We start from the raw sequence: 42,318 nt of genomic DNA, 5'->3' as shown, positions 1-42,318 counted from the left end.
CACCGAGCCGTATGATGACTTGAAGAAGGGGGAGGCCTCGCGGCCTCCCCCTTTTTTCCGTTTTATAGAGAGCTGTAATACAAGAACTCGCCTTCTTTTAGCTTGTCTTACTGTTTGGCTGTATTTTGAGTCCTTCTTTTGTATTTGCGCGATAATAACTCCCATTGGCGTTAGGGAGGACTTGATGTTTACCGTTTTTGTCTTGGGCAATATTGCTTCGGGTAAGTCGACTGCCTGCCGCTATCTCGAATCTCATGGCGCCATGCTCATCGATCTGGACGAACTTGCCAAATCGCTGTATGTGCCAGGCTCCGATATCGTCAATGCCCTCGCGGAAGAATTTGGCTGGGATATTTTGGACGAGGAGGGCGGCGTTCGCCGTAACATACTCGCTTCTCGAGCTTTTGTTTCTCCTGATGCGGTCGCGAGGCTCAATAGCATTGTGCACCCCGTTCTCATTGAGCAGCTGTCACTGAGGATTCTTGATCCGGTTTGTTGCACGGTTTCGTCCCCCCGTTATCCCTTTGCGGTGGTCGAGGTTTCTGCTCCGACTGGTTTTGAGGATGCATTTGGCTTGGCTGATGAAATTCTGGTCATCAGCGCCCCTTTGTCAGTTCGTCGCGAGCGTGCTATTCAGCGTGGCATGGAGCCATCTGATTTCGATGCCCGTTCTGCTTGCCAGCCCGATGAGTCTGCGCTGTGCAATCTCGCTACAACGGTGATTGATAATGCCGCAGGCGATAATTCGCTCTTTGAGCAGCTTGACTCATGGCTTGCATGCCATGGGTTTATAGACACTGCGAATAAGGAGGATGCCGATGCCTAAGACACGTTTCTTTGCGTGGTATCGCCTTATTCCGCTGGCTGCCGTTTTTGCCTTCGGCCTTATCTCATTCGTTTACTCGTGTGCTCCTGCCGCCTTCTTTAAGCCGCTGTATCCGATTGACTACGAGGCATATGTAAAGCAATCCAGTATTTCGCATAATCTGGATCCGTATCTGGTGTGCGCTGTCATTAAGTCGGAATCGAATTGGGATCCCGAGGCCGAATCGAATCAGGGTGCTCAGGGATTGATGCAGCTGATGCCTGTGACTGCTCAGGATATGATCGCCAAGGGCCTTGTCGACGGTGACGAGTATTCGGTCGACAACCTTAACGATCCGGCTACCAATATCGAGTTTGGCTGTGCATACCTCTCGTATCTTCTGACCTATTTCAACGGGTCGACGGATAGTGCCATTGCCGCCTATAACGCCGGTATGGGCAATGTTGACGGATGGGCGCAGCAGAACACGTCACTCCATAATGCGATTACCTTCCCTGAAACTCAGGCTTATCTGATTCGTGTCAATAATGCCTGGGTTCGGTATAAGACCCTCTATCCCGATCGGTTCGTATAGGACTATGCCTGCCGCCTGCGTATACTGCAGATATATGAGTTAGGAGTATCCATGGCGGAATTTGAAGTTGAACGTGTTGGAGGAGAACTCAAACGTTTTGGCGTTGAGGGCTCTGAGGTGCCGTTTAAGGTTGTATCTCCTTATGAGCCTGCAGGTTCTCAGCCTAAGGCCATTGAGTCGCTTGTGCAGGGCGTGAGGGATGGAGATCGCTATCAGGTTTTGCTGGGCGTGACTGGTTCGGGCAAGACCTTTACGATGGCTAAAACCATCGAGGCCCTGGGGAAGCCGACGCTTGTCATGGCTCCCAATAAAACGCTCGCCGCTCAGCTTGCGAGCGAGCTCAAAGAGTTCTTTCCCAATAACGCTGTGGTCTACTTTGTCTCGTACTACGACTACTATCAGCCCGAGGCGTATGTGCCGCAAAGCGATACATATATCGAGAAAGACTCCTCGATTAACGAAGAGGTCGAGATGCTGCGACATCAGGCGACCGCATCGCTGCTCTCTCGACGCGATGTGATCGTCGTCGCATCGGTCTCGTGTATCTATGGCATTGGCTCTCCTGAGGACTATGCGGGTCTGGCTCCAAACGTCGACAAGAAGGTGCCGCTCGAGCGCGATGACTTTATCCATGCACTTATCGACATTCAATATGATCGCAATGACTATGACCTGGCGCGCGGCACGTTCCGCGTGCGCGGCGATGTTGTCGACGTGTATCCGCCTTATGCCGAGCATCCGTTGCGGTTTGAGTTCTTTGGCGACGAGGTCGAGCTGATTGCCGAGATCGATGAGGTCACCGGAGAGATGGTTCGTGAGTACGAGGCCATCCCCGTATGGCCGGCATCGCACTACGTGACCGAGAAGCCGAAGGTCAAGGCAGCTCTGAAATCGATCAGCGAAGAGTGCGAGAAGCGCGTGGCGGAGCTCAAGGCGACCGACAAGTTGCTCGAGGCGCAGCGTCTGCAGCAGCGCACCGATTATGATCTTGAGATGCTCGAGACGATGGGCTTTTGCAACGGCATCGAGAACTACTCGCGTCATCTGGACGGTCGCAAGCCGGGTGAGCCGCCGTTTACCCTGATCGATTACTTTCCCAAGGACATGCTCTGCATCATCGATGAGAGCCATGTGACGGTGCCGCAGATTCGCGGCATGCACGAAGGCGACCGCTCGCGTAAGGTGACGCTGGTGGAACACGGTTTTCGCCTGCCCTCGGCGCTCGATAACCGCCCACTTCGTTTCGATGAGTTTGAGGCGAGGATTCCCCAGTTCATCTATGTTTCGGCCACGCCGGGCGACTATGAGCTGCGGGTGAGCCAAAACGACGTTGAGCAGATTATTCGTCCGACCGGTCTGCTCGACCCCAAGATTGATGTGCGTCCGGTTCGTGGACAGATTGACGATCTTGAGGACGAGATTCGCGAGCGCGTGGTGCGCAAGGAGCGCGTACTGGTGACCACGCTCACCAAGCGCATGGCCGAGGACCTGACCGACCATCTGCTTGATGCCGGCATTAAGGTCAATTACATGCATTCTGATACGGCGACAATGGACCGTGTCGAGATCCTGCGAACGCTGCGCGAGGGCAAGATCGATGTTCTCGTTGGCATCAACCTGCTTCGCGAGGGCTTGGATCTTCCCGAGGTCTCACTGGTGGCAATTCTCGATGCCGATAAGGAAGGCTTCTTGCGCAACCGCCGTTCGCTGATTCAGACGATTGGCCGCGCGGCCCGTAACGCCGATGGCGAAGTCATCATGTATGCGGACGTTGTGACCGATTCGATGAAAGAGGCCATCGAGGAGACACAGCGCCGTCGCGAGATTCAGATGGCATATAACGAAGAGCATGGCATCGTGCCCAAGACGGTGCGCAAGGCCATCAACGACATCTCAAGTTTTATTGCCGAGGCCGAAAAAACCGTGGGTTCCAAGGGACGCTCGAAGGGCGACTCTCTTGGCCATGGCGCATTCTATACGCCCGATGAGTCGGGCGAGGGCGGCATACCGGAAACGGTGGCGCCCGAGCAGACACTTGCGGAGCAGTTGGAAGAACTGCCGCATGACGAGCTTGTGCGGATTGTCGAAACCATGGAAGAGGATATGCGCAACGCTTCTGCCGCCATGGACTTTGAGGAGGCGGCGCGCCTGCGCGATGCCGTCGTTCAGATTCGGGCGATGCTTGAGGGTGCGTCTGAGGACGAGACGATCGAGCGCTTACGTTCGCAGGCCCGCAAGGGTTCCACGTTCGCATCGGGCAGAAAGCGCCAGGGTGCACGGTTTAAGAAATAGCGAACAGGCCCCGAGTTCCCTGTGGAGCTCGGAGCCTATGTCTTTTGCGCGCTGGAATTCGTGCGTTAGAGGTCTGCGATCAGGGCTTCGGCACAACGGATGCCGTCGGTGGCCGCGCTCATGATGCCGCCGGCATATCCAGCTCCCTCACCACAAGGGTAGAGGCCCGGGGTCGACACGGCATGGCATGTTCGGTCTCGGGCGACGGTGACCGGTGAGCTCGAGCGAGTCTCCACGCCGGTAAGAACGGCGTCGGGGCGGTCGTAGCCGCGTAGCTTTTTCCCGAGTAGGGGAAGTCCCAGGCGGAGCGACTCGACGATATGCTGCGGCAGGGCTTCGTCAATTGCCGTCCAGGTCACACCGAGCGGATAGGTGGGCTTTACCTTTCCGGGCGCCTTGCTGGCACGTCCTGCGAGGAAATCTCCGACGAGCTGTGCCGGTGCGTTCCAGTTGGAACCGCCCAGGCGATAGGCGGCCGCCTCGCAGGCACGCTGGAGCTCGATGCCGGCGAGCGGGTCATCGTTGGGAAGGTCCTCGGGTGTGACGTTAACGAGCAGGGCGGCATTTGCGTTGCGTCCGTCGCGGGCATTGAGACTGGCGCCGTTGACGCACAGGTGGCCCTGCTCGGAAGAGGCGGCGACAACCTGCCCGCCGGGGCACATGCAAAACGAGAACACGCTGCGGCCGTTGGGAAGATGGGCAACAAGTTTGTAGGGGGCCGCCCCGAGCGCTGGATGTCCCGCCGAGGCTCCATATTGGGCTCGGTCGATGTCGCGCTGCGGATGCTCGATGCGAACGCCCATGGCAAAGGTCTTTTGTGCGAGGGCCACGTTGTGGTCCTTAAGGAGCTTAAAAATATCGCGAGCAGAATGCCCGCAGGCGAGGATGAGGTGCTTTGTCTCGATTGGCTCGTAAGCGGCGTCTTGGGACGATTGGACATCAATACCGGTGATGGCGCCAGACGCGTCGATGCGAATGTCGACGAGCTTCGTTCGATAACGGACGACACCTCCGAGCTGCTCGATGCGCTGGGATATAGCGGTGACAACCGTGGGAAGGATGTCGGAGCCAATGTGCGGCTTGGCATCCCACAGAATATCGCGGGGCGCACCCGCCTCGACGAAGGTTTCGAGGATAAGGCGATGGGCGGGATTTTTGGTTCCCGTATTGAGCTTGCCGTCCGAGAAAGTCCCCGCGCCGCCCAGGCCAAACTGGATATTGCTCTCGGGGTCGAGGATGCGCTCCTTTAGAAAGAGGTCGATCGCCTGCGAGCGGCGAAATGCCGGGTCGCCGCGCTCGATGAGCAAGGGCTTAAGACCTGCTTCGGCGAGCGTAAGCGCAGCGAAAAGGCCGGCGCATCCGGCGCCGACAACGACAGGGCGTTCTTGAGGTGCGTCGGAGGCGGGGGAGGGGAATGAAGGCTCATCGTCTTCTATCGCGCGTACGCGCGAGCGGTCACGCTCGGCAACGCTGTCGACCGCTTCTCGCTCGAGGTGGGGACTAGTCAGCTCAACACGAAAGCTCAGGATAAAATGGACGTCTCGTTTTTTGCGAGCGTCGATTGACTTGCGGTGGAGCTCGATGGACTTGATCTCGGAGTCCTTGCAACGTAGGACGCGCTTGGCGACTCGCTTGCCAACAATGAGACAAGCATTTTCATCGCCGGCTTCATCGAGCGACGCGTTGACTTGGGTGATTTCAATCATCGAGGTCTCCTTAGAGGCAAGAAAGAGGCCGTCCGGTATCCCAGACGGCCCGAATGCGTTTTTGATTATAGACTGCGCGGCTACAGGCTGCTTGCAGCGCGAATGCCCGAGATCCAGGCCCACGCAAGGTTAAAGCCTCCGCAATCGGCGTCGATGTCGAGCGCTTCACCGCAGACGTAAAGCGGGGCGTCGACAACGCTGCGCGCGCGCAGGCTGGGTGTTGAGATGCTCTCGACAGATATGCCACCACGCGTGACCTGTGCTGAGCGCTCCTCGGCTGTTCCCTCGACGAGCAACTTAAAGTGTTTGAGGATCGAGACCAGGTGGATGACATCGTTGGAGCCTGGATGGCACTGCTCGAACGCTGTGCAGACGACGCGGGAGAGTTGCGGGGCGAGCATGCCGTCGAGCCAACGGGGATCACGGGGCGAAAAGCCGCCGAGCAGCTCAACACGCCGGTTGAGCATATCGAGCAACTCGTCTTTGGAGAGGTCGGGGAAAACGTCGAGCAGGATCGTATCGCCGTGCTGGATACGACGAGAGAGGTTGAAGACAGCGACGCCCGAGATACCGAAGGTTCGAAACAGCACTTCACCGTCTTCGTGCCAGAGCTCATTATGATTGCGGGCGAGCGTCAAGCGGGCGCGGACGCGCAGGCCATCCAACGTCTTGAGCGCTGCCCGATCGCCAACGACCGTTGCCGATACGGGGCAGAGGACGGGGCGTAGCGAAGTGAGGGGGAAGCGAAACATATCGGCGATACCGGTGGGGTTGCCGCCCGTGGCGATAATTACGGCATGTGCCTGCAGGGCCTCGTTCTTGCGAGGGACATCGGCGAGCGCCTTCCGAAGCGAGCGGAGCTCCGATTTTCGGTCGTCGTGCTTTTTTGCCTTGAGCGCCCGCGCTGGACGGTCTATTTGGAGTGCCCAGCCTTCGGAAGCTTTGCGCGCCGAGGCAACGTTGGCTCCGCAGATTAAGGTGATACCTAGGCGGTCGCAAGCGTTGAGAAGTGCGTCGCGCACCGATTCGGCGCGAAGGGAGCGCGGGTACAGCCGGCCTTCCTCGGAGGTTGTCATGATGCCCAGCGAGGAGAAGAAACCCATAAGCTCTTGTTCGGGCTGGGGGACCATGACGGATTCGACGAATGCGGGGTGGTTATACCGCTGAGGATCAATCGATTCGTTGGAGAGGTTGCAACGGCCGTTACCGGTCGCAAGGAGCTTGAGGCCGCAGGCGACATCGCGCTCAACGATGCAGACGCTTTTGCCGGCGCGTGCGGCCGTAATGGCGGCGGCGAGGCCTGAAGCCCCGCCGCCGATTACCAAGACGTCATAGAGGGCGCTCGCGTTCACTTAGGCCTCGTCGGTCTCGTGCGGGGTAATAGCCTCGACGGCAGAGACTGCCTTGGGCAACATGCCATCGGGCAGCGCGGTCTCGACCTCGCCCTTATCGCAGGCCTCGGCGAGTGCCGGAATAATGGGAAGCTGGCCCAAGATGTCGAGGTTATAGCGCTCTGCGACCTCGGGGAGCTTGCTCTTGCCAAAGACCTCGATCTTCTTGCCGCAGTCGGGGCACTCAATATAGCTCATGTTCTCGACAATGCCCAGAATGGGGACGTTCATCTTCTCGGCCATGTTGACCGCCTTGGCGACGATCATTGAGACCAGATCCTGCGGGCTCGTGACGATGACGATGCCGTCGACCGGCAGCGACTGGAAGACGGTGAGCGCGACGTCGCCTGTTCCCGGAGGCATGTCGACCAGCAGGTAGTCGATGGGGCCCCACGAGGTCTCGCTCCAGAACTGCCTAATGGCGCCTGCGATGACCGGACCGCGCCAAAGGACGGGGTCGGTCTCGTTTTGGAGCAGCAGGTTGGAGCTCATGACCTTGACGCCGTGCTCGGAGATTTCGGGCAGCATAAGGTTGCCAAGGGCATGGACGTGGCGTCCACTCATACCGAACATCTTGGGGATAGAGGGACCGGTGATGTCGGCATCGAGGACGCCGACCTTGTGGCCGTGACGGGCAAGCTCGGTGGCGATGGCACCGGTGACAAATGACTTGCCGACACCGCCCTTGCCGGAAAGCACGGCGATGACGCGCTTGACCTCGGACAGCGTGTTCTCCTCAAATTGCGACGGCGACGTTTGTCCGCCGGCGGCCTGTGCGTGTTCGCAACCCATGTATGACTCCTTTGTATATGCTGGGGCCGGGGCCCCGCGATGTGACACGAGCGTCATTGTACCCTCGTTTGCGAGCGGGAGTCATTTGCGATGCGTTTGGGCCGAGCGTGCTTGCAATACGATGGGCCCAAGCGAATGGGCGGGCTTACTGAACTTTGCTGGCGAACTCGAGGTATTGCATGCGCTGCAGCTTGTCGATCGTCGAGGCGTAGGGGCTGTCTTCCGATTCCAAGTCGTAGCGCAGCCCGTCGGCACCGAGATAGCCGGCGACATTGATGGTGGGCACATCTGACCTTGTCGCAAGCAGGGCCTTTTGGTAATTGGTGAGCGGGGCGCCGATCTTATTAAGGGTAATGGCTGCAATCTCGTTTGCCCCGACGGTGTCGTAGACGTTGAGCTCGGTATTGCCGGCGATCTCATAGTTAGCCCAGACGAGATATGTCGACTGATAGATACGGAAAGCGTGGCTTGCCGTATCTTCCTGAGGGTACAGCTCGTCGTTGAGAGTCGTTGCGGCGCTCGGCTGATGGTCGCCAAAAAAGACAAGAACAACCGGTCTGCCGATATTGCGGAGCTCGTTGATAAAGTACTCGAGGTCCCGGTCGGATGCGTTGATGCAGGTGAGATAGGTGTTGAGCGCGCTGTTGGCGCCCTCGCTGGCTCCCTCGACCCAATAGTTTGTCAGCTCTTCGGCGGGAACGGTGCCATAGTCGTAGCCGCCGTGATTTTGCATCGTGACGTCAAAGATGAACTGCGGCGCTTCGTCGGTTCTAAGCAGGTCGAGTATCTTGTCGTAGGTGGCGTAGTCGCATACGCCGGCATGGTAATAGGGCGCACCTTCGAAATCGCCGATTGAAAGAAAGTCTCCAAAGCCCAGCTGCTGATAGATTTTATCTCGATGGTAGTTGACGGGGTTTTGCGGGTGCATAGCGGTAGCGGTATACCCAAGCTCTTTAAGGTCCTTTGCCAGGCTGTTGACGCCATTCATCTGATACAGTTGATAGGCAATTTTGCCTAATCCGACAAAGGCCGTTGTCGCTCCGGTCAAAAATTCGAATTCGGAGTTCGCCGTTCCGCCACCGGCGACCGAAGCGAGCATGGTGCCGCGAACAAGTGTGTCGGGAAGCGAGTTGTAGAATGCGGGACCGGTGTACCCGGCCGCCTGGAGCTGCTCAAAGCACGAAAGGTCGCTAAAACTCTCGTTCATGACGGCAACAATCGTCGGCTTGATTTCATTGAACTGGGCAACGGCCGCCGCGCGCTGTTCGCTCGAGCCATATGTGCTGTCGTAGACGGTGGCGAGCTCCTGCTCGATGCTCTGCGCCTCATCGGGCGTATAGTCTTCGGGCTTCTCAATGGGCAACTCGTTGACCATTTCGGTGAACGAAGTGATAAAACCCTGAGACGCATACGTGGTGATGGGCTGCCAACGGTCAAATCCAAAATCCAGCGCCTGCTCCAAGTCGATGTTGGAAAAGCCTGAGAGCCCCACAACGGTCACTAGCAGAAAGGCACAGAGGTTAGCGGCGATAGCGGGGAAGACATGGGTGGGCGTACGGAGCTTTCGCGGTCGGATGAGCGAAAGAAGCCCCAGGGAAATCTCCAGCAGGGCGAGAGAGGTTACGATTCCGGCGGTAAAGGTAAACTCGTATCCCTCGCTCACTTCCATTGCGGTGCCAAGGGCCAAGATATCGCTTGGCAGGATGGCTTCGCCTTTAAACGTTATGACGAAGTGCTCGGCAATGCCAAGGATGCAACAGACGACGGGCACGAGGGCCATGACGCCTCCATGACGCTGCCCCACCAAATAAAGGGAGAGCAGAACCGTCGCGAGCAGCCCGACGGAAAACCCGAATGAGTTGGCGGGAATGCGATAGAACGTTTCGTTGCAGGCAATTTCGAGTGAAACGAACGAGAGCGCTGAAACAGCGGCGATGACAAGGATGTCACGGCAAATACAGGCAACCGTTCCCGTCGCAAGGTCGGTTTGGTCGATAAGTCCCGAAACCAAGGGCTCGACAAGAAGCATGACGGCGGCAGCACCGAGCGCCGAATAAGAAAGGACCCATAGGGAGCTGCCCTCATATACGAGCAATTGATTCGTAACCCATGCAGCTACCACGCCGAGCGGGATGAGGAGCGTCGCGCACCAAAAGACGCGGGCAATGGGTGGCTTTTCGTTGCGTTTGATTGAAAAATACACGCGCACGACGACGGCGGCCACGATAAGGACGGCGATGAATATGGGCAGATTGGCCATGTCGCTCGAAGTGATTTCAAGGGGGATATCTTCGGTCATGGACGTTCCTCTGGTACAGCAAATTAAGTTCAGCATTAGATTACTGTAACCTTTCCATGGCATTTCGAGAAACAAAGCGCCCGATACGCAAAGCTAAAGGTTTGCGAATCTTGTATTACGAACATCTGTGCGCGTCGAGTGCGCTAAACTCATCGGCAGTATGATTCGATGCAATAGGAGGCAAGGAGCTTCCATGTCTGATTCTTCTATCGTTATTCGCGGCGCTCGTGAGCACAACCTCCGTAATATCGATGTTTCCATTCCGCGTGACCAACTCGTGGTCATTACCGGTCTTTCTGGCTCGGGCAAGAGTTCGCTGGCATTCGACACTATCTATGCCGAGGGCCAGCGTCGATACGTCGAGAGCCTTTCGAGTTATGCGCGCCAGTTCTTGGGCCAGATGGACAAACCCGACTTGGATTCAATCGACGGCCTTTCGCCGGCTGTCTCAATTGATCAAAAGACGACATCCAAGAACCCGCGCTCGACGGTGGGCACCGTAACCGAGATTTATGACTACCTGCGACTGCTGTTCGCTCGCGTCGGTACGCCGCACTGCCCCGAGTGCGGTCGGGTTATCGAGCGCCAAACCACCGACCAGGTCGCCGATAAGGTCCTGGCGGCGGGAGAGGGTCGTCGTGCGTTTGTGCTGGCACCGGTGGTGCGCGGGCGAAAAGGCGAGTACACCAAACTGTTTGAGGACCTTCGCGCCGAGGGCTTTAGCCGCGTGCGTGTCGACGGCGAGGTTCGCTCGCTTGATGACTCTATCGATTTGGATAAGAAATTCAAACACGATATCGAGGTCGTGGTCGACCGCATCGTGATTCGCGAGAACTCGCTGGGCCGTATTGCCGAGTCCGTTGAACAGGCGACTGCGCTGGCGCACGGCAATGTGAACGTATACTTGCTGCCCGACCGCGACGCTCCCGAGGGGACCGAAGGCGAGTTGCTGGAGTATTCGCTGGCGTTAGCGTGCCCGGAGCATGGGCACTCCATCGATGACCTGCAGCCGCGTGATTTCTCGTTCAACGCGCCCTATGGCGCGTGCCCCGAGTGCGATGGCCTGGGCTTTAAGAAGACGGTCGATGCCGAGGCCCTAATCGAAGACCCCTCGAAGTCGATCGCCGACGGGGTTTTTGGCAGCCTGTTTGGCAACTCTAACTACTATCCGCAGATTTTCGCTGCGGTCTGCAAACACTTTAAGGTGAGCGTCGATACGCCGTGGGAGGATCTGCCTCCGCGGGTGCGTCGCGCGTTTTTAGACGGCATGGGCGACCAGAAGATTTCGGTCGACTATCAAAAGCTCGATGGGCGCCGTAGCCAGTGGGACACCAAGTTCTCGGGCGTGCGCAATATCCTGTACGAGCGCTATACCGAGACGACGAATGAGAACACCAAGGCGCGCTTGGAGAAGTACATCCGCGAGGAGCCGTGCTCGAGTTGCCATGGTGCTCGTCTGCGCCCCGAGATGCTCGCCGTTACCGTAGGCGGTAAGTCCATTTACGAGGTCTGCTGCCTATCGTGCCGCGAGTCGCTCGAGTTTTTTGAGGGCTTGGAGCTTACCGAGCGCCAACAATTTATCGGCGGGCGCATCGTTAAGGAAATTCTGGAGCGCCTGCGCTTTCTGGTCGATGTTGGACTCGACTATCTGACCCTCGACCGTGCCTCGGCGACGCTTTCCGGAGGCGAGGCCCAGCGCATTCGCCTGGCAACGCAGATCGGCGCCGGCCTCATGGGTGTCCTGTACATTTTGGACGAGCCATCGATCGGCCTCCATCAGCGCGATAACGAGCGCCTGATCAAGACGCTTGAGCGCCTACGCGATATCGGCAATACCGTCATCGTCGTCGAGCATGATGAGGATACGATTCGTGCTGCCGACTATGTGATCGACATGGGCCCCGGTGCGGGCGTGAACGGCGGACACGTGGTCGCCGCGGGAACGCCTGCCGATATCATGGCGTGCCCCGATTCGATGACGGGTGCCTACCTGACCGGCAAGCGAATGATTCGGGTTCCCGATGAACGCCGCAAGCCCGGTCGCGGCTGCCTTAAGATCACGGGCGCCCGCGCCAACAACCTCAAAAACGTTACCGCCAAGATCGAGTTTGGTACGCTTACGGTTGTTACCGGCGTGTCGGGATCGGGCAAGAGCTCCCTGGTTACCGACACCATTGCGCCTGCCCTTACGAATGCCATTCACCGTTCGACGCGCCCTGTGGGCCCGTACAAAAAGCTCGAGGGTATCGAGTGCATCGATAAGGTGATCGACATTGACCAGTCGCCGATCGGCCGTACACCGCGTTCCAATCCCGCTACGTACATTGGCCTGTGGGATGATCTGCGCGCGCTGTTTGCGAGCACACCGGAGTCGAAGGCACGCGGCTACTCGCCGGGACGTTTCTCCTTCAACGTGAGTGGCGGGCGCTGTGAGGCGTGCAAGGGCGACGGACAGATCAAGATCGAGATGCACTTCCTTCCCGATATCTACGTTCCCTGCGAAGTTTGCGGCGGTAAACGCTACAACCGCGAGACACTCGAGGTCACCTACCGTGGCAAGACCATCTCGGACGTGCTCGACATGAGCGTCACCGAGGCGCTGGCCTTCTTTGGGAATATCCCGCAGATTAAGCGCAAGCTCCAGACGCTGTACGATGTAGGCTTGGGCTACGTGAGCCTGGGCCAGCCCGCCACGACGCTCTCGGGCGGCGAGGCGCAGCGTGTGAAGCTCGCCAAGGAGCTTCATCGACGCCAGACGGGCAAGACGTTCTATATTTTGGATGAGCCGACGACCGGCCTTCATTTTGAGGACGTCCGCCAGCTGCTCGATGTGCTGCAGCGCTTGGTCGATGCGGGCAACACGGTGCTGGTGATTGAACACAACCTTGATGTCATCAAGGTTGCCGACCGCCTGATCGATATGGGCCCCGAGGGCGGTAACGGCGGCGGAACCGTCGTGGTTTCGGGCACACCGGAGCAGGTTGCGGACTGTCCGCAGAGTTATACGGGCAAGTTTTTGGCGCCGTTGCTCAGGCGTGACCGGGAGCGTCAGGCTCAACTTGATGCTCAATAAATAGGCGATTCAGTTTATGGGCGCCATCGACTCCTTGTGATTCGATGGCGCTTGCTGTGTCGAAGTGACGTATGCAGCCGAATTGGACATATACTTAATCCTTGCGTCCGAATGCGAGGGAAAGGATATGCCATGGCAAAGGCTGTAAAGACGCCAAAAACCAATGCGATGCGCGAGCTGGAAAGCGCCGGCATTTCCTATGTTCTACATACGTACGAAGACGATGGTGATGAGTCGGCGGGCCTGGGGGTCGCGATTTCGGAGCAGCTTGGCGAGGAGCCCGGACAAGGATTTAAGACCTTGGTCTGCGTGACGCCGTCCAACGACCATGTCGTGTGCTGCATCCCCGTTGCCGACGAGCTCGATCTAAAGTCCGCCGCGCGTGCCGCGGGGGAGAAGTCCTTGGCCATGATGCATGTGAAGGATTTGCTTGCGGCGACTGGCTACGTTCGCGGCGGCTGCAGTCCGGTCGGTATGAAAAAACGCTACCGGACGCTCATTGATGAGACATGTGTCCTTTGGGATACCATTTTTATTTCGGGAGGCAAGCGTGGTTATCAGCTTGAGCTTGCACCCGATGATTTAATTGCATTTTGCGGGGCGACGGTCGCCCCGATTACGAGAGAGGACTGAGCGATGCCGCAGGAAGAATTGAAGTGCGGAGCTCATTTTGCAAAAGAATCTGCGCCTCAGACACCCTCATCCGAAGCTTCTTCGTCGCGAGATGGCACTGATGATATGGGCTCGTCGGACTACTCCACGGTTGGTCGTTCCGCCGGGCTTATGACCATCCTGACCATCGTGTCTCGCGTCACCGGCTTTATCCGCACATGGGCAATGGCCGCCGCTATCGGCATGTCGCTGCTCTCGTCTTCCTATCAGGTCGCCAACAACCTGCCCAATATGCTCTACGAACTCGTGATGGGCGGCATGCTCGTGACGGCGTTTTTGCCCGTGTACATGGGCGTGAGGCGTGAGCAGGGTCGCGAGGCCTCGAACGAGTACGTGGGCAACCTGCTCGGTATTCTGCTATTGGTGCTGGGTGGCATTTCGTTGCTGGGGACCGTGTTCGCTCCGGGCTTTATTTGGACGCAATCGTTCCTTTCGGGTGACGGCGGCAGCATGGATACCGCTGCGTTCATGTTCCGTTTCTTCGCCATCCAGATTCTGTTTTATGGTTTGGGCTCGGTGTTCTCGGGCGTTCTCAACGCACACCGCGACTACTTCTGGTCGACGTTTGCCCCGGTCCTCAACAATGTGATCGTCATTGCGAGCTTTATGGGCTTTGCGCCCGTGTCCGCACAGTTTGGCGAACGTGCCGGCATCATCTTGATTGCGGCCGGTACGACCCTCGGTGTCTTTGTTCAGATGGCTTGTCAGATCCCCGCGCTTGGCAAGCACGGCGTGCATCCCCATATCCATATCGACTTTAAGGACCCCGCACTGCGCCAGACGATTGCGCTCGGTATCCCGACGCTGCTCGCTACGGTGTGCATGTTTGTCTCGACTTCTATCACGAACGCTGCCGCGCTGGTGGTCCAGCCCGAGACCGGTCCTTCCGTCATCGCCTATGCGCGCCTGTGGTACACGCTGCCCTACGCGCTGATTGCCGCCTCGCTTTCGACGGCGCTCTATACCGAGCTCTCTCACGACGCACAGGAGAAGGATTACGACAGCGTTCGCACGGGCATTTCGCGTGGCGTCGCCCAGATGCTGTTCTTCCTGGTTCCGTTCGCGCTGTACCTGATTGTCTTCGCGCGTCCGCTCAACATGATCTACTGCGCTGGCAAGTTCGATGAGTCCGGTGTGGCGCTGGTGTCCGAGTTCCTTGTCTACCTGGCGTTCTCGCTGCCGCTCTACGGCGTGGTCGTGCTGATGCAGAAGAGCTTCTCTGCCTTGCTCGACATGAAGCCCTATAGCCGCTATTGCCTGTATTCCGCCATCGGCCAGGCCGGCTCGGTTCTGCTGTTTGGCGTTGTGCTGGGCTTCGGTATGCCGGCAATCGCGCTTTCGTATGTCGTCGACTACGTGATCTTGGTCGGCTGTTCGCTGTGGTGGCTGCGTCGCCGCCTGCGTGGTCTTCAGGTTAAATCCATCCTGCATGGCGGTTTCTTTGGCCTTTTGCTCGGTGGCCTGGGTGCTGCCGCAGGCGCCGGCGTCATGTGGGCGCTTGAACGCTTTGTCGGGGCACTTGGCGGCTCGATTCTGATTACTCTTGGCTACGTTTGCGTTGCGGGTGTCGTCTCGCTTGCTGTTACCTTTGGCCTTGCCGTCATCCTTAAGATGCCCGAGGTCTCGGCGCTGCTTCGTCGCAAGTAGGTGCGCGTGGCCGGTCACGACAACATTCCAACGCTTGCCGAGCAGGTTTCGCGCGTTCCCACGCAGCCCGGCTGCTACCTTTGGAAAGACGCCAAGGGCGATGTCATCTACGTGGGCAAGGCGAAAAACCTGCGCGCTCGTATGCGTCAGTACGTGACGCTGCAGGACGAGCGCCAGAAGATCCCGCTTATGATGCAGCTGGTGGCGAGCTTTGACTATATCGTGGTGGAGACCGAGCACGAGGCGTTGGTGCTCGAGCGCAATTTGATTGGTCAGTACCATCCGTACTTTAACGTCGACCTCAAGGATGACAAGAGCTACCCCTTTATCGCCATTACAAAGGGCGACCTGTATCCCGCTATCAAATACACGCGTGAGCGTCATAAGCCGGGAACGCGCTATTTTGGACCTTATACCGATAGCCGCGCGGCACGTGAGACGATAGATACGCTGCGCAAGGTTATCCCCATCTGCTCCGCATCCTGTGCGGAGTGGCGTCGTTGTCGCCGTATCGTCGAGTCCCACAAGGGCGAGGAAGACATCGTCAATATGATTTGCGCGCAAAACGGGCGCCCCTGCTTTGACTACCATGTCGGGCGCGGCCCGGGTGCGTGTGTCGGCGCGATTTCCCCGGCAGACTATGCCAAGAACGTCAAGCGTGTCGAGCGCTTTTTGTCGGGCCATCGCAAGGATGTCGTCGATGAGCTGACCTCCGAGATGACGGATGCCGCTGAGGCGCTCGACTTTGAGCGCGCGGCACGCGTCAAACGTCGTTTGGAGGTCATCAGGGGTCTGGACGATCGTCAGCAAGTCGTTTTTCCCTCCAGTGTCGATATAGATGTCATCGGTTTCTATCGCGAGGAGACCATCTCCGCCGCTTGCGTCTTCGTCGTTCGCGAGGGCCGAACAGTTCGCACCTGCGAGTTCATTCTCGACAAGGGTCTTGATGCTGACGAGGAAGAGCTCCAGTCGGGCTTTCTTAAGCGCTATTACGACGAGACGGCTGATATTCCAGCTGAGGTCAACCTTTCCGTCGAGCTTGAGGATGCGGAGGCGCTGGGGGAGTGGCTTGCGGGCAAGCGTGAGCGTTCCTGCCATCTCCATAGGCCGCAGCGTGGCGAAAAGCACCGTCTGCTCGATATGGCATCCAAAAATGCGCGCCATGCTCTCATGCGCTACATGATGCGAACGGGGTACGCTGACGACCGCACCAATCAAGCGCTCCTGGAGCTCGAAAGTGCGTTGGCGCTGCCATCGCCGCCGTTGCGTATCGAGTGCTTCGATATCTCTACACTGCATGGCACCTTTACGGTCGCCTCGATGGTGGTGTTTACCAACGGGCGCGCCGACAAGGGCCAGTATCGTCGTTTTAAAATTCAGGCCGAATTGGACGAGGCAAACGACTTCGTGTCGATGTCCGAGGTTTTGGGACGACGTTATGCTCCCGAGCGTATGGCCGACGAGCGCTTTGGCTCGCGCCCCGATTTGCTCGTTGTCGATGGCGGTAAGCCGCAATTGACCGCTGCGATCAAGCAACTTGAGGCTCTTGGGCTCGATATACCAGTTTGTGGCTTGGCAAAGGCCGATGAGGAGGTTTTCGTGCCTTGGGACGAGACTCCAGTCGTGCTGCCGACCGGGTCCGCGTCGCTCTATCTAATTAAACAGGTGCGCGATGAATCGCACCGTTTTGCCATCACGTTCCATCGCGAATTGCGCGATAAAGCCATGACGGTTTCTGTACTCGATGACGTTCCAGGCGTGGGACCCACCAGAAAACGTGCCCTTATGCGCCATTTTGGCTCGATGAAGCGTTTGCGCGCGGCGAGCGAGCAAGAGATCGCGGAAGTTCGAGGCGTTCCTGCCGATGTCGCCAAAGCGGTTCACGAGGCGCTCGTTGCATGGAATGCCGAGCGCGCCGAGGCGGCGGCAAAGCAATCCGAAAACTAAACACGCCTCTAAACAACTGATATACATGATTGCGTGATTTTCAATCATTTATTTCACGGCGATTACCAGCCGATTTCGGGTTTAATTAACGCTAAAACGTTTGACTAGCCATGGTGAACAACCCTGCTATCCAGCGGGTTGACGAAGACTGATATCTCACCTCGTCGATACATACTGTCTGGCGAATCGTTTGTCAATGAATTCGGTGAACGGTAGTAAATACCGTTCAAGCGTATGTATGTATCGGTCGCCGAGCGCGGCACCTCAGTTGGGTTCGTCGGTAGGTAAGGTATATATCGTCCGCAAGTTGCGCGGGGGCACGTCTAGGCGCTCCCGGGTAAGATTCTCTATTGATAGGAGAAGACATGGCCATCATCAACAAGGGTATGTCCAGGCGTTCGTTCCTCGGCCTCACCGGCAGCGTCGCTGCTGTCGCAGGGCTTGGTCTCACCGGCTGCGGTGGCAGCTCTAGCGACGAGGGTTCCGCTTCCGGTTCCACCGATTCCGCCAACCGTGGCGGCGGCGTGATCACCGCTGGTTCCGCTTACGCTCCGTCCAGCTTCGATCCCGCCAGCACCGGCTCCGCTGTGGGCCTGGGTGCTAACTGGCACGTCGTCGAGGGCCTCTACGGCATCGATTACCACGACTACAGCACCTTCAACGAGCTCGCCACCGACGATCCCAAGTCTGTGGACGACACCACTTTCGAGGTCACCATCCGCAAGGGCGCCAAGTTTTCCGATGGCACCGAGGTCACCGCTGACGATGTCGTTGCCTCCTACACCGCTTGCGCCGCTTCCGCTACCTATGCTCCGTTCTTCCAGCCCTTCGAGTCCATCGAGGCCAAGGACGCCAGCACCGTGACGGTCAAGACCAAGGTCCCCAACTTCTCCCTGCTCAAGGATCGTCTGGCCATCGTCCGCGTTACCCCGGCCACCCAGACCGAGGAGGATCGCGCCAAGCAGCCGATCGGATCCGGCCCCTGGATGTACGACTCTATCTCCGATACCGAGATCACCCTGGTTCCCAACCCCGAGTACAACGGTGAGTATGCTGCCGAGGATAAGAAGATCCAGTACAGCATCCTGACCGACCCCACCGCTCGCGTTACCGCTCAGCAGGAGGGCTCCACGCTCGTTATGGAGCTTGTTACCGCTGACGCCGTCGACCAGCTCGAGAGCGCCGGCTGCAAGATCGATAACGTTCAGGGTTTCGGCACCCGCTTCATCATGTTCAACGTCGCCAAGGAGCCTTGGAACAACGTCAAGGTCCGTCAGGCTGTCATGTATGCGCTCGACACCGAGAAGATGGTCAGCAACACCTTCGCCGGCCTTGCCACCGCTGCCAGCTGCTACCTGCCCAAGAGCTTCACCAACTATCATGAGGCTTCCACGGTGTACAAGACCGACGCCAAGAAGGCTAAGAAGCTCATCGAGGAGTCTGGCATCACCCCGGGTGCCATTACCCTGCGCACCACCGACAACGAGCAGATTAAGGGCATGGCCGCCCAGGTCAAGAATGACCTCGACGCTCTCGGCTTCGATGTGACCATCCAGACCGATACCTCGCCGGCCACCTACGCTGCCATCGACGGCGGCGAGGCCTACGATATCCTCCTTGCCCCTGGCGATCCTTCCTGCTTCGGCGCCGACCCCGACCTGCTGCTCAACTGGTGGTACGGCGACAACGTCTGGATGCAGACCCGTTGCCCGTGGAAGGAGTCCGCTGAGTGGCAGAAGCTCCACGGTCTCATGGACGAGGCTCTTGCCGCTGAGGGCGATGAGCAGCAGAAGAAGTGGAACGAGTGCTTCGACATCATTGCCGACAACGCCGTTCTGTACCCCGTTGTCCACGTCAAGACCGTCTCCGCTTCCTGGGACGATCCGTCCACTGCGCCCAACGGCGAGGCCCTCGATGGCTTCAAGGGCATCGGCACGACGAGCATGTCCTTCAGGGGCGTTGCGACCGTCAAGGCGTAAGACTCGCTTGAGTCTGTATGCAGGATGTCGGTCGTTGGGACCGTATCCTCATAGTTGAAACAAAGACCCGGGCGACCTCGATGTCGCTCGGGTCTTGTAATGAGTATCCGTACTCATATACCAGTTGGTCCTACCGACAAAAGAAAGGGGAGAGAACGTGAACAACTTGCTACGTTTGATTGGAAGGCGTCTTGTGGCGCTGCCGATCATGGCATTGGGCGTCACCGTCCTGGTGTTCTTCCTTATGTCGTTCTCCAAGACCGACCCCGCCTACACGGCGTTGGGTGACGGTGCCTCGCCCGAGGCGGTTGCCGAGTACCATGAGAAGTATGGTCTGGACGACCCCTGGCCTGTGCGCTACGTGCGCTATATGGGCGATTTGATCCATGGCGACATGGGCACCTATGGTGCTGCTCGCAACTCCGTTGCCAAGCGCATCTCCACGGCCCTGCCCGTCACGATGCAGCTGACCTTCATCGGCCTTGCCATCGGTGCGGTCGTTTCGTTTTTACTCGGCGTCATCGCGGCACTGTATCGCGACAAATGGCCGGACCAAGTGATCCGCGTCTTTTCCATCGCCGGCTTGGCAACCCCGTCGTTCTGGCTTGCCGTTCTGTTGATCCTGCTGTTCTCTTCCTACCTTAAGGTGCTTCCGGCATCGGGTGCTCTGCCTCACTTCACCACGAATCCGGCTGGCTATCTGGGACGTATGATCATGCCCGCTATCGCCTTGGCATTTCCGCTGACGGGCCAGATGACTCGTATCGTGCGTACCGCCATGGTCGAGGAGCTCGATAAGGATTATGTCCGTATGGCTCGCGGCGCCGGCGTTCCCGAGAAGGTCGTCGTCGGCATCAACGTTCTTCGCAATGCGCTGATCACCCCGGTCACCACCCTCGGTCTTAAGATCGGTTACCTCATGGGCGGCGCCGTCGTCATCGAGGTTATCTTCAACCTCCCCGGCATGGGCACCGCGATTCTGCAGGGCGTTCAGGGCAACGAGGCGAACCTGGTTCAGGGCGTCGTTATCGTCGTTGCTCTTGCCTTCATCATCATCAACATCGTGGTTGACATGCTCTACCTGCTCATCAACCCGCGCATCAGGACGGTGTAGATTATGGTAAAGATTCGAGAGAAGCAAACCGAGCAGCTCGAGAAGGCTGCCTCCAAGGGGCTCAAGCTCGGTGGCTGGAAGAAGATGACGCTGTCTTCTAAGATTGCCGCCGTCGTGTTGGTGCTGGTCGCCCTGACTGCGATTCTGGCGCCCCTTCTTGCCCCCTATAGCCCGGTCGAGATTTTTACGGCTCGCCAGGCTCCCGGCAACGGATTTATCTTCGGTACCGACGATAAGGGTCGCGACATTCTGTCGCGCATGCTCTACGGTGGTCGTTACTCGCTGATTATCGGCTTTGGCGCCACTGCCATGGCTCTGGTCTGCGGCTCGGTCGTGGGCGCCCTTGCGGCGGTTTCGCGCAAGGCCGTTTCCGAGACGATCATGCGTATCCTGGACATCATCATGTCCATCCCGGGCATCGCCCTCGCGGCCGTCTTCGTCTCCATCCTGGGCAACTCCGTGCCGTCGATCATCTTCGCCATCGGCTTTATGTACACTCCGCAGATTGCCCGTATCGTGCGCGCCAACATCGTGTCCGAGTACGGCGAGGACTATGTCCGCGCGGTCATCGTTTCCGGCGCCAAGGCTCCGTGGATTTTGATCAAGCATGTTCTGCGTAACTGCATCGCCCCGATCATGGTCTTCACCGTTACCCTGGTCGCCGACGCCATCATCTTCGAGGCCTCGCTGACCTTCATCGGCGCTGGTATCCAGGAGCCCACCGCTACCTGGGGCAACATCCTCGCCGACGCCCGCGGCGGCGTGCTCGCCGGCCGTTGGTGGCAGGCGCTGTTCCCGGGCCTGGCCATCATGATCACCTGCCTGGCGCTCAACATCCTCTCCGAGGGCATTACCGACGCCATGGCCGCTGCTCCCTCCGCCGCCCTGGATCCGACCGATTCCTCCAAGCGTCGCGAGGCCGACCTGCTGGTCTCCGACCCCGTTCGCGCCTACAAGGAGCAGGCCCAGTCCCTCTCCGCTCGCCTTGGCGCCCTGCGCGATGTCGAGCTCAAGCGTGACGATCGCCATGTGCCCGACGAGTCTGTTGAGCCGATCCTTTCGGTCCGCGATTTCTGCATTCAGTTTGAGCATCACGGTGATATCAACGTCGTCGACCATGTCAACTTTGACGTCCGTCCTGGTCAGACCATGGGCCTGGTGGGCGAGTCCGGTTGCGGTAAGTCCATCACCACGCTGGCCATCATGGGCCTGACCGACGATGACGAGCACCTTTCCGGCGAGGTCCTCTGGGAGGGCCGCGACCTGCTCAAGATGAGCAAGAAGGAGTGGTTCGGCCTGCGCGGTACCGATATCGCTATGGTCTATCAGGACGCCCTGTCCTCGCTCAACCCCTCCATGCTCATCTCTGCCCAGATGAAGCAGCTCACCAAGCGCGGCGGCACCCGCAGCGCCGAGGAACTCCTGGAGCTCGTGGGCCTCGACCCCAAGCGTACGCTCGAGAGCTACCCGCATGAGCTTTCCGGTGGCCAGCGTCAGCGTGTTCTGATCGCTATGGCCCTTACCCGCGACCCCAAGCTGGTCATCTGCGACGAGCCCACGACCGCTCTGGACGTTACCGTCCAGAAGCAGGTCATCAAGCTGCTCAACGACCTTCAGGCCAAGCTCGGCTTTGCCATGATCTTCGTCTCGCATGACCTGGCGCTGGTCGCCGAGGTCGCCCATAACATCACGGTTATGTACGCCGGTCAGGTTATCGAGCAGGCGCCCACCAAGGAGCTGCTCACTAACCCGATCCACGAGTACACCCGCGGTCTTCTGGGCTCCGTTCTGTCCATCGAGAGCGGTTCGGGTCGTCTGCACCAGGTGCCCGGCGCCGTTCCGAGCCCGCGCGATTTCCCCAAGGGCGATCGCTTCGCGCCCCGCTCGAGCCATCCGCGCATTGGCCTGGACACCCGTCCGGTCTTCAAGCGCGTGCCCGGCACCGAGCACTTCTATTCCGAGCTCCCCGACGAGGTGCTCAAGGCAAATGGTTTGACCCCTCACGCGGAGGTGATGTAGATGAGCGAGACCGCAGTCAACGGCGTCGAGCCGATCATCTTCCTTGATGACGTCCACGTCACCTTTAGGACCCGTACCGGCTCGATTCTGCACCCTAACCTGGTTCACGCCGTCCAGGGTGTAACGATTAAGCTCATGCCCGGTCAGACGATCGGCATCGTCGGCGAGTCCGGTTGCGGTAAGTCCACCACCGCCAACGTCATGTGCGGCCTGCAGGCCCCCACGAGCGGCAAGGTCTACTTTAAGGGCAAGGACGTAACCAAGCGTACCGCCGAGGACCGTCGCCACATGGGCCGTGTCATCTCGGTCGTGTTCCAGAACCCGGCCACGGCGCTCAACCCCCGCATGGTCGTTCGCGAGCAGCTGCTCGACCCCATGCGCGTCCACAACCTGGGTACCGAGGCCGAGCAGGAGAAGCGCGTCAAGGAGCTCTTGGAGCTCACCGGTCTGCCCAGCTCCGCCGCCGAGGTTCTTCCCGGCCAGCTTTCGGGCGGCCAGCGCCAGCGCGTCGCAATTGCCCGTGCTCTGTCGCTGAACCCCGATGCCATCATCGCCGACGAGCCCACCTCGGCTCTGGACGTTTCGGTCCGCGCGCAGATTCTGAACCTGCTGACCGACCTTAAGAAGGAGCTCGGCCTGGCCATGGTGTTCATCAGCCATGACATCCAGACGGTCCGCTATATCTCTGACGACATCATCGTTATGAATGGCGGCAAGATCGTCGAGCAGGGCGAGGCCAAGCAGGTCTTCCAGCACCCTCAGGACCCCTACACCAAGATGCTGCTCGGCGCTGCGCCGTCGCTGCTTCATCCCAAGCTCGGCGAGTAGGTTCGCTTTCCCTCCCGTGCGCCCGGTTCCCTTGCCGGGCGCACCTCCGTTGCGATTTCGAAAGGTTGGGTTCACGGGCCATGCCAAGCGCTCAGGAGCTACAACAGCAATTTGGTGGTTATCGGGGCGCCATGCCCCGTCCATCCGATTTCGATCTCTTTTGGAACGACCGCATGGCCGAGGCTGACGCCGTCAAGATCGACTATGCGGTCGAGGCGGCATCGATTGCCGATACTGCGACCTGCCAGTTTTTTGACCTCTGGTATACCGGCATGTGCGGCGCCCGCCTGCATGCCAAGTATCTCAAGCCGGTTTCGGACGAGCCCGTGCCGCTGGTGTTACAGTTCCACGGCTATCCGGGTGCAAGCCGCAGCTGGTTCGAGCAGGCGTCGTTTGCGGGCATGGGCATGGCGCTCATTGCCCTCGACTGCCCCGGCCAGGGTGGCCCCTCCGAGGATATTGGTGGATTTGAAGGCACAACGGTCGCGGGCCATATCGTCGCCGGTATCGATGGCGACCCGGCCAACCTCTACTATGTCCGCTTGCACCAGGATATCCGCATTCTGTGCCGTATTGTTCGCGAGCTCGAGGGCATCGATTTTTCCCGCGTATTTGTGAACGGCGCATCACAGGGCGGCGGTTTGGGCATTGCGACCTGCGCGCTTAATAGCGAGCTTATCAATCGTGCCGCCATCCTCTATCCCTTCCTGTCGGATTTCCGCCTTGTTTGGGATCTGGATGCCGACGATATCGCTTATGAGGGCCTGCGTTATTGGTCGCGTTGGTTTGACGAGGACTCGACTCGTATTGAAGAGGCCTATGCCAAACTGGCGTACTTCGATTCAAAGAACTTTGCCCCCATGGTCAAATGCCCCGTGCTGTTTGGCGCGGGCACAGCCGATATCGTCTGCCCGCCGGCGACGCAGTTTGCGGTCTACAACAACCTGGCCTGTGAGAAGCGACACGAGTTCTTTGAGGGCTTTGGCCACGAGGAGATTCAGGACTTTGACGACATGATCATTCCGTTTTTCTGCGAGGGAGGGGAGGCTCATGTCTAAGTGCGAGAGCAATGTCGACGAGCTGATTGTCCCCAGGCTCGCGGGGATGCCTGGAACGGTTTCGTCAAGGCTCTCTGATTTCCGGGGTTGGCGCGGCGATGCTTCTGCGGATGTTTCCAAATTAGAGACAGCCGCCTCGGACTTTGAGGTTTGCGGCCTGACTGTTACGGCGATTGATTTCGTCAATCCGTGCGCGCGTTACTCCGAGGTTTCCTTTGAACTCGGCGGGTATGTCGTACACGGCCGTTTGATTGAGCCCTTAGGTCACGCCCGGGCATCCGAGCTTGTGCCGCTCTGTCTGATGTTTCACGACATCGACCGACCCGTGCGTGGATGGCATCACATGACGAGGTTTGCCGCCATGGGATATGCCGTGCTTGCGCTGGACGATGAGGCGATTGGATCCAGCGAGCTGCAGCAGGGGATTGCCTCTCCTGCTTTTGTCAAGCGCGTCCGTTGGGGTTGCGCGATGGCGAAGGTGGCGCGCAATCTTGATGGCGTGGACCCCGACCGCATCTTTGCATGGGGCGAGGGCCTTGGCGGCGGAGTCGCGCTGGCGGTTTCTGCTCTGGACGAGCGGGGCCTCGCCTGCACGGCGGTTGCCAATCCAATTCCCGGTGGCCTCGAGGCGTTGTCGTCTCGGGTGCGTGGATCGGTGCTCATGGGCACATCGCTCATGGATGCCGTGAGCGATCCCAAGGGCCAGTTTGCCGTATTCAACGGTCTTGAGTGTGACCGGAGGCATATCATCTATGCCAAATACGCTCATGAGCGCATCAATGCGTTCGAAAACGAAGTCATCGACTTTTTTAACCAAACGTTCTACCCGTGTTCTTTGGCCTAGACGGCCTGGACACTGCCAAGAAGAGTGGGTGGCATAGGGCCGCCCGCCAGACAACTAAGGAGATTCTTGTGGCAACTCAGAAATTCACCGGCGTTATCCCTCCCGTCGTTGTTCCCGATACCGAAGATCACCAGCTCGATGTTGTCTCCTTTGAGCGCAGCATCAACCGCATGATCGATGCCGGCGTCGATGGCCTGTTCTTCCTGGGATCCTCGGGCGAGGTCGTCTTCTCCACCGACGAGCGCCGTCGCCAGATTATCGCCGAGGCCGTGCGCATCGTCGATCACCGCGTGCCTGTTCTGGTCGGCATCATCGATACCGAGACCGAGCGCATGATTGAGCACGGTAAGGTCGCTCAGGAGCTGGGTGCCGATGCCCTCGTCGCCACCTGCCCGTTCTATGCCCTGCAGGGCATGACCGAGGTCGAGGAGCACTTCCGCATTCTGCACGAGGAGCTCGATCTGCCCATCTTTGCCTATGACATTCCCGTGTGCGTTCACACCAAGCTCCCCTGGAAGCTCCTTGCCAAGCTCGGCGCCGAGGGCGTCCTTGCTGGCGTCAAGGATTCCTCGGGTGATGACATCTCGTTCCGCTACCTCGTTCAGGAGAACGAGAAGAATGGCCATCCGATGAGCATCCTCACCGGTCACGAGGTCGTTGTCGACGGCGCTTACCTCGGTGGCGCCGACGGCTCTGTCCCGGGCCTTGCCAACGTTGAGCCCGAGGGCTACGTGCGCCAGTGGAAGGCCGCTCAGGCCGGCGACTGGGCTACCGTCAAGGCCGAGCAGGATCGCCTCAATGAGATTTCGCACATCTGGGACGTCACCTCGGGCGTCCAGGGCTATGCCGGTGGCGTCGGCGCCTTCAAGACCGCTATGAACCTCATGGGTATCTTCGACAGCCCGACCATGCCGCGCCCGGTGAAGGCCATGACCGGCGAGAACGTCGAGGCGATTAGGAAGGTCCTCCAGGACAACGGTCTCCTGTAAAGCTTCCCCAGGCACCCGACCTCGCCGTTCAACCGTGTGGCCATGACCCATTAGGTCAATGGCCACACGGTTTCTCGGCGATCTCAGACACCTGGAAAACCTTTACTGCGCTGTGACGGCTAGCCTGACGGCGCATTTCCTGTAGTTGTTTTTATCTCCGAAGGAGAGCGACATGGAGAACAAGTACGTCTGCTCTGTCGATATCGGCGGAACTAAAATTGCGACTGCCATCATGGAGTACCCGGCTGATGGCAGCGTGCCCCATCCGGTCTTTGAAGCCGAGGTTCCCACCGAGGCCCAAGAAGGCGGCGAGGCAGTTTTCCAGCGCATCGAGGCGTCTATTAAGGCCGCCATCGAAGCGAACCCCGATGTCGAGGTTCTTGGTGTCGGCATTGGCGCCGCAGGCGTCGTCGATCCCAAGACGGGCGCCATTGCGTATGCCAATGAGATCATGCCCGGCTGGTCCGGCGTTCAGTTGGGGCCGCGTCTGCGCGAGGACCTTGGTCTTCCCGTTGCCGTTGTGGGCGACGTGCAGGCTCATGCTCTGGGCGAGGCCCACTGGGGTGTCGGCAAGGGCAAGTTCTCCGTCTTGTGTCTTGGCATCGGTACGGGTATCGGCGGCGCATATGTCGAGAACGGCCGCGTGATGCAGGGCTTCCATGGTGCTGCTGGCCATATGGGCCACATCGAGTGCTCGGCTGCCGCCGGCATTCCCTGCGCCTGCGGGCGTTCCGGCCATCTGGAGTCGGTTGCTTCGGGCACTTCCATTGGTCGTATGTACGATGAGCGCTTTGGCCGCGTCGACCCCAGCCGTCCTTCGGTCGGTCGCGATGTGAACGACCTGTGCCGTGCAGGCGACGCAAAGGCGACCGAGGTCATCCATGATGCCGGCTTTGCGCTGGGTGCCAGCTTGGGCTCGCTCGCTAACATCCTGGACCCTGAGGTCATCGTGCTTTCGGGCGGCGTGATTCACCAAGGTCCCGATTGGCGTTCGCAGACGTGGAAGGATTCGGTGCACGAGGGCTATGCCAGCCAGGCGCTCGATCCGCTTCAGGACACGCCGATCCTCATCGGTTCTCTGGAGGGCGATGCTCCGCTCATCGGTGCCGCTGAGCATCTTCTTGCCTCGTTGAAGTAAACGTATCTGCTGTAGGAGCCTCCCGAGACAACACGCCTCGGGAGGCTGTTCTGAGAAAGGTTGCAGCCTTATGACCGTCGATCCTTTGATTCAATCCCTGAAGGGCAAGCTCGTCGTGAGCGTTCAGGCGTATATGGGCGAGCCGCTTCGTACGCCCGAGACCATGGCTCAAATGTCTCGCGCTTGCGAGCTTGGCGGCGCCGCCGCCATTCGCTGTCAGGGCCTTGCCGACATTGCCGCCATTAAGGGTCGCTGTGAGGTTCCCGTCATCGGCCTGTGGAAGGATGGACACGAGGGCGTTTACATCACGCCGACGCTGCGTCACGCTCGCGCCTGCGTTGCTGCCGGTGCCGATATCGTGGCGATCGACGCCACTGATCGTCCGCGTCCCGATGGCAAGACCGTCGAGGATACCTTCCGCCCGCTGCACGAGGAGGGTGTGCTCCTGATGGCGGATTGTGCCACCATCGAGGACATTCGCCGTGCGGTTGATATGGGCTTTGACCTGGTATCCACCACGCTTTCTCACGGCGTCGCCGCCATCGACTGCACCATGGCCGATGGCCCCGACCTGCCACTCCTGCGTCAGGCGACCGAGGAATTCCCCGGTCTTCCCATCATCTGCGAGGGCCGCGTGCACACGCCCGAGGAGGCTCGCGCTGCGATCGATGCTGGCGCCTGGGCCGTTGTCGTCGGCACCGCCATCACGCACCCCACGAGTATTACGAGTTGGTTCAAGGCTGCGCTTGAGGCGTAAGACAGGCCTCGTATCCGCTCGGGGCGGTATACTCAATATAGGCAATTGACCGCGCGGGATCCGGGTTGCTGGGTCCCGCGCTTGTTTTTGGGAGGCAGCACATGCAAAAGGGAGATGCCATGGATGCGGCGGAGCGCTCGGAGCGCATCCCCGATATCGTCATCATCACCGGAATGTCCGGATCGGGCCGCACACAGGCCATGCACGTGTTCGAGGACATGGGCTATTTTTGCATTGATAACCTGCCTCCGCGTCTCATCGCCCAGCTTGCCGAGCTCGTCGGCATCAATACGGGCGTGGGCAGGCATCTCGCCGTCACCTGCGATTTGCGTAGCCAGGGACTGTTTGACGAGTTGCTCGATGCGGTCGCCGCGCTCGAAGAGCGCGAGATGAGCTGCGACATCGTGTTCCTGGAGGCTTCTGACGAGGTGCTGATTCGTCGCTACAGCGAAAATCGCCGCCGTCATCCCATTGCCAAGCCGGGGGAGACTACGGCCGATGCCATTCAGCGCGAGCGCCTTCAGCTGCAGGGCGTGCGCGATCGAGCCGATATGATTATCGACACGAGCCGTCTGCGCACCTCTGCGCTGCGCAACAAGCTACGTATGGCATTTTCCGAACTGTCCGACCAACAGCTCATGGACGTCCATGTGTTCTCGTTTGGCTTTAAGCACGGCATGCCCGTCGAGGCGGACATTATGATCGACGTCCGCTTCCTGCCCAATCCGTTCTACGATCCCGAGATGCGCACGATGACCGGTCTCGATAAAAAGGTCTCCGATTTTGTTCTGGACCATCCCAAGACGCAGGAGTTTTGGAAGGCTTGGACACAGCTGCTCGATACGGTGATGCCGGGCTATATCGCGGAGGGTAAACCGCAGCTTTCTATCGCCATCGGCTGCACGGGCGGACAGCACCGTAGCGTCGCCATTGCCGAGGCCACGGCCCGTTACCTGGAAGGCACCCAGTATCACGTGAGCATCTCCCACCGCGACCTGTCGCGCGCCAACACGAAGGCATAGGCCTGCATGTCGTTTACCGCTGAGGTGCGCGACGAGCTTGCGCGCTGCGAACCCGAATGTGAATACTGCGATTTGTCGACGCTTGCCGCCCTGACGCGTGTGAGCGGTACGCTTTCGTTGGCCGGCTCCGGGCGGTATCGTTTGACGGTCGCGACCGAGACGGGAGCCGTCGCGCGCACGATGATCACGCTGACGCATCGCATCCTTAAGCTCAAAACGGAATTCACCGTTCGTAAATCGGTCTTGCATAAGGTCCGTAACTATCTCATTACCCTGCCCGATCAACCCGACCTGGACAAGGCTCTGGTGCTGCTGGGCATTCTAGACCGCAGGGGAGGGCTCGTCGCTGGTGTTCCCCGACACATCGTTGCCCGTCCCTGCTGCAGGCTTGCCTACATCCGCGGCGCGCTCATCGCGGGCGGCTTCGTGGCCGATCCACGCGGCGATTTTCATTTGGAGATCGCGGTGCAGGGCGAGCAATATGCTAAGGGGCTTTGCGACCTGTTGGGGCAGATTGGGGTCCATGCTCGTGTTAATGCACGGCGGGGGTCATATGCCGTATACATTAAGAGCGCCGAGGAAATCGAGCATTTATTAAAGCTGATTGGTGCCAAGCGCAGCGTTGCCGAGATTGAGGAGGCGCGCGCGGTCAAGTTGGTTAAGAACGATGTGAACCGTCGCGTGAACGCCGAGCTCGCCAACCAGACCAGAAGCGCCGGTGCTGCCCAACATCAGCTTGCGCTTATCGATGAGCTCGAGCAGCGTGGCCTTCGCGATGCGCTTCCGGATGCCTTGGCGGTCTTTTGCGACCTGCGCGAGCGCTATCCCGATCTGTCGCTGCGTGATTTGGGGGAGATGGCTGACCCTCCCTTGTCGAAGTCAGCCCTCTACCATCGAGTTTTGAGGCTTGAAAAGCTCATTGAAGCAAACAGGTAGTTTAAAGCATCGGCGTATATACGGATTTAGCTGCTATTTTATTCTTTAAAACGTTTTAACGTAAATTTGATTTTCAATTTCGAGCATTCTCGTGAAATTCAAGTCAAAAAAAAGGTATATTAGGCGAGTGGTTAGTTTGTGGGCCTCAACGGCGGGCGCTGTAGCTTGCGGGGGCCTTACGAAAGGAGACACAATGGCAGTAAAGGTTGCTATTAACGGCTTCGGTCGCATCGGTCGTCTGGCTTTCCGTCAGATGTTCGGTCATGAGGGCTCCGAGATCGTCGCTATCAACGACCTCACCTCTCCCGATATGCTCGCTTACCTGCTGAAGTACGACTCCACGCAGGGCAACTACGCTCGCGATCACGAGGTCGTTGCTGGCGAGGATTCCATCACCGTTGACGGCAAGGAGATCAAGATCTACAAGGAGGCCGACGCCAACAACCTGCCTTGGGGCGACCTCGACGTCGACGTCGTTCTCGAGTGCACCGGCTTCTACACCAGCAAGGCTAAGGCTCAGGCCCACATCAACGCTGGCGCCAAGAAGGTCGTCATCTCCGCTCCGGCCGGCAGCGATCTGCCCACCATCGTGTACAACGTCAACCATGAGACGCTGACCGCTGAGGACAACATCATCTCCGCTGCTTCCTGCACCACCAACTGCCTCGCCCCGATGGCCAAGGGTCTGAACGACTTCGCTCCCATCGTGTCCGGCATCATGACCACCATTCACGCCTGGACTGGCGACCAGATGCCGCTCGACGGCCCGCAGCGCAAGGGCAACAAGCGTCGTAGCCGCGCCTGCGCCGTTAACATTGTCCCCAACACCACCGGTGCTGCCAAGGCTATCGGCCTGGTTCTCCCCGAGCTCAACGGCAAGCTCATCGGTGCCGCCCAGCGCGTCCCGACGCCGACCGGCTCCATCACCAACCTCTACGCTGTCGTTGACAAGAAGGTCACCGTCGACGAGGTCAACGCTGCTATGAAGGCCTACGCTGCCACCATCTCCGAGACCTTCGGTTACAACGAGGACGACATCGTCTCCACCGACATCATCGGCGAGACCCACGGCTCCATCTTCGACGCCACTCAGACCATGTGCTCTGACCTCGGCAACGGCCAGACCCTCGTTCAGGTCACCTCTTGGTACGACAACGAGAACTCTTACACCTCTCAGATGGTCCGCACCATCAAGTACTTCGAGAAGTTCGTTGCTTAATTTAGCTTTTAGCGAATAGCTCGTTGAGCGTCTAAAGAAGGGCGCGGCCTCATAGGGCTTACACCCTAGGGTCGCGCCCTTTTTATAGGAAATCGTCTGCCGTAATGGGAGGCAGACACGTACGAAAGGTAGAAGCAAACATGGCCTTTACCAAGAAGACCGTCCGCGACATCGATGTCGACGGCAAGCGTGTTCTCGTCCGCGTTGACTTCAACGTGCCTATCAAGGATGGCGTCGTTGGCGATACCACCCGCATCAAGGCTGCCCTGCCCACCATCAACTACCTCGTTGAGCACAACGCTCGCGTCATCCTCATGAGCCACCTCGGCCGTCCCGATGGCACCGGCTTCCAGCCCGAGCTGTCCCTCGAGCCCGTCGCCAAGAAGCTCGCTGAGCTCTCTGGTCTCGATGTTGCCTTTGTCGCCGACACCTACGGCGAGAAGGCTGCTGAGGCTGTTGCCGCCGTCGAGCCGGGCAAGGTCCTCGTTCTCGAGAACGTCCGTTTTGACAAGCGTGAGAAGAAGAACGATCCCGAGATCGCCAAGAAGCTCGCTTCCTATGGTGACGTCTTCGTTCTCGATGCCTTCGGCACCGCTCACCGCGCCCAGGGTTCCGTCGTGGGCCCCGCCGCTTACCTGCCTGCCGTCGCCGGCTTCCTGCTCGAGAAGGAGGTCGACACGCTGACCGGCATCTTCGCCGAGCCCGAGCGCCCCTTCGTCGCTATCGTCGGCGGTTCCAAGGTTTCCTCCAAGATCGGCGTTCTCGATCACCTCATCGACTCCGCTGATACCCTGATCATCGGTGGCGGCATGGCCTACACCTTCTTCCTGGCTCAGGGTCTGACCGTCGGTCAGTCCCTCAAGGAAGAGGACTGGGTCGAGCGCGCCGGCGAGATGCTCAAGAAGGCCGAGGAGAAGGGCGTCAAGATCCTGCTCCCCATCGACAACCGCGTTGCCGATCACTTTGGCGAGGACGCTGTCCCCGAGGTTGTCGCTTCCGACGCTATCCCCGACGATCGTGAGGGCATGGACATCGGCCCCAAGACCGAGGAGCTCTACGCCGAGGCCGTCAAGGGCGCCAAGACCGTGTTCTGGAACGGCCCCATGGGCGTCTTCGAGTTCGACAACTTCGCTCACGGCACCCAGGCTATCGCCGAGGCCGTCGCCGAGGCCGACTGCACCTCGATCATCGGCGGTGGTGACTCTGTCGCGGCTGTCAACAAGTTCAACCTGGCCGACAAGATGAGCTGGATCTCCACCGGTGGTGGCGCTTCCATGGAGCTCGTCGAGGGTAAGGCCCTGCCCGGAGTGGAGGCGCTTCTCGATGCCTAATCGCACCCTTCTTATCGCTGGTAACTGGAAGATGAACAACGACGTCGCCGAGGCCGCCAAGCTCGCCGACGAGCTGGCTCAGGCTCTGCCCGAGGTTCCGGCTGGCGTCGAGGTGCTCGTCTGCCCTCCGACCATTGACATCACCACGGTTCATGACCGTATTCAGGCTGCCCCCATCGCCCTCGGTGCTCAGAACGTGTACTGGGAGGCCAAGGGTGCCTTCACCGGTGAGTCCTCTTGCGACATGCTCAAGTCCGCTGGCTGCACCTACTGCATCATCGGTCACTCCGAGCGTCGCGACTACTTCCACGAGACCGACGAGGATCAGAACAAGAAGGCCAAGGCCCTCGTTGCCGCCGGTCTTGTTCCCGTCTTCTGCTGCGGCGAGTCCCTCGAGGTCCGCGAGGCTGGCACCTATGTCGAGCACGTCGTGAACCAGGTCAAGGCTGGCCTTGCTGGTCTTGAGATCACCTGCCCCAAGCAGGTCGTCGTCGCCTACGAGCCCATCTGGGCCATCGGCACCGGAAAGACCGCTACCGCTGAGGACGCCCAGGAGGTCTGCGGCGCTATCCGTGAGACCCTCAAGGAGATGTTTGGCGAGGAGCTCGCCGACGGTATCCGCGTCCTGTACGGTGGTTCCGCTAAGCCCGGCAACATTGCCGAGCTCGTCGCCAAGCCCGACGTTGACGGCGCCCTCGTGGGCGGCGCTTCGCTCAAGGCTGCCGACTTCGCCTCTATGGTCGTCAAGGCAGGCGAGTAGGACATATGGCACAGCGTCATCTTCCTGCACTCCTGATCATCATGGATGGCTGCGGCCTTGCTCCGGCTGATGGCGAGAACGCCGTCGCCGCTGCCAAGACGCCCTTCCTTGATAGCCTGTACGAGAAGTATCCTCACACCACGCTCGGTGCTTCGGGCGAGGACGTGGGCCTTCCCGACGGTCAGATGGGCAACTCCGAGGTGGGTCACCTCAACATCGGTGCCGGTCGCATCGTGTTCCAGGAGCTTTCGCGCATCAACAATGCCATCAAGGACGGCTCCATCGCCAAGAACGAGGTCTTCGTCAAGGCTATGGACGACGTCAAGGCCGAAGGCAAGACCCTGCACCTCATGGGCCTTATGAGCCCTGGCGGTGTTCATTCTCACATGAACCACGTCGAGGCTCTGGTCAAGATGGCTGCCCAGCATGGCGTCAAGACCGTTCGCGTCCACGCCTTCATGGATGGCCGCGACGTCGACCCGCAGTCCGGTGCCGGCTACATGAGCGAGTTCTGCGCCTTCCTGGCTAAGATCTCCGAGGAGACCGGTTGCGACGCTCGCGTTGCCACCGTTTCGGGCCGCTATTGGGCTATGGACCGCGACAACCGCTGGGAGCGCATCCAGCGTGCCTACGACGTCATGGTCAACGCGTCCGATGCCGATACCGACCCCGTTGCCGGTATCAAGGCCTACTACGAGAAGGATCCGCGCGGCGACGAGTTCGTCGAGCCCTTCGCTGCCCACAACGAGGGCATTCACGAGGACGACGCGGCCATCTTCTTCAACTTCCGTCCCGACCGCGCTCGTCAGATGACTCGCGTGTTCACGGACAAGGAGTTCGACGGCTTTGAGCGCGAGCAGATTAAGCTCTCGCACTTTGTGACGATGACCGAGTATGATCCGACGTTTGACGTCGAGGTCGCCTTCCCCAAGACGTTCCCCGAGAACGTCCTGGCCGACGTTATCGCCGCCAATGGCCTGAAGCAGCTGCACACCGCCGAGACCGAGAAGTACGCCCACGTGACGTTCTTCCTCAACGGCGGCATCGAGGAGCCCAAGGAGGGCGAGGAGCGCGTGCTCGTCGCTTCCCCCAAGGTCGCTACCTACGATCTGCAGCCCGAGATGAGCGCTCCCGAGGTTACCGAGAAGCTTGTCGCCGCTATCAACGAGGATCGCGCTGATTTCTACATCGTGAACTTCGCGAACTGCGACATGGTTGGTCACACCGGTGTATTCGACGCCGCCGTTAAGGCCGTCGAGGCTGTTGACGATGCTCTGTCCAAGGTTGTCCCGGCGATTCTCGCCAAGGGCGGCTTTGCGCTGATCACCGCCGACCACGGTAACGCCGACCACATGTTTGACGTCGCTTCCGATGGTTCCAAGCATCCGTTCACGGCTCACACTACCAACCGCGTGCCGTTCATCATCGTTGATGATAAGGCCAAGCTCACCGGTATCGAGGACGGCCGTCTCTCCGATATCGCTCCGACCATGCTCACCATGGCTGGTCTTGAGCCTTCCGCCGAGATGACGGGTCGCGTGCTCGCCACCGAGGCCTAATAGAAAACAAATACCGTTTTCTAGTAAGGGGGTTGTCCACAACCGGACGACCCCTTTTTTGGTATTTCTGCCATTTCTACCCCGTCCCTAAATGGCGGATGGGGGAGTGTTGGAGGTTGTGGTACAGTACTGGAGTTTAAATTGTTCTATTAAGGAGCTTATCTATGGGTCCGTTCCAGATTCTTCTGTTTGTCGTTTGGGCTATCTCTGCCGTGGCGCTGACGATTCTCGTCCTGATGCACTCCGGTAAGGGTACCGGCGTTTCGGATATGATCGCTAGCTCGCTGTATAACTCCAGCTCTGCCACGGGCGTCATGGAGCAGAACCTCGATCGCCTGACGGTAATTATGGCCGTCGTTTTTGCTGTGTGTGTCGTTCTGTGCATGTTCTTCTTCCCGCAGGGCATCGTCGGCTACTAAGCATCGGCGTATATACGTTTGTAAAGGGTCCCGCATGTGCGGGGCCCTTTTTGTTAAAGGCTTTAGCCTGTGCGGGGCGCGCAGCGCGCCGCATCAGAAACCACCCGCTATGCGGGTGGGGACAACCGGCTTTACAAAGCCGCCCCCTCGCCGGACACTTGCGATTGTTCAGGCCGCAAGGAATCCGAGTCGAGAGGGCGGTGGTGGCGTATGGCCCAGAAGGCCTACAGCCTGTCGCACACGAAGTGGATGTGCAAGTACCACGTCGTGTTCACGCCGAAGTATAGGCGCAAAGTCATCTACAACCAAATAAGGTCCGACCTTGGGGAGATCTTCAGGAAGCTCTGCCAGTACAAGGGGATAGAGATCATCGAGGGGCACCTGATGCCCGACCACGTCCACATGCTGCTGGCGATACCGCCGAAGTACAGCGTGTCCAGCGTGATGGGCTATCTGAAGGGGAAAAGCTCGCTGATGGTATTCGACAGGCACGCGAACATGAAGTACAAGTTCGGCAACAGGAAGTTCTGGGCCGAGGGCTACTACGTTTCCACCGTCGGCCTGAACGAGGCGACGATCGCGAAGTACATCCGGGAGCAGGAGAAGGCCGACATCGCGCTCGACCGGCTGAGCGTCAAGGAGTACGAGGACCCCTTCGATAGGGGGCCGGGGCGCAAATAGCGCCGGTTTGACCGGCCCGTCACGGGTCAACCTGCAGTGCGGCCCGAACCCCGTGAGGGCCGGCGCCTTTAGACGCGTGCCGGAAATCCAAGGGTTATACCCTAAGAGCAAACCACCCCTTTTAGGGGTGGTTTTGATTTACAGACTTGTAATAGAGTCAAAATATCCCCACATACTTCGCCTAACTAAAGAAATTCTCGACCGTTAACCGGAATTAGCGCCATATTGTGCATAAAATGCGCTACTGTATTGCGAAACGTTGGTCCGCACTGCATAACCAGCCATAACGGCGGACCGCGTTTGAATGGTTCGATCGGGCTGTCTCGACGTTGCCCGGCCGAATTCACTTTGTCCTATCTCATAAGGAGGATGGCATGGCTGATTCTATGTTCCACCAGCCCGTTATGGGTCGTCGCGCCTTTGTTGGCGGCACCCTCGCTGCGAGCTCCATGGCTTTTCTTGCCGCATGCGGCAAGAAGGGCGGCGACGCTTCCGGTTCTGAGTCCGGTTCGACGCTGAACTTCTACATCAACAACCCGGTCTGCATCGACCCCTACAACGTCCAGGAGGATCAGGGCACTCAGGTCGAGTACCAGCTCTTCGACGCTCTGACGGAGTACGATAACGAGAAGGGCGAGATCGTTCCGCTGGCTTGCGAGTCCTTCGAGGCTAACGACGACGCCACCGAGTTCACCTTCAAGATCAAGAAGGCCAAGTTCCACAACGGTGACGACGTTACTTCCAAGTCCTTCAAGCTCGGTTGGGAGCGCCTGGTCAACACCAAGTCGGCCATCGCTACCGAGTATGGTCCTTCCGAGGTCTCCTACCACCTTTCCATGGTCGAGGGCTATGATGATCTGCTTGCCGGTAACGCTACCGAGCTGTCCGGCGTTACCTGCCCGGATGACGAGACCCTCGTCGTCAAGCTGACTTCCGCCTACGCCGACTTCCCGTTCGTCGCCTCTCACCCGGCTCTGTCCCCGGTTCCCGAGTGCGCCGAGTCCGATGTCAAGAGCTTCTACCTTGCCCCGGTCGGTAACGGCCCGTTCATGATGGACGGCAAGTGGGAGGATGGTCAGGAGATCAACCTCAAGAAGTTTGACGATTACTATGGCGACAAGGCAAAGATCGACGCCATCCACTTCCAGGTCATCAAGGACGTGGAGACCGCTTACAAGGAGTTCCAGGCCGGCAACCTCGATGTCTGCGACGTTCCCGTTGCTCAGATCGACGCCGCCAAGAAGGACCGCGGCGAGTCCAAGGATGGCTACACCATGGGTGACGGCGAGCGCATGCTGCTCGGCTCCGAGCCTTCCACGTACTATCTGACGTGCAACACCACGGCCGAGCCGTTCAACAACGCTGACCTGCGCAGGGGCATCTCCCTGGCTATCAACCGTGAGGCCATCTGCAAGACCATCTTCAAGGGCACCCGTACCCCCGCTGACGGCATCGTTCCTCCGGGAATTGCCGGCTACAAGGAGGGCGCATGGGAGTTCTGCGCCTATGACGTCGACAAGGCTAACGAGTACCTCGACAAGGTCGCTCCCGCTGGCGCTAACGGCGATCGTGGCATCAATGTGACCCTGTCCTACAACCAGGACGGTGGCCACAAGGAGATCATGGAGTCCATCATCGGCGACCTCGCCAAGGTGGGCGTCACCGCCGTCTCCGATACTCCCGAGTGGTCTGCCCTGCTCGAGCAGTATCAGAACTTCAACTATCAGTTCGGCCGTCTGGGCTGGATCGCCGATTACCCGATCATGGACAACTTCCTGTACCCGCTGTTCCACTCCGACTCCCTCGGTGGCGACAACCGCTCTGGTTACAACAACCCCGAGTTCGATGCCAAGGTCGATGAGGCCCGTGCCACGGTTGACGACGACGAGCGCATCGCCAAGATGCAGGAGGCTGACGCTATGGTCGCCGCTGACTGCCCGGTTATCCCGGTGATGTTCTACACGCACACCATCGTCGGCTCCGATCGCGTCAAGTACCTCTATGTCGATCCGCAGAAGCACGCCGATCTGGGTACCGCTGAGCTCGCCTAAGAGTTTTGCAGCTTCCATGAGGGTCAAGTATTTACGTAGACCTCATGGGAAACATACAGTTCTCCCTAACCTGGGGTAAACTGGCTGATGGTAATTTTGGGATGCCGGTCTGGCGATCGGCATCCCATTTAGGTTAATCCCTAGATAGGGGAGTGGTATGGGTAAGTACATCGTTAAACGTGTGCTTCAGTTCATCCCGGTATTTTTGGGCGTTACGTTGATTCTGTTCGCCCTCCAGAATATTGTGCCGGGAGACCCGATCAAGCTGATCGGTGGAGACAAGGCTCTGTCCCCCGAGGTAGAGCTTCAACTTCGCGTGCGCTATCACCTGGTCCAGGCGGACGAGGACGGCAACGCGATCCTTGACGAGAACGGCGATCCCGTTCCAACGTCGCTTGTGGACCAATACTTGAATTACATGAATGGTCTGCTTCATGGCGATCTGGGCAATTCGTATCAGCGCAAGCTGCCGGTTGCGGAAATCTTTGCCCAGAAGTATCCGTATACGGTTAAACTCGCCGCGTGCGCCATTGTGCTCGAGGCAATCATGGGTATCGGTGCGGGTATCATTTCGGCGGTAAAGCGCTATTCCTTCTGGGATATTTTGGTAACGCTGACCACGTCGATCCTCGTTGCCGTTCCTGCATTCTGGCTCGGTATGCTGCTGCAGCTGTTCTTTGGCGTCATCCTTAAGGATGCCACCGGCGGCGCATTCTCCATGCCGATCTCGGGTGCCGGCGGCTCCAGCTCTCAGTATCAGGATTGGATGCACTATGTGCTTCCGACCATTACGCTGGCTTCGGTTTCGACCGCCTATGCTGCCCGCATCATGCGCTCGCAGCTACTCGACGTCATGAATCAGGATTACATCCGCACGGCAAAGGCCAAGGGTCTCTCCAATCGCGCGATCATCGTCAAGCATGCGCTTAAGAATGCACTCATCCCCGTTGTTACCTATATTGGTGTCGACTTCGGCGGCATGCTTTCGGGCGCCATCCTGACCGAGACGGTCTTTAACTGGCCCGGTATCGGCTCTGAGGTCTACCGCGCCATTAGCATGCGCGACTGGCCCATCGTTATGGGCGGCGTTACGCTCATTGTTGTCGTCGTTATGGTGATCAACCTTCTCGTCGACATTAGCTATGCATTCCTCGACCCGCGTATCCGCCTCGGCGGTCCGTCGGATAAGGCCTAAGGGAGGTACGTCTCATGCAGGAAACTGATTCTCAGTCTCAGGAGCAGGCTACCGCCACTAAGGCCGCATCTGCTCCCGCCAAGTCCCGCACGCTGTGGGGCGACGCTTTCAAGCGTCTTCGCAAGAATAAGCTCGCCGTTATCGGTATCTGCTGGATTATCATCGTCGTTTTGGTTGCCTTGACCGCAGACCTGTGGGCTAAGCCCTGGCTCGGGTCGCCGACGGCTTCTGACTCGACGACCATGGCCGAGACTTCGCTGCTGGCTCCGTGTGCCGAGCACCCGTTTGGTACCGACGCCCTTGGCCGCGACATTCTCGTCCGAGTTATCTACGGCGCGCGCGTTTCGCTTTCCGTCGGTATTATGGCCACCGCCATCTCCACGGTGATCGGTCTGATCATGGGCGCCCTGGCCGGTTTCTATGGCGGCATCTGGGATACGATCATCATGCGCTTCGCGGATATCTTCCTGGCGTTCCCGTACGTGCTGTTCGTTGTCGCCATGATCGCCGTTATCGGCCGTGGTCTTCAGAACGTCTTTATCGCCATCGGTATTCTCGGCTGGCCCTCGATTGCGCGCGTCTTCCGATCCGCGATCCTGACGGTCAAGGAAAACGACTATGTTGACGCTGCGCGCGCGATGGGCGCATCCGATGCTCGTATCGTCGTGCGTCACATCTTCCCGAACTCCGTCGCCTCCATCGTGGTCTACGCGACCATGAACATTGGTGGTGCCATTTTGACCGAGTCCGCTCTGTCCTTCCTCGGCATGGGCGTTATTCCGCCTACGCCTTCGTGGGGCTCCATGATTCAGGACGGTCAGCAGTATCTTCTGACTGCTCCCTGGATGATGATCATGCCCGGTCTGGCAATTCTCTCGACGGTGCTCGCCTTCACCCTGCTGGGTGACGGTCTGCGCGACGCCCTCGACGTCAAGATGAAGGACGCATAAGGATGAAGAAGAACAAGAACTATGTGGACCTGAAGGACCAGCCGGTTCCCGAGGGCCAGCATCTGCTCGAGGTCGATGACCTTAAGATGTATTTCCACACCGAGGATGGCGTGGTTCGCGCTGTCGACGGTGTGTCCTACACGCTCGATCGCGGCGAGACCCTGGGCGTCGTCGGCGAGTCCGGCTCGGGTAAGTCCGTGACCGCCATGACCATCATGGGCCTTATCTCGATGCCTCCGGGAAAGATTGAGGGCGGTGACGTTCGCTATCGCGGTCGTTCTATCCTTGAGATGACCGAGGAAGAGATGCAGCACATTCGCGGTAACGATATCGCGATGATCTTCCAGGATCCTATGACCTCCCTTAACCCGGTCTATAAGATCGGTAAGCAGGTGGGCGAGGGCCTTCGTCTGCATCGTGGCTACTCCAAGCAGGAGGCGCTCAAGCGCGCCACCGAGCTCTTGGACCTCGTGGGTATTCCCGAGCCCGAGAAGCGCGTCAACGAGTATCCGCACCAGTTCTCCGGCGGTATGCGTCAGCGTGTCATGATTGCCATGGCTCTTGCCTGCGATCCCGATATCCTGATTGCCGACGAGCCCACGACGGCTCTGGACGTTACCATTCAGGCTCAGATTATCGAGCTCATGCAGGAGATGCAGCAGAAGAACGGCAACGCCATTATCATGATTACCCATGACTTGGGCGTCGTCGCCGATATGGCCGATAAGATCATGGTTATGTACGCCGGCCGTCCCGTCGAGTTCGGTACTGCTGAGGAAATCTTCTACGAGAGCCGCCATCCCTACACCTGGGGTCTTATTCGTTCCATTCCGGAGCAGGCCATCGAGGAGAAGAAGCCTCTTACGCCGATTCACGGCAACCCGCCTTCGCTCATGAACTTGCCTGAGGGCTGCGTCTTCTCTCCTCGTTGCCCCTATGCGACGGACAAGTGCCGCAAGCAGCGCCCCGAGCGCGTTGTTACCGAGTCTGGCCATTACTCTGCGTGCCACTACTCCGGTGACCCCGAGTTCCTCAAGAACGCTCCTGAGACGTCCCGTACGCGCAAGGATTCCAAGAAGGGAGGCGAGGCGTAAATGACAGACAATAACGAGCGCACTCCGCTGCTGAAGGTCGAGCATCTTTCTAAGGAGTTCCCTGCAGAGTCCGGCATGTTCGCCAAGCGTTTTTCCAAGCGTGTCGTCTCTGCTGTGAATGACATTTCGTTCGAGATTTATCCGGGCGAGACCTTTGGCCTGGTCGGCGAGTCTGGTTGCGGTAAGTCCACCACGGGTCGCACCATCATGCGTCTGACCAAGCCGACTGCCGGTAAGGTGTTCTTCCAGGGCAAAGATGTTGCCGAGATGAGCAAGCACGAGATCAAGGATATGCGTCGTGAGATGCAGTTTATCTTCCAGGATCCTTATGCATCGCTGAACCCTCGTATGACCATCGGCGAGATCGTCTCCGAGCCCATGACCATTCACGGCGTGGGTACCAAGGAAGAGCGTATCGAGCGTGTCCGCGAGCTTCTCGACGTCGTCGGACTGAACCCCGAGCACATCAACCGCTATCCGCACGAGTTCTCGGGCGGCCAGCGCCAGCGTGTCGGCATTGCCCGCGCCTTTGCGCTCAAGCCCAAGCTGATTATCTGCGATGAGCCCGTCTCTGCGCTTGACGTATCCATTCAGGCCCAGGTTCTGAACCTTCTTAAGGAGCTCCAGGACAAGTTCGGTACGGCTTATCTCTTCATTGCTCACGACCTCTCTGTCGTGCAGCACATTTCTGATCGCGTTGCCGTTATGTATCTGGGCAAGATGGTCGAGGTTTCGGACTGGAAGACGCTCTACAGTGAGCCGCACCACCCGTACACGCAGTCGCTGCTGTCTGCCGTGCCGGTGCCCGATCCGGATATCCAGAAGACCCGCAAGCGCATCATTCTCGCTGGCGATCCGCCGTCGCCGCTGGATCCGCCGACCGGTTGCCGTTTCCACACGCGCTGCCCGATCGCGCAGGGCATCTGCTCCGAGAAGCTTCCCGAGTTTAAGGAAGTCGCACCGGGTCACTGCTGCGCCTGCCACTTCGCCGAGCCGTTCCCGATCAAGGAATCGCACATCGACCTGTAGTCGGTGTTCTCGTTCGGGCCCGCCCTGGTGTTGCTTTTCAGAACGTCCTCGGACATGTCGGAAGCCCCGCTGCGCGCTACGCGCTGCGGGGCTTCCTCCGTCCTGCGGGACGTTCTGAAAAGCAACA

General features: G+C 59.0%; 33 protein-coding genes. 29 read left to right on the top strand and 4 right to left on the bottom strand.

The window, feature by feature from the left end:
* The first annotated feature begins 184 nt into the window (after positions 1-184).
* Genes coaE through uvrB form a run of 3 tightly spaced genes read left to right on the top strand, consistent with a single transcriptional unit; the run spans position 185 to position 3,692 of the window.
* Positions 185-826, top strand: a complete 642-nt coding sequence (gene coaE / locus DW645_RS07815; RefSeq protein ID WP_117635947.1) for a dephospho-CoA kinase — start codon at positions 185-187, stop codon at positions 824-826.
* Positions 819-1,400 (top strand): lytic transglycosylase domain-containing protein, encoded by a 582-nt coding sequence (locus tag DW645_RS07810; RefSeq protein WP_118227172.1) that lies wholly within the window; start codon positions 819-821, stop codon positions 1,398-1,400. Before coaE ends, DW645_RS07810 begins: the two co-directional genes overlap by 8 nt.
* A gap of 51 nt (positions 1,401-1,451) precedes the next feature.
* Entirely contained in the window at positions 1,452-3,692 is a 2,241-nt protein-coding gene (gene uvrB, locus DW645_RS07805) for an excinuclease ABC subunit UvrB (protein WP_118227170.1), read from the top strand.
* A 65-nt stretch (positions 3,693-3,757) separates the two neighbouring features.
* Here the strand turns inward: uvrB and DW645_RS07800 are convergent, their stop codons facing one another.
* From DW645_RS07800 to DW645_RS07785, 4 genes are all read right to left on the bottom strand, one after another.
* Positions 3,758-5,398 carry an NAD(P)/FAD-dependent oxidoreductase gene (locus tag DW645_RS07800; RefSeq protein ID WP_118227168.1) on the bottom strand — a complete coding sequence of 547 codons (1,641 nt, stop codon included), beginning with the start codon at positions 5,396-5,398 and terminating at the stop codon, positions 3,758-3,760.
* Between the two features lie 80 nt (positions 5,399-5,478).
* The gene (locus tag DW645_RS07795) at positions 5,479-6,750 is read right to left on the bottom strand and encodes an NAD(P)/FAD-dependent oxidoreductase (protein WP_118227166.1); all 1,272 of its coding nucleotides are present in this window, start codon (positions 6,748-6,750) and stop codon (positions 5,479-5,481) included.
* Complete coding sequence (locus DW645_RS07790) at positions 6,751-7,581, bottom strand: Mrp/NBP35 family ATP-binding protein (RefSeq protein WP_118227164.1); 831 nt, start codon at positions 7,579-7,581, stop codon at positions 6,751-6,753.
* Between the two features lie 145 nt (positions 7,582-7,726).
* Entirely contained in the window at positions 7,727-9,880 is a 2,154-nt protein-coding gene (locus DW645_RS07785; protein WP_158568703.1) for an LTA synthase family protein, read from the bottom strand.
* A 193-nt stretch (positions 9,881-10,073) separates the two neighbouring features.
* On the opposite strand from DW645_RS07785, the gene uvrA reads away from it, so the two are divergent.
* The 26 genes from uvrA (at position 10,074) to DW645_RS07655 (ending at position 42,191) form a co-directional block, all read left to right on the top strand.
* On the top strand, positions 10,074-12,953 hold the full coding sequence (uvrA, locus tag DW645_RS07780; RefSeq protein ID WP_118227160.1) for an excinuclease ABC subunit UvrA: 2,880 nt from the start codon (positions 10,074-10,076) through the stop codon (positions 12,951-12,953).
* A gap of 132 nt (positions 12,954-13,085) precedes the next feature.
* Positions 13,086-13,586 (top strand): Cys-tRNA(Pro) deacylase, encoded by a 501-nt coding sequence (gene ybaK, locus DW645_RS07775; protein WP_089573609.1) that lies wholly within the window; start codon positions 13,086-13,088, stop codon positions 13,584-13,586.
* A gap of 105 nt (positions 13,587-13,691) precedes the next feature.
* Positions 13,692-15,272: a murein biosynthesis integral membrane protein MurJ gene (murJ, locus tag DW645_RS07770; RefSeq protein WP_117638006.1), complete on the top strand. Its 1,581-nt coding sequence runs from the start codon at positions 13,692-13,694 to the stop codon at positions 15,270-15,272.
* Positions 15,273-15,278: 6 nt separating this feature from the next.
* Positions 15,279-17,219: an excinuclease ABC subunit UvrC gene (gene uvrC, locus DW645_RS07765; RefSeq protein ID WP_370448101.1), complete on the top strand. Its 1,941-nt coding sequence runs from the start codon at positions 15,279-15,281 to the stop codon at positions 17,217-17,219.
* 365 nt (positions 17,220-17,584) lie between these two features.
* Entirely contained in the window at positions 17,585-19,198 is a 1,614-nt protein-coding gene (locus tag DW645_RS07760; protein WP_035138897.1) for an ABC transporter substrate-binding protein, read from the top strand.
* A 157-nt stretch (positions 19,199-19,355) separates the two neighbouring features.
* Positions 19,356-20,312 (top strand): ABC transporter permease, encoded by a 957-nt coding sequence (locus DW645_RS07755; RefSeq protein WP_055251823.1) that lies wholly within the window; start codon positions 19,356-19,358, stop codon positions 20,310-20,312.
* 3 nt (positions 20,313-20,315) lie between these two features.
* A complete protein-coding gene (locus tag DW645_RS07750; protein WP_035138893.1) occupies positions 20,316-22,331 on the top strand; it encodes a dipeptide/oligopeptide/nickel ABC transporter permease/ATP-binding protein in 2,016 nt (671 codons plus the stop codon).
* Positions 22,332-23,159: an ABC transporter ATP-binding protein gene (locus DW645_RS07745; RefSeq protein WP_006236159.1), complete on the top strand. Its 828-nt coding sequence runs from the start codon at positions 22,332-22,334 to the stop codon at positions 23,157-23,159.
* An 80-nt stretch (positions 23,160-23,239) separates the two neighbouring features.
* Positions 23,240-24,217 carry an acetylxylan esterase gene (locus DW645_RS07740; protein WP_118227157.1) on the top strand — a complete coding sequence of 326 codons (978 nt, stop codon included), beginning with the start codon at positions 23,240-23,242 and terminating at the stop codon, positions 24,215-24,217.
* Positions 24,210-25,061: an acetylxylan esterase gene (locus DW645_RS07735; protein WP_117776107.1), complete on the top strand. Its 852-nt coding sequence runs from the start codon at positions 24,210-24,212 to the stop codon at positions 25,059-25,061. Before DW645_RS07740 ends, DW645_RS07735 begins: the two co-directional genes overlap by 8 nt.
* Positions 25,062-25,129: 68 nt before the next feature.
* Entirely contained in the window at positions 25,130-26,050 is a 921-nt protein-coding gene (locus tag DW645_RS07730) for a dihydrodipicolinate synthase family protein (RefSeq protein ID WP_117647503.1), read from the top strand.
* Positions 26,051-26,222: 172 nt separating this feature from the next.
* A complete protein-coding gene (locus DW645_RS07725) occupies positions 26,223-27,188 on the top strand; it encodes an ROK family protein (protein ID WP_118227155.1) in 966 nt (321 codons plus the stop codon).
* A 70-nt stretch (positions 27,189-27,258) separates the two neighbouring features.
* Complete coding sequence (locus tag DW645_RS07720) at positions 27,259-27,945, top strand: N-acetylmannosamine-6-phosphate 2-epimerase (RefSeq protein ID WP_022094877.1); 687 nt, start codon at positions 27,259-27,261, stop codon at positions 27,943-27,945.
* A 101-nt stretch (positions 27,946-28,046) separates the two neighbouring features.
* On the top strand, positions 28,047-28,967 hold the full coding sequence (rapZ, locus tag DW645_RS07715) for an RNase adapter RapZ (protein ID WP_118227153.1): 921 nt from the start codon (positions 28,047-28,049) through the stop codon (positions 28,965-28,967).
* A 6-nt stretch (positions 28,968-28,973) separates the two neighbouring features.
* Positions 28,974-29,903 (top strand): DNA-binding protein WhiA, encoded by a 930-nt coding sequence (gene whiA / locus DW645_RS07710; RefSeq protein ID WP_099431435.1) that lies wholly within the window; start codon positions 28,974-28,976, stop codon positions 29,901-29,903.
* Between the two features lie 193 nt (positions 29,904-30,096).
* Positions 30,097-31,122 carry a type I glyceraldehyde-3-phosphate dehydrogenase gene (gene gap, locus DW645_RS07705; RefSeq protein WP_022094880.1) on the top strand — a complete coding sequence of 342 codons (1,026 nt, stop codon included), beginning with the start codon at positions 30,097-30,099 and terminating at the stop codon, positions 31,120-31,122.
* A 140-nt stretch (positions 31,123-31,262) separates the two neighbouring features.
* Positions 31,263-32,453, top strand: coding sequence for a phosphoglycerate kinase (gene pgk, locus DW645_RS07700; RefSeq protein WP_117564871.1), 1,191 nt, complete (start codon positions 31,263-31,265; stop codon positions 32,451-32,453).
* The gene (gene tpiA, locus DW645_RS07695; protein ID WP_089572945.1) at positions 32,446-33,213 is read left to right on the top strand and encodes a triose-phosphate isomerase; all 768 of its coding nucleotides are present in this window, start codon (positions 32,446-32,448) and stop codon (positions 33,211-33,213) included. The genes pgk and tpiA overlap by 8 nt, the downstream gene beginning before the upstream one ends.
* 5 nt (positions 33,214-33,218) lie before the next feature.
* Positions 33,219-34,772, top strand: coding sequence for a 2,3-bisphosphoglycerate-independent phosphoglycerate mutase (gene gpmI, locus DW645_RS07690; protein ID WP_118227152.1), 1,554 nt, complete (start codon positions 33,219-33,221; stop codon positions 34,770-34,772).
* 164 nt (positions 34,773-34,936) lie between these two features.
* Positions 34,937-35,191 carry a preprotein translocase subunit SecG gene (gene secG, locus DW645_RS07685; RefSeq protein WP_117776111.1) on the top strand — a complete coding sequence of 85 codons (255 nt, stop codon included), beginning with the start codon at positions 34,937-34,939 and terminating at the stop codon, positions 35,189-35,191.
* Between the two features lie 210 nt (positions 35,192-35,401).
* Positions 35,402-35,872, top strand: a complete 471-nt coding sequence (tnpA, locus tag DW645_RS07680) for an IS200/IS605 family transposase (RefSeq protein WP_117734320.1) — start codon at positions 35,402-35,404, stop codon at positions 35,870-35,872.
* 374 nt (positions 35,873-36,246) lie between these two features.
* A complete protein-coding gene (locus tag DW645_RS07675) occupies positions 36,247-37,923 on the top strand; it encodes an ABC transporter substrate-binding protein (protein WP_117776112.1) in 1,677 nt (558 codons plus the stop codon).
* A 157-nt stretch (positions 37,924-38,080) separates the two neighbouring features.
* Positions 38,081-39,118 carry an ABC transporter permease gene (locus DW645_RS07670; protein ID WP_117635931.1) on the top strand — a complete coding sequence of 346 codons (1,038 nt, stop codon included), beginning with the start codon at positions 38,081-38,083 and terminating at the stop codon, positions 39,116-39,118.
* A gap of 14 nt (positions 39,119-39,132) precedes the next feature.
* On the top strand, positions 39,133-40,068 hold the full coding sequence (locus DW645_RS07665; protein ID WP_117776113.1) for an ABC transporter permease: 936 nt from the start codon (positions 39,133-39,135) through the stop codon (positions 40,066-40,068).
* Between the two features lie 2 nt (positions 40,069-40,070).
* Complete coding sequence (locus DW645_RS07660; protein ID WP_117766059.1) at positions 40,071-41,162, top strand: ABC transporter ATP-binding protein; 1,092 nt, start codon at positions 40,071-40,073, stop codon at positions 41,160-41,162.
* On the top strand, positions 41,163-42,191 hold the full coding sequence (locus tag DW645_RS07655) for an ABC transporter ATP-binding protein (RefSeq protein ID WP_117564866.1): 1,029 nt from the start codon (positions 41,163-41,165) through the stop codon (positions 42,189-42,191). It begins immediately after the preceding gene.
* Positions 42,192-42,318: the final 127 nt, after the last annotated feature.

Origin of the sequence: Collinsella sp. AM23-17, assembly GCF_003470945.1 — a bacterium.
Classification (GTDB): Bacteria; Actinomycetota; Coriobacteriia; order Coriobacteriales; family Coriobacteriaceae; genus Collinsella; species Collinsella aerofaciens_O.
Note: the sequence above shows the minus strand (reverse complement) of the source record. Positions and strands in the feature narration are given on the sequence as shown.

Excerpts from the sequence above, each read along its gene's own strand:
- DW645_RS07750 (WP_035138893.1), top strand. The coding sequence starts at position 20,316 with ATGGTAAAGATTCGAGAGAAGCAAACCGAGCAGCTCGAGAAGGCTGCC.
- DW645_RS07760 (WP_035138897.1), top strand. The coding sequence starts at position 17,585 with ATGGCCATCATCAACAAGGGTATGTCCAGGCGTTCGTTCCTCGGCCTC.
- DW645_RS07740 (WP_118227157.1), top strand. The coding sequence starts at position 23,240 with ATGCCAAGCGCTCAGGAGCTACAACAGCAATTTGGTGGTTATCGGGGC.
- ybaK (WP_089573609.1), top strand. The coding sequence starts at position 13,086 with ATGGCAAAGGCTGTAAAGACGCCAAAAACCAATGCGATGCGCGAGCTG.
- secG (WP_117776111.1), top strand. The coding sequence starts at position 34,937 with ATGGGTCCGTTCCAGATTCTTCTGTTTGTCGTTTGGGCTATCTCTGCC.
- DW645_RS07670 (WP_117635931.1), top strand. The coding sequence starts at position 38,081 with ATGGGTAAGTACATCGTTAAACGTGTGCTTCAGTTCATCCCGGTATTT.
- DW645_RS07655 (WP_117564866.1), top strand. The coding sequence starts at position 41,163 with ATGACAGACAATAACGAGCGCACTCCGCTGCTGAAGGTCGAGCATCTT.
- DW645_RS07735 (WP_117776107.1), top strand. The coding sequence starts at position 24,210 with ATGTCTAAGTGCGAGAGCAATGTCGACGAGCTGATTGTCCCCAGGCTC.
- DW645_RS07725 (WP_118227155.1), top strand. The coding sequence starts at position 26,223 with ATGGAGAACAAGTACGTCTGCTCTGTCGATATCGGCGGAACTAAAATT.
- DW645_RS07790 (WP_118227164.1), bottom strand. The coding sequence starts at position 7,581 with ATGGGTTGCGAACACGCACAGGCCGCCGGCGGACAAACGTCGCCGTCG.
- tnpA (WP_117734320.1), top strand. The coding sequence starts at position 35,402 with ATGGCCCAGAAGGCCTACAGCCTGTCGCACACGAAGTGGATGTGCAAG.
- uvrB (WP_118227170.1), top strand. The coding sequence starts at position 1,452 with ATGGCGGAATTTGAAGTTGAACGTGTTGGAGGAGAACTCAAACGTTTT.
- uvrA (WP_118227160.1), top strand. The coding sequence starts at position 10,074 with ATGTCTGATTCTTCTATCGTTATTCGCGGCGCTCGTGAGCACAACCTC.
- rapZ (WP_118227153.1), top strand. The coding sequence starts at position 28,047 with ATGCAAAAGGGAGATGCCATGGATGCGGCGGAGCGCTCGGAGCGCATC.
- DW645_RS07665 (WP_117776113.1), top strand. The coding sequence starts at position 39,133 with ATGCAGGAAACTGATTCTCAGTCTCAGGAGCAGGCTACCGCCACTAAG.
- pgk (WP_117564871.1), top strand. The coding sequence starts at position 31,263 with ATGGCCTTTACCAAGAAGACCGTCCGCGACATCGATGTCGACGGCAAG.
- whiA (WP_099431435.1), top strand. The coding sequence starts at position 28,974 with ATGTCGTTTACCGCTGAGGTGCGCGACGAGCTTGCGCGCTGCGAACCC.
- DW645_RS07800 (WP_118227168.1), bottom strand. The coding sequence starts at position 5,398 with ATGATTGAAATCACCCAAGTCAACGCGTCGCTCGATGAAGCCGGCGAT.
- DW645_RS07660 (WP_117766059.1), top strand. The coding sequence starts at position 40,071 with ATGAAGAAGAACAAGAACTATGTGGACCTGAAGGACCAGCCGGTTCCC.
- DW645_RS07785 (WP_158568703.1), bottom strand. The coding sequence starts at position 9,880 with ATGACCGAAGATATCCCCCTTGAAATCACTTCGAGCGACATGGCCAAT.
- gap (WP_022094880.1), top strand. The coding sequence starts at position 30,097 with ATGGCAGTAAAGGTTGCTATTAACGGCTTCGGTCGCATCGGTCGTCTG.
- DW645_RS07720 (WP_022094877.1), top strand. The coding sequence starts at position 27,259 with ATGACCGTCGATCCTTTGATTCAATCCCTGAAGGGCAAGCTCGTCGTG.
- DW645_RS07675 (WP_117776112.1), top strand. The coding sequence starts at position 36,247 with ATGGCTGATTCTATGTTCCACCAGCCCGTTATGGGTCGTCGCGCCTTT.
- coaE (WP_117635947.1), top strand. The coding sequence starts at position 185 with ATGTTTACCGTTTTTGTCTTGGGCAATATTGCTTCGGGTAAGTCGACT.
- murJ (WP_117638006.1), top strand. The coding sequence starts at position 13,692 with ATGGGCTCGTCGGACTACTCCACGGTTGGTCGTTCCGCCGGGCTTATG.
- DW645_RS07745 (WP_006236159.1), top strand. The coding sequence starts at position 22,332 with ATGAGCGAGACCGCAGTCAACGGCGTCGAGCCGATCATCTTCCTTGAT.
- DW645_RS07810 (WP_118227172.1), top strand. The coding sequence starts at position 819 with ATGCCTAAGACACGTTTCTTTGCGTGGTATCGCCTTATTCCGCTGGCT.
- gpmI (WP_118227152.1), top strand. The coding sequence starts at position 33,219 with ATGGCACAGCGTCATCTTCCTGCACTCCTGATCATCATGGATGGCTGC.
- tpiA (WP_089572945.1), top strand. The coding sequence starts at position 32,446 with ATGCCTAATCGCACCCTTCTTATCGCTGGTAACTGGAAGATGAACAAC.